Source organism: Ureibacillus galli, from assembly GCF_014836845.1.
GTDB lineage: Bacteria > Bacillota > Bacilli > Bacillales_A > Planococcaceae > Ureibacillus > Ureibacillus galli.
Genome location: NZ_JACSQA010000007.1, coordinates 57,672 through 112,010 on the forward strand (window position 1 = coordinate 57,672; position 54,339 = coordinate 112,010).

Sequence of the window (54,339 nt, forward strand, 5' to 3'; positions counted from 1 at the left end):
ATATAATTAAAGTATAGAAAGGAGGTGATAATAATGAGTCGAATGGAAAGAAGAAGACAAGAAAAAGAGCTTCAAAAAGAAAAAGCAATGATAACGATAGCGGTCACTAACGTTATCACTGCAATTGTAAATTTCCTAAAAGCTTTACTGGGCTAAGGAAATCGGGTAGAGGGGAAACCCTCTCCCAACTCATATTATACAAAATTTGAAAGGATGATGCACATGAAATACAAAATCTTAGTATTCATTTCAATCATCGCTTTGATTCTATCCGTTATCACTTTGTTTTTATAATTTAAAATAAATCCATTCGGCTCGCTACGATTATTATAAAGACCACGATCTAAAATTTAAAATGGGGAGGGATAAATAATGACTGAAAATAAGACATCTGAAGCGCAAAAAAGAGCAACTCAAGCTTATAGGGAAAGAAACAGGGAAAAAGCTCGAAAACAAAGTGCGAAGAGTTCAGCTAGAACATTTATTAACAAATACGGTGATATAGAGGAATTGATAGAGTTGAAATTATTAATTGAAAAAAGAATTGAAGAACTATCCGAATAAACGAAAAAACCGCCCTCCACAAATTAAGGAAGGCGGTTTTAATTTTGATTTACCATTTTTAATGTTCAGTTTCAATTGCTTCTGCTTTTGTGGTATGCACAGTACCGAATGGATGATTAGGTGGAGCATATATTGTATAAAGTTTTAGTGGGGTATTACCTATATTTGTTAAGTTATGCCAGGTTCTTGCAGGTACCATTATAGCTGAATCTTCGTATACATTTCTTTTAAATGATAAATTATCTTTACTCTTGCCCATTTGGACAATTCCTTGCCCCTGTTCAATACGTAAAAATTGGTCAACATCGGGATGGATTTCTAGACCAATATCTTCTCCTGGATTCAAGCTCATTAATGCAACCTGTAAATGGTCCCCCGTCCATAAAACAGTACGATAATTATTATTTTGCTCTGATGCTTCATTAATATTAATAACAAAAGGATTTGCACCATAGTCTTTTAAAGCTATTCTATTACTAAAAAGGTGATTATAATTTAAACGATTTCTTCCCATTATGTCATTGTTATAGGGATAGTAATGCATTTCTCCACCAAAATTATCTATTCTAGGATTACCGTAGTACATGTTATGGTATGGATAACCATACGGATAATAATACATCTATTCAACCCTTTCCTAAATACTTCATAATATCATATGCTTTTATCTGAGAAATGTCCTTAATAGACTATTAGGTGATAGGAAACAAAAAATGACCAGCCTCACAACTAATCGATATGCTCCCCATTATGTAGACAGATTAAAAAATATATCTATTTATCTATTGGAGAGCCTATCAATTACGTGAATACCTGTTCTTTATCCTTAAAATTTACCGTTGTTCAAAGCTTTCTGCATGGCTTTTACTACATTGGAAGGATAACTTACCTTTCCATCTTGAATAGTTCCTAAACGTTTCTGTAAAGCTTTAATCATCTGGGAAGGACAACTAATTACACCGTCTACTGTTGTTCTCAAATCCTTTTGCATAGCACGAATTAATTTACTGCCACCAGTACCGTAACGAACCGAAGGGATGTTCTTTGTAGTAGCATTTTTCGGTTGACCACTGATTACACCATCTACAGTTGTACCATAGTGACGTTGTAATGCTCTTGTTGTTGCTGGTCCCCAATAACCATCTTCAGCTAGTTTCTCCTTTTTAGTTGTGGAAGGCTTAGAAGGTTGGATAGGTTTTGATACTTTTTCATCGTTGACCAATTCATTGTCAGATACAATTGTTCCACTTCCAATAGTTTCAACTTCATCAGTTAAATACTTATAAAACTCAAACCATTCAGTCCACTTTTTATCCTTGTTCAGATATTGAGGACAGTTTTTACCTGAAGCATCAAAATGACGAACAATATTTTCGTTTGGATTATTGTATTTACTTTGAAGTAACTTCACTAACCATTTTGTATTTGCCTTTGTTTCAGGGTGAATAGTTCCGTCTTTTTCTACAATCATTTCGAGACCGATTGAATTATGATTATTAATACCGTCATCTAAATCATTCTTATCGTCACCAACATGCCAAGCACAATCATTGTCATCTACCACTTGCCAAATGCTTGTGCGATCAATGAAGTAATGGGCACTTGCACCACGGTATGCATTACTAAAGTATTTAGCATTAGCTTCCGCCGTTTGACCCTTTACACCAACATCGTGGATAACTATATACTTCTTCTTATTTCCACCTTTCCAACAATTGAAAGGAGTTAATCTTTTTTGTATTGTATTAACAACCATTATTTTTCACCGTCCTCTAAATCGTCTCTTGGTTTGTTGTAACCAAGAGCTTGTTCACTATCTCCTAATCCACTTGTAGTTGGGTCTTGCACAATACCGATTAGCACTAAAATCGATAAAACGGTATTAAAAATAGCGGTAGCCTGTTCGCTAACCGCTTCTGATAATCCGTATCCAAATAAGTCTACTACTTGTTGAACTAGTAATAATACCAATGCAAATGCCGAAACTAAAAATGATTTACTTTGTAATCTTACTTTCCAGTTAATTTTCATATTTATGTTCCTCCTTTGTTCTTACACCTGTTACTGTTTCAAGTACCACTATACGAATCTCATGATCGTTAATTTTCATTTTGGATTCTTTTGTTGTAGAATTTAATTCTTTGATATTTTCATTGAGTAAAAGAATGTTTTTGTTTAAGTTGTACGTAATACGCCAAATAAATAGGAGCCCTCCACAGAGAGCTCCTACAATCGGCAACCAATCATTAATCGTTTGAATCATTTAGGCACCGTCCTTATTGCATATTAAAAACCCTCCACAATGAAAGGCATAATAAAAACGCACTCATCATCCTTTGAGTACGTTTGTTATTTTAACGCTAGTATTTGTAATCGTTCTTCGTCATTGATACGACCAAGTTCAACTAATTTAATTAATTCAGCTTCACTAAATCCTCCTAATAAATATTGATTTTTAATGTAAGTGTATAGTGATGAATGTTGTTCCATATTAGATTCCCCCTAATAACATTGAATTTACTACTGCTTCTAATTGCTTAACTCTTTCTTCTAAAGTAAGGTTAGGCTTAGGATTCTTAATAGCCTCTAGCTCTTCTTCAGTAATAGCATCAATCCATTGACCATTAACAAATTGAGGCTTGTAAATTGGTTGAGGGAGAGGTAGCGTAGTACAGTCTGAAGGTATAGGCTGATCTCCCGGGACAAATAGGTCCTCCATATAGAATCCATTATCGTCAAATCGATGTACTAAAATATCCGGTATCCTAGGTAGTTCTGGTTCGGATATTTCTTCTACTGGATGCTCCACAGTAGTATCTTCTGTGGGAACTTCTTCTTCAATAGTTTCTTGATTTAATTCTTCCATCATCCGAATGCTACCTCCTCTACGCTGTAAATAAAGTGGAACTCCCAGAAGGTATTAGAGTTCACATTGAACTGCCCGTCGTTCGTATTCTCCATGATTAAATCCCCGTTTGTCATTAACTTCCATCGGGCGAATCGTGCAGTATTAACCGTAGAAGTTATTCCAGCGCAATACCTTTCCATGGGAGGTCTAAATCCTACGGGAATATTAGCGATTTTGGTGTTGGCTGCTGTAATACCTGTAACATATCCAAATATCTCAACTATCTTACCCGTCTTACGATATACAGGACGTCCTAAAGTATCATTATAGGGAGTTACCCCATTAAGCAGCGTAATCATATAATTAGTAACTACGCTTCCTTCTTCATAAGGTCTTAACAGTCCTAGATGATCTTGCATATCTAAGATAGTAGTATTAATAGTCCCTATCTTAGAGTTGGTATTCTCTAAGTCTACTGATCTGGCATATTCCCACCAGCTTCCCCAGGTTCCATTATTAAGATATCTCGCGAACATCCTTTGTACTGAACCCATGGATATAAAGAGCTGCATTGTGGTTGAAGAACCATATTGCATTACTATCATTGTACCTATACTAGACATAGGTTTATTGTCAATAACTCCGCTACCACAGTAATAGAATCCACTTTCTATGAGATTATTTAAGTCTGTTACTGTTGTGGTTTTTAGCCTGCCGTTATCCTGGGTAAGTTTAAACATCTGGGCTAGAGAATCCTCCCCTAACCTTTTCCATCCTCTCCAGTTTCCAGCATCTATAAAGTTTACAAACCAGTTATTGAGATAATCCACAGCTATTACCCATCCATTATTCGTATTAGTCATGTGGGCTATTCCTCTAACACTAGTAGCTCCAGGAGGATTGCCTGGGCCTCCATTAATGGAATAAAATGTATGAGCACCTATACCTCGACTTACTATAAGATCAAGAAGGTTGGTTGTTGTACTTTGATTATTGATGGTAACTCCGCCTGAATCAAGAGTAATCTTTTTCATCTGAGCTGCATTCTTAACAGCGTCTATCTTACTGTCTACGGATGCTGCAGTTTCATAGGGAGCCCAAGCTGACCATGTAGAGTTATTCTTATAACGAGTATTCATTTTTCCATCCGCAGTTGCCCAATGAATCTGAATTGCAAAACCACTATTTCTTTCAATGTGCATTAGGGTTCCTAGTGTTGCTGGTACATTTAATGCATCAGTACTAGTTAGATAGAATCCAGGTTCAGTAATGTCATTAGCGTCCTTACTAGAAGGAAGACCTTTAGCATGACCAGCATCCTGAGTAAGCTTAGTAAGCTGAGCGCCATTCCATCTCGTTCTTTCGGTAGAGTTGATATGAACTCCGGTATTTCCCGTATGAGAGGTAAGTCCTGATAGGATTTCATTTATAGCTGCTACCACATTAGCTTTTTGAGTGGTAGTTAAATTAGCCAGAGATCCAACTTTAATATCATCTGCAAGCTTTAAATTAGTTACAGTTTTATCCGTAATCTCGTTTGATGTTATTTTGGGGAATTGAGCTAGAGGAATCTTTTTTAATGCATCCAAAGTAGCTACCCCATTTGCAGCACCTTTTTGCTCTTTCAATATGGTATTTAGTTGGAGTTCCTGTAAAGCTTTATAAGCTCTATTGAAAAGCCAGTTCATATGCTGAGCAGAAGGCTTCATCCCGGGTTGCCATCCGTTAGTTGTTATATCTAAGGGAGGCTCTATCCCAACTGCATTCCATATAGGTAACTGTTCCATCTTAATCCCTCCTTAAATTGGTAATTCCTGATCTGTAGACGGAGTATATACTGCTCCAAGATAACCTCCGATAGAAGGGGCATTCACATCTCCAAATCCTTTGGTATTATCAATAGAGTTTGTAGTATCTCCGAACTCGAAGGTACCAGTTAACTCTATGACTCCTACCTTTATTCCTGATGCTACGGTTTTCTGTACGATTCTAGCAAAGTTAGTTGGATCTAATCCTGTACTGTTTAAATTAGCTAGTGGAAGCTGGATAATCTTTATAGCTGCTCTTTCTGGAGCTAACTTATCATCCCATTGTTCCTGAATTTTAATATCACTGTATTCACAGGATAGTGCCATAGCGATTACTTGAATTATAGTGTTTATAGAACCATCACTTAAATTTCTAGCAATCTTAGACTTAAGTAGTATTCTGTAGACCTGGTCAGTTGCTACTCCTCTAGGTTGATTGAGGTTTGTTCCAATATCATCTAATACTAATCCCTCTGCCTTTTCTATGTCTTTCCATTCAGCCACTGTATTAACTGTTTGTTCGAGGGATAGTAACTCATCGCTAAAAATTTTAATAAGCTTACTGAGATTAGACTCAGGTCGCTTATTAAAATAATCAGAGAATCTACTGATAATCTCTTTATGACTAAACATTGACAGTCACCTCGATATTGGAAGCATCTATCTGTGCTACAGAATTTCTAGGGATATCTATACTAGATTCTGAATAGTTGGTGCCATTATCACTTAGTAATAGACTTACGTCGATAATTCCCTCGACCTGCAGTATAGCGCTAAGCCCTCTGGAGTAATAAACTTTCTCTCCCATGTTTAATCCAGTATAGGCTTGTCCATTGGAGTCAGTACCGCCAATATTTTTTACCAGAGCCGATTTCACTAGTTCCACCCCATTCGCTGGAAATGCGGCATCGGTAGTCAGCGATACTTTAGCATAAATATCTACTTCAGTTGCTCTTGTGAATCCTATTCTATGTGGTTCACCCGCTATGTCGGTAACTTCCACATAAGTAGTTCCATAAGGCCATATACCTGCAGCCTTCTTTTCTAGGATGGCAGAAGCTATTGCATCGTCAGCTCCGCCAAGTACAAAGGATTGAAAAGCTCGAGAAGGGGTACCATAGGAATCCGCTACATCGGAATAATTTTCTATTACAGTGGCAGCTCGTACTCCTGAAACTCCCAGTAATGCCGTTCTTATAGAAGCAGTAGTTCCTGAACCCATACCTTCTACAGTTACTCGAGACCTTTCTCTGGCTTCCTGATCTGTTTCATCATTTCTTCCACCTGCTGTAGGGACTGTATTGGTTACTGAGAAAACATCAGCATCTGGATTAACAATCTCAGTTATAGTATTGGCTCCCACATTTCCTAGAGGTCCTATCTGAGTACACATAATCTCTACTGTCCCTTTTCCCGTAGCATCCAGAGTTAGATCGTACAAAGTTTCGAACTGTATGTCTCCTTTAGAGACTACGAATCCACTCGCCACAGTGTAGTTGGGTGTACCTGTAATGGTTATGGTTCCCATAGCATAGTCTGCTAGGATTCGTTCTGTACCAGCTAGAGGAAGTAGTTTATCTAACTGTACACCCTCAGCAGATTTTATATAACTGGCATGGTAAACCTGCTCTATTGCCATCCAGGCTAGAGATAAGAACCATGCCATAATCCTAATCATTATCCCCATGAATGATCTCTGAGTGAGTTTTATATTTGCACCAAAAAGTTCTCTGGCTTTATTTGACATATCAGTTAATAAATCATCATAGGTTTTTCTTTTGAATCCATTCTTATCCAGCATCCAGATAAACCTCCCTGCTTATAGCATTGCCATCCACCAGGGTAACAGTAAAAGATATTTTTCTTTTTCTATCTTGATAGTTACTTATAATTTCTAAACTATCAATGGTATCAATTTCTTCATCCTGAGCTAAAGCTCTCAATATTTCTGCCCGAGCTTCCTCATCTGTAGATTTACCTAATATTCTATTAAAATCTAACCCAAACTCTTCATCTAAAAACCATTCCTTTAGGTTAGTTCCTAAGGATATTTCTAAGCCTTGAGCTGAGGATTCAGGACCATCAATTGTAGTAAAATCATCATCTACAACAATTAGATCTCCATCTTTTAATGCTAAATCTATCAATTAAAACACCCCCATTATTACTGCATCATGTATACTAAACATTCGAGCAGTCCCGGGATATACCAGGTCACCATTTTGAGCATCATCTAGTGCTCGCTGGCTAAAAACAACGAGTACTATTTCGCCCTTATTATAGATAGGTTTATACTCTTTAATTGCTCCATCAACTTCATAACGATTCTTAAGGGCTGGAACCCCTTCAATTGGTGGTAGTGTTACGGGATTATCTTTACCTTTGACTTTTATCTTAAAGAGGGGCTGAATTTTAGCCTCACATTTATTTTTGTCATATTCGAGTATTTTTGCTGGCATACAAGTATTAATGCTAGTAAGAATACCTCTTTTTAATTCCTGAAAAAACACAGTAGCATTACTCATAAGATTGCCTCCACTTCAGTATAATAAGAATTTCCTTTACAGGTATGCTTACCCTTACGGACTCTAAGGGTAGCCTTTATCCCCGTAGCCTGTAATTGGACGATGGATGCAGTGCCCATCCGATACTGGAGTAAGGATTTAATCTTGTATCCTTTTACTGTCTTACCATTCTTTTCTTCCACAAAATATTCAGGACTATCAATCAGTCCAGTGTCTACATTTAGAGAGAATCGGTTATTATCTCCTTGAGTTAAGGGTCTAACGTAAGCTTGAGATTTATAGATATAAGCAGAAGCCCCACAATCCTGTGCAATCTTAAAGATTTCATCAATAACCTTTCCATCCACCGAATGTCCTTTTGCAAACACCTTATTTTGGGGTAGATTTAGAACAGCTAACTTTATTCCACTTCTTTGAGCTAGCTGTCTAATAATCTGATCTGCCTTTATTCCCTTCTTAAATGACATCTGTAGAGTTTTCTCACTGTTAAAGGGGACATTATCCGCTATCTTAATAACGGTTGCTCTATCAGTACCAACTTTGTCGGTTTTAACATTTTCAATGTTACCTGATAATATTACCCCTTTGTCTTCTGCATAACCTGCAGTTAAAGTAAGACTATTTCCTCGTTTAAGTCTGTTTCTAGTGGTTGATGAAAGATTGTAAATAGTTATTTCACTCACATTGGGTTCCAGATCGTCATCGAATAGGACATTGAATTCAATATCCAGTTCCTTATTATTAAGAGTTAACCCCTCAGTAAATATTGAAATATACCGATTAAATAATTTACTCACCATTCATCACCACCAAGAAAACAGTTTCATTAAGGTTATCCCATCCGACTCGAGATTGAGTTCCAGATTCATCAATGGGAACTATAGTAGGAGCAGGAAAGTTCTCATTATATATTTCATTAAATAATGGTTCTCCATAAACGATTTTTTCACCATAAACCAATGGAATATCTTCCTTATAAAGATCTAGAGTAAAATAATCACCAACTTCGTTATACCTAATTTCTAAATCAAAGAGCTCAGCTCCCAGCTCCAACTCAAAACGATAGGGGATGAGAGCTTTCTCTATGTCAATATACTCTTTATCCAACTACCTCACCCCACTCTCATTTTTACTCCGATAGGTATTCTTCTCGGAGGATAACCGTTCCATTTTTGAATCTGTTGCCATTTGATATTATATTTCTTACCTAATCCTATATAGGTATCTCCTCTTTTAACGATATGATAAATTGGAGATTGTTTTTTATTCTGTGTTTGCTTTCTACCAGAATTAGAAGACTTAGCTGTAACTGCTTTCCTTTTTGGAGGAACATAAGAAGTCTTTCCTATCCTTACTTCCGTTAGGGTACAGATAAATTCATATCCATTTATGATACTGGAGTTAGCTGAAATGCTTAACCCATGAAGCAACATATTGGTATAAATTCTTCTCCCCTCATATACTACGGGTGTTCCTGCAGTTTCTATCTTCTCGAGCTTATTTATTAAACTCTCTAGCTCCCCAGGAGTTTTCCGGATTAGTTTACCTGATAATTTAACTTTTCGAGGTTTTCTTTCCACATGGTCAGACAGTGGAATCCCCTTTTCTACCTTGTGGGTAGGTATATCCACATCAAAATCGGCATCTTCTTTAATTACATGTATAATCAAGTTATTTATTCTTGATGCTCCGATTAACTCCGACATCCTACCCCTCCCTCGGTGTTGGCATGATGATATTTAGATCTGCAAAGAAATCTTCAAGCTCTTCTCTAATACTACGAGCAGTTTCTTTAGGGTTATCTGAACCTTGAACAAAGATTTGTACCTGGGCTGATGAGCTGTTATGAGAAGATGATGTATTATAAGTAGTTTTGTAGCTGCCGCCATTATTATTGTTGCTTAAATCAAGTTCTGGACTACTTCCATCCCCTTTTAATACACCTAAATCTCTTAATGCATTCGATTGATCAGCAGTTAATACGGCTTCGTCTTTGTGTAATTCTGCAACATAGCCATCGAACGGCACACGTCCTAACCCACTTGCGTGAGAGCCATCTAACCAGGAACCAACTTTACTAATCGCTCCACTAATTGTTCCACCTAGTTCTTTTACCCAACTCGGAATCTTGAAGTTCGTGAATGCACTTGCTAAATCCTTGACCGCTTGAATTGTACTCGATACTGCATCAATAATATTTCCGAAAATGTCGAATATCGCATCCAAAATCGGCTTCGCTACTTTCCACATAGCCCCAAGTACCTTACCAATAACCGGAATTAATGGAGATACAACTTCGTTGATTAAAAACATAATTGTGTCACCAATTGTAGAAATCAGATTCTTTAACGGTTCTAAAATTGGCTTAACAACGCTCCATACCTCTGATATTACTGTCCCTATCATTGGCAACAATGGAATTACAACATTATTAATCAACGCACCAATAGTTTCATAGACTCTTTGAAATAGATCAATTGCAATGGGTAAAACTGTCTCGAATATATCTTGCAAAGTTGGAAGGATACTTAAAAAAGCTTCAAAAAGTGCCATTCCTAAATTTTTTATATTCTCAAACGCTTGACCTAGTACTGGCAATACTTGTTCAGCTATCGGTAAAATTACAGGCAATAACTGATTCATGAATACGTCTGCTAAAAATGAGACCTCTTCTCCGATTTGACTAAATACAGGTCCTAAATTCGAATTAAGATAATCAAATAATACAGCTAATCCAGCCAACACCACTGTACCTAACGGTGCTAATCCAACAATAACGTCGCCTAATACACCAAATAAATCTCCAAGAAGACTCATTAATACCGGTCCATTTTCTATTGCATAATCGATGAATTTTTGGAATCCATTAGATGCTGCTAATTTGTCTGACCACTCAGCGTATCGTTCCGCCATGGAGATCAACCCTTCTTCGAATTCTGCGCCAATAGGTGAAAATGCACCAATCATGTCAAATAGTCCGCTAAAGATATTACCGAAGATTAAAGCAAAGCTACGCAATGAATCTGCTCCATTGACTTCTAGCCAGTAAAAGAAATTTTGTAATCCTCCACCAACAACAGATTCATTCATACTTGTTAATAATTCGTTGACTACATCCGCAACGTTAGTTATTGTTGGCGCCAATCCTTTTAGGATATTCTGAACAAGTTGCAACCCGGTACCAAACATTTCAAATATCGGTGCTTCGAATTGTTTAACAAATCCTTTCCAAAAATCAACAAAGGATTCTAATTCTTTTCTTGCTGCCGCTTGTGCTTTAGTTAGATCCTCAGCTCCCATAATTACTGGACCTAATGCGCCCATTGCCACCGCACCAAATGCAACTGCCGCAAACCCAGCAGCCATTAATGATGCAGCTAAACCGCCAACTAACACTACCAATGGGGCAGCCATTGCTACAATTCCAGCCATCGCTGATGTAATAAGGCCGCCCATTGCAACTCCTTTTAATCCTGCGATACTCATTGCATTGCCCATAAGTGAAGTTGCCACGGTAACTTGTGTTGATTGATTTCTAAGTTCTTTTAATTCCATTTCTAACAGATTAAGTCTCAATTCTAGATCCTGTATTTTATTTATTAACAAGTTCATAGAAATAACGCCAGCAACTCCTAATACAGCTAGTGCAGCAGTCAATGGGTTAATATCTCTTAACACACCACCCAAATTAAGTTGTAACCGATTAAATAAATGATTTAAGTGTGTAATCGAAATATTACCGATTGTCCTTAATTGAACTAGGTTAGGGAGTAATTGGTTTAGTTCGATATTGACGTTATTTACATCGTTATCTATCTTCTGGAACAATAAATCTAGCTTAGAAACAGAAGTAGTTCCAATGGTATTGATATTATTCATTGCTCGATCAGCTTCTCGTATTTCTCTAGAGAAATCGGCCATTTCTCTATTAACAGCTTCTACTTCTCTTTCGAGATTACTTAATCCGCTAGCGTCTATACCGCTGAAAGCCAATTTCACATCATTAACAAGCGAGTCGAGGTCTCTTAACGGGTTATCGTCTACATCTACATCAATATCGACATTTAGATCGCGTACACTCATTTCTTCGCCTCCCTCGCTTGTTCAATTTTTTCAAGATGGATATCAAGTGCTGCGTTGGCTTCAAACAATTCGTGTTGTGTCATTGAACGAGCTTCCTGATACGTAAGCATCTTTTCTAGAATCGGTCTCCACATCAACCATCGGCTTTCCGCTTTGGCCCGATAATATGAATTATCAAACTTAACGAAAGATGAATTTTGAAGCTTTTCGCATTACTTCTGTAAATACTTTGATACTATCGAATTGTTCAAAGTACTCAATATTAATTCGTTGTGGTACACCGTCTTCTTCAACAAATACAACGTGTTCTAGAAATTCTTTATATAACTCTTTTTCAGAAGTATTTCCATTTGCATCCTTTGCACGTTCACGCATATCTAAAGCTGCATCTAATCCTGGATGTTGAAAAATGAAAGTTTTACCTTCAATCGTTTCTTTTGCTTGTTTATTTTTCATAGCCATTTTGCGTCTCTCCCATTCTTTTCGTTTTAAATGATTGGTTACATGATTTCGTTTCATAGCAAATTAAAAAGAGTGAGCATTTGCCCACTCCCCTTTCGGAATTATTTCACTTGATAATCAAATACTTTGATTGTATAAACACGGTTTGTTACTTCTTTTCCATACTCTTTATCAGCCGGCTTTGTAATCATAGCCTTTGTACCACCCGTTACCTCTTTTACTTCATTGTTTGAGTTTACCCAAACTGGAACGATTGTACGTGATACAGCCAATTTATCCATATAACTCACTTGCGGAGAAGTTTGAGATAATGTAACCTCAATTGTTCCTAATGCATCTCCGCTGATAGCGATCGCTACATCTCCTTGAGCACCTGAAGAAGTTGTAAAATTGTCATTATCTTTCGAACACTTTACGAATGAACCATCTGGGAAACCGGTTAGGATAACACCACCGACTGTTGTTGTTACTTTCCGAGCATCATAGGTTGCAATAACACCCATTATTTCCCCCTCCTTATACTAAAATTTCGCCTTTAATATTTGCTTCATGAATTGCACCAGCTAATTCAAAACTAAATGATAAGCCATTGTAAACTCGAGCAGCACGATCTACAGCATTTGTTTGAGCACGATTTAATGATGAAAGTGTGTATAAATACTGATTCGATTCATCTTGAGCAATGATTCTATTTTGACCACCAATCTCAAGAATTGTTCGTGCTTCAGCTTCGATTAGTGGAATTCCACTATCGTCATAAGACACTTTGTCGTTGTTTACAAATAAAGATGAAATTGCTTGTTCCATGTTGACTTTTATCCAGTCCTTACCGTGGATAACATCGATATATTCACCACTTCCTACAGTGCCTTCGGTAGTTTGTGCTACCCCACTCTTTGTCACATAAGCAAAACCGTTTAAGTTGTGAATTTCATTTAATGTAGTGGCATCATAATTAGCTGGTGTTACACCAATGAGCTTTTTAAATTTGTAAGTAATCGAACCTACGGGTTTTGAGCCATGGCCACCTATAAGAGCTACATGAGGATATTCCTCCAACTTATCGTGCATCATATAAAATGTACGATCATATTTCATTGCAGCTAATCTTTGTAAATCTTCTAAATTATCAACAACATGTGCCGCAATTTTTATTCCATTTCCTTCTACTACATCAGAAATAGCAATATAATCTGTTACGCTACCAGTTGCTAAAATTACAAAATACCAGTCATTCTCAAAATATTTTTCGAGAGTTGCTTCTGGTGTAATCGGTTCTGTAGCACTCAAATCATAAGTTGCGATGGCGATTTTAGAAGGTTTAGTATCACCTTGGCTGAATACTGCAGATGCAGCTTTATATGCGTCGGTATTTTCTGCGAAATCTTGTTTTACACCATCAATGTCTGCATATTCTTTGTAAGATTGGGCTCCCACTTTATTCACTAAAATCAATGGTGTCCCTAGTCCTGTCAAAGAAGACGGCTTTTTAATGTCAATTGTGACCTTTACGTCTTGTATTGGCATCCTTTTCCCTCCTAATTATTAATACTTATTGTTTCTATCACATCGATTTCAAACGATTCTTCACCTCGCATACGCAAGCGTAAATCGAAACCTACTCGTCGTTCATAATCAACCGTTAAAAAAACATCACGACTCGTTGCATTTAATACGTCAACGATTGTGATGTTATGATCAGATAAATCAATATGCCCTTTACCTAAAAAATAAGCACGAGCTTTGTTTGCGTAGTTGTCAGCATCTTCTATTTTTGCTGCGTTACACGTTATAGAAAATACCATTTCGGTATCTTGTTCAATTGTTTTGGTGCGATCTTTTATCGACTCGATTACTTGCCCTACATTAGACCCGTTAGTCGTCTTTTTAATTGAGATAAACGGATATGGAGGTTGGTCTCCAACATCTTCGGCTTGAATTACCGGTATACCTAAATAGGATGAAAGACCATTCTGAAGAGGTAGCCACACATCATCATATTGAATCAAACAACCCCACTCCCTTCTCTCCATCTCATCAAATAAATATGAACATCTGTATACTCTGTGTAATCCTTAAAGCCTTGGAGAGTAAAAGTGTTTTCTTTGTACTTTATTTTGGTACCAATTTTAATAGGCTCTGTTGTAAGAAGCTTTCTTTCTTTAACAGTGTAGGTGCCACTTTCGATATATTTCATATCATCATTACTCAAAGGCAATATAATACCTATTTTTGATACATCTTGTTGGCCACCTGGTACCCATTTACCGTTAATATATTGGCCATTACCGTCATTTAAGATTGTGAAAGGTACGCCGTTTTCTTCAATTAATTCTTTAAATATCAATAACTCAGGCATTACACTCTCACCACCCTATAAGTAATACGACTACGCAATCCACCAGTATCAATAAGAGGGTTACTAGAACCTTTCTTAGCGATTGTTGATGGGGCATTCGGTGGTGCATCTAAGTCAGTGATTTTCTCTTGTATATCAGCAACAATTTTGGCACCCAAGCGTTCCCAAAGAGTTCTAGCATCAATTCTAAACGTAACTACTAGTCTGAGTTGACTTCTTATAAACCTAACCCATTCGGCGTTCTTTTCATCAAACGTCGTCCTAATAAATGACCGTTCCGGAATTACTATAGACCCTCTTTCTCTTTGAATAGTAACACCAAATTCATGGACGTTTGCAATCATTACATACGAAGGGTTAGAAGTATCGTTCTCTGCAAAAACACCCACTTCCAGAGAGTATCTATCCAACTCATTCAAAACTCTACGCAATTCAGGTATTTGATTATTATCTCTAAATCTGACAGTAATTCTAGCCATATTTAAAGCACCATCAAGTTGATTGTTTTCTTAGATATTTTCTTCAGAATCCGTTGATATTCTTGACCATATGGAGTGGAAAGTAATCCCTCTGTTGACCCTTGATCACTATATTGCCTCTCGATTACATCAACCTTCTCTCTAACAATTTTTCTAGTGTTCACTGACGCTAGATGAGCTGCTAAGTAACGAGTAAGTCTTTCTTTCTGTTCATCAGGAACAGATAAAGAGGACACTTCAAGAGAAGCATCCTCAATGTACATATTTAGTTGTTCGTCAGTCATGTTGGTAAATTCTTTACCCATCATTCTGACCTTTTCAGGCGTTGTTAACATTGTAGATCACGCCTCCTATTTCTTTTGAGTTAATTCCTCAATTCGCTTGTCGATAGCGTCGAGTACTGTTTTACGGTCCTCATCAACTTTCAACGCTTCAAGCATATCAACATCAAAAGCATCTTCAATCATTGCGATTGTTTCTTTTGCTGAAGGTTTTGATTTTTCTTTTTCATACACAAATTCACCATTTTTATCTAGATGAGACATTAAAGGATGAGCTAGGAACTTTTCAAAGTCCTGCTCATCCACTTTATTCGTACCAGGTACCAAGGTAAGACCGTTCGCTTGATATGAATGATTTCCTTTATTTTGCACTAACATAATGTTTCCCCCTTAAATTCCGTCAGCACGACAGATAGCCATTGGATAACGGATAATTAAACCTGTTGTACGCTCTTCGAAAGGTACTTTTGTGTTCGGGAATGCATATTCTTGCGGATGACGTGTAATATCCATTGGAATACCTAATTCAACAACATCTGGAGACGAATCAAGGACCACAAAGCAATCTGAATCAGCTACCCCTTTACCTTTTAGATCATTAATTGTTTCAATCCGAGAAAACATATTTTCAGATTGAATATATTGTAGGGCAGTTTGTTTAGTAAATTCGTTAAACACTTTCTTTTGAAGCTGTTTTTTACCTTCAGGTGTTATAAGTAATGTATCAGCTTCATGACCGTTTAACATATCTACTTTGCTTTTCGCTTCAATTAGGTCATCAACGATTTCCTCACCGGTTTTGTCAGCCCATTTTGTAGATGTGCCAGCTTCGTTTTGAGGTGTAGCATACACTTGAATTCCCACAGCATCAGTTAAACCTTTAATGCCGTGTTCTTTGTCACCAGAAAAGGCAATTTTGTTCTCTTTTTCAGCAATAGCCTTACGAACAGTATCTGCCTTTGTTACTTCAATAGGGCGACCTGCCATTTGCGCTTCACGAACTTCTTGAACTGAAATGTTGAAGGCAGCAGCGATTGAGTAAATTTTTACTGTTTCTTCAGTTAAATCTGCATCTACTAGTGGCACATCAGTAGCACCTGGAGCAAGAATTTTAGCAGCACCAGAACGAGTTAATACATCATAACTGTACGTTTTTGCTCCTGCTGGAATATCTGTTTTTAAAGAGAAAATAGAACGCGCTTTTAGTTCTGAAGCATGCGGTTCGTATACTCGTTTATCGATTGCATTTAAGTCTTGTGGACGAATTAAGGCATCCATACGTAATTGTGGCATATTATTGCCCTCCTTTTAGTTGTTATTAAGGTAAGTTGATTTCGATTTCTACTAATTGATTTGCTGAAGCATTTCCTTTGAAAACTGCACCATTTACAGCAATTGCAGTTTCGCTAATAGCAACAAACTTTTGAGTCGCAGGGTCTACTTTAACAGCTTGGCCATTAACTACGTCCCCTCCGGCTACTACGAAAATACGACCTCGTTTTACAATGGCAGCAGGTTCACCCACTGGATAGTTTTGATCATCTTTGTTTTCTACCCAATCGTGAATATTTTGCGCTAAAGCAATACCGATAACAGTTCCAGTGGCAGTGATAGGTTTAATTGCCGTTCCTGTAGCGTTCAATTGAACAGCTGCACCGAATGGAACCTTTTCCTCAACTGCATAAGTGTCAGCAGTATAGTCTTGATAACTTGATAATTGACCTGCTTTTCCTGCAGGTTGCATGTAATCTGGATAAGATGTAATAGGCATGAAGTTTCCTCCTTATTTACGCATGTTTAAGCGTTTATTTTTTAATTCTTCAAGTTCTTTATCAGAATTTGCTGCATCCCCAGTGAATGCATTATTTGCACCCGTAGATGAGTAACCTTTTGATTGAACACCCTCAACTGTTGCATCAAAAAAGGCGTTGATATAGTCGTCGGACTTACCATCACCTTTAAAGTCAGATTTAGTTGTCGCAATTACTGCTTCTTTGATTTCACGATCTGATTTACCAATAAAATCGAACGAATCACCTAGCAATGGTTTAGCAGCTTCTATCAAAGTAATGCGTGCTTGTACTTTAGCGTTCATTTCATCTTCAGAAAAGGCATTTTTCTTAGCAATTTCAAGCTCTTCCTCTTTAGCCTCTAATTTCGCTTCAAGAGCATCGATTCGACCGATTAATGTATCAACTGAATCGCCTTTTTGCTCCTTCTCCTTTTCTTTTTTAGCAGCTAGTTCTTCAATATGCGCTTTAACTGCGTCATCTACTTCGTACTCTGTACCCTTAATCTTGATTTTTGCCATTTTAGAATTGCCCCCTTTTAATTGGTTGTTTTTGTTATCGCTGTCAATCTGCCAAGCGTCAGAATCAGAACGGATGGCCACTTCTGGACCAGCTCGACCTTGATCTACAATGGCAATATGATTGATTTCGATATTTCGTTGAACATATTCATATTGCTGTCCGTTGTATGTGCCGCTTTCAGCTACTACATCAGACATAAAGCCGATAGAAATCTCACGCTTCCCATCATAAATCTTTTGGATTAAATCCTTATCCGTAATCGTCATAGACACATAGAGTTTTAAATCTTCAACTCGAGCGTCTGTATGACTCATACCTTTTGCATAGGTCTGATAGTTGTCGATTGTCACTGGTTCATTTGGATGCTCATCTGTCACCGGTTTAGATCTTGCAGAACGAATTGTTCGGTCACTAAAGATTTCATCAGGTAACTTTGCTTCCATCTGTACAGTGCCATCTTGACGCTGATACGGAAAAACACCAGGGCGAGTAATCGGTACTGTGACCGTTATGTAGCCTTCTGGTGTTTCTCCATAGTCTTTAATATAAGATTTGTCATAACGTTGAAGCTTCAATGAGTTTCACCTCCTCTCAGACAAAATAAAAAGCCCTTAGTATATTTACTAGGACTTAAATTATTTCATTTTATTCTGTTGTCTTTGTTTCATATATTCCTCAAAATCCTTGTTAAATATTTTTTGTTGTTTCTTTTGTTCTTCTGTAAGTGGTACTTTACCAACAACTTTGAAAGATGGCACTTCACTCCATCTAGGATGTTTGTAAGGCTCGTATTCTTTACTCATCGTATTCCTCCAAAATGATGAAAAATTTACCGTTTTCTATTCGTTTATCAATTACTATAAACTTTGAAGAACGTTTATACAATACTTCTTGTTCGGTATCGTTATATCCTTTTAAATCAATTCCACTTTTGGAGTTTTTGATTATTAATCTTACGTCATCATCATTGTCATAAACACTTCTTGATGTTGAAATATAACTCGCTTCACTTATTATATTCCCAATATCAAAGCCCTTTAAATATTCCTCTAGACTGTTGTCGTCATAGAAAAATAATGACCTATTCAAATCACCTTCATATTTAGGCAACTTGTCTAAAGCTTTATCTAAATTCTTAATCAATATCTTATCATTTTCATCCAAAGGAACATTTCTTCTTAATTTGTCATTAATTTTATATGAGTCTGAACTGATGTATTGATTAATTGCCCTTGTTTCATCATCATTTAATTTTGTTTCTTCGGAAACCGTTTCATCATCCTCATCATCAAAAACGGGTATGGGTATACATCTACAACGATAATCTTCTCCAGGTAATACCTTTCTAGCTCCTACTTGTGGTGGATCATCATAAGAAAACACCTTATCGCTAAGCAGCATATGTGATTCTCGAACTCTCTCATCTTTTGATGTGCGCCATTTGAATCTGTTGACACCCATATCTTGATGTCTTTGGGCTGTCATTTGACCAAAGATTGAACCAGTCTGGTCAACAGCAATAAATTGAGCGCGATTTTCACTCATTTCAACTCTTTCTACAAGTTGTTTTCGAATTTGCTTAGCTGTCGAACCTTTCTCCACGCCATCAGTAACAATTTCCACGACTTTTTTCAAGTAATCGTCTTCAAGTTTAGTAATGTAAGCAACATTATCAGCCGTTTTCTCTTTCAAATACTTTTGAAGCTTTGGGTCTGTTTCTGTTGGACCAACCCCGATTACCTTCCCTTGTTGCTTAATAATATTTTTGTTGAAATTATCGAGGTTTTTCATGTATGTCTGTACCGTTTTCTCTTTACGAGAACTAGAAAACACATTAGCAGCTTTCTCTTTTAATGTTTTGAACATCTTCTTGATGTTTTCAGATAGCCCATCAACTAAAAATTCCTGTCCATCGCGTCTATCTCGGACAATTTCAGGTGCAATGTACTGATCAAATAATGTTAGTGTTTCTTTTCCTATTTCGTTCACCATTTTTTTAATGGCTCTGTTATATGAAACGGCTACAGCATCTGGAAAACGCGTATCTGGTACCTTTCGCTTAGGCATTCGAACCACGTTCTTTCCATGCAGAATAAACTTCATCTGCTATTGCTTTAAAATCAGCTTCATCACCGCTGAATTTAAGCTCATTCGACAAACCAAATTGACCAAAACGTGTTTCTCTGACTTCATCAGACATCAGAACACCATTTGTAATATAAATTTGGTCTGTTTCAGCAACTAACTTTCTAATTTCAGCATCTGTTTTTGAATCAACACTCCATAACGGATTGAATTTAATCTCCCATTCAATTTTATCGGGGTCTATTCTGCCACCTAGTTCCTTCTCGGACATTAACAGCATCCGAATTAGCTTCTCAAGATGCGGCTTCATCTCATTCTCCTGGTCAGCAACAATGCGAGAATAATAGTTCATCACATCATATTGAGCACCAGTGATAGTGCCAGCCTCTTGCCCTTTAATGACTGTCTTTGGCATTCGTGCAGCACCAGCAAGTAAATCCCACACAAAGTCTAGTAAATCTTTAATACCAGCAACTGGGGTTGTTTGCTTTGAAAGTTCCTCATCTGCTCCAATCATAGCCAAAGCTTCAGTACGGAACATGAAATCCATAATCATAGATAAATGTCGTTTATCTTCAGTGCTTAATTCCTCGATATCCTTTGATTTATAAACTTTAAATGTGAAGTCATGAAGGATTTGACCGACAGACCATATCGAAGTATCAAAAACTGTAAGAATATCATATAACGGCTCTAGCAACGATTGACCTTGATACTCATCCTCTAATCGTCTTGTTTGGTCATGGAGTAATCTTGAAATGTGTACTGACGATTCAGATTCAACCGATTGGATGCCATTTCTTGAAGCGCGATTAATTCGCAATTTCTCTAATTGACCATAATTGAAATCAAATACGTCCTCATTAATCAGGAACTCATTTACCTTGAGAGAACTAAAAGCATGTAAGTAATCAACTGAGTATAGTTTGTTCATGTCTAAGGGATCCGCTAAGTTAAATTTATTTGCTTGTGTTACCCCTAGCGAAATAAATCCATCTCCACGTAACCTTTCATATGAACGCATCTTTTTGAACGCATTCTTTGCATTCAAGTCAGCAAGCTTACTCATAATATCCCGAGCTAGTTTTTCATCCTTCATACGCAAGGTGAACCAGTTTCGTGTCATGTCCTCAGCTGGTATATCGATGATATTTTGTACAATACGACTATCAGCATATAGATTTGAAATTTCTTCATGCGATAACTTTCTACGCGCTCCAGCGACTTGTCTTGTCAGCTTATCTTTGGAGTTAGCCTTACCATTTCCTTGCATAAAGTCGTTTCGCATTTCCTTTGCTCGTTCAAGTGAATTCAATTTTTTCACCTACTTTCCTAATAGCTTTTTATATCTATCAATCGGATTAGAGTTGTTTGTGTACAGTTGATTTAAAGCCTGCGTTGTCATATCCACTAGGTCATCATGTGCAGCATTCGGGAAGCTTACAAGTTCCTCAATGAGGTCCTCAACCCACGGGCACATATTTGGATGAGGTAAGTAAACATTGCCAGCCTCAAATAAAGGAGACACCGCATTAGCACGTGCCTCCTTACCACCATCTGGATTAACCGGAACAATCCCGCTTATTTCATCTTTTAGCATTTCAATGATTGCAGTACCATTCGCTTTATCCTCGATATATTTACTTCTCGCTTTTGGCCATTTATCGGACATGGAACGAATCGCTTTCATGGTCTCCGCAAAGCCCATTCGTCTGTGATCTACATCTAGCAAGAAATATTGAGCCTTTTTACGAGCCCAAACACCACCAGCAACAAAGTCACTAGTTTCAGAGTCTTTAAACGTACAGTCCCAAGATTGAGCCTGTTTGTCAAAGTGAATAGGCAACACCATAACATCATCACTTAAGCCCCACTCACGTTTCTGCTCTTGTGAACGCACATAAAATTTCATCCATTCTCGTTTGAAGATGTTACCGCCTGCTGGTGACGGTCTTTGTTGATAAAGCGAAGCCCAGGTACGGGAACCAACCTCTGTCTTTTTCTGCTCTGCCCATCTTTCGTTAAAACCCAGTTCAGGACAAAGTGCTTCACCGATTTTACGTCCTAATAGATCATCTTCATCTTCTGCAATAGCAGGTAAACGTAATCGAACCCATTTACGAGGGCTTCGAGCGAGTAAACGACCAATTAAATCATCCTCATGCCATCTAGTCATAATGACAATTACTGAAGCTCCGTCATGCAAACGCGTAGAAAGTGTCGCTTCCCACTCATCCCAGATGTTATCTCGAATTAATTGAGAGCTCGCTTCCTTCATGTTTTTAATAGGATCATCAATAATCATTAAGTCGGCACCTTGACCAGTGATTGAACCGCCTATACCGGTTGCAATCATGCCACCACGTCTACCCTCAACGCCCCAGTCTTTCGTTGCAGCGTTTGATTCGGATAACTTCAGTTCAAATAGTTCATGAGAAAACTCGTTGAATTTATTGCGATTCAAACGACCAAACTTTGTAGCAAGGCTATCTGAATAAGCAGCTGCTATCACTCGTTTATCTGGATTACGACCTAGATAGTACGAAGGAAATGTTTCTGTAACTGTCATTGACTTACCATGTCGTGGAGGCATTTCAATAAGCACCGAAAGTTGTTCGCCATCTGCGATACGTTGAAGTGTCTCACAGACTAATTCTGTATGCTTAAAATGTGTATAATGACCATGGTGCACATATTCCACATAGTCGCGGTAATTACGCCGAGCAAGTTCTTTATTTGCCTCATGTGCTAACGCTTCAATTTGTTCGCTTGTTAGAGTTGGCAATTGCTCTCAACTCCTCTGTGGTTAAGTTACTTAGATCAAGTGAAGTTTTGACCTCCCCACTGTGCTCAATATCGACTTTATCAGTCCACATACGATAACGTTTACCGAGTAATTCTGCAGCTTTTATTCTTTCAGCCATTGTCGGAGGCATATCTTCTTCAATTTCTTGTTCACCCATACCGACACCTCGTAATGTTGCTGCGGTCGCTTCGCCACGTGCAATTGATGTAAGCAGTTCGAGAATCTCTTGTTGATTCGCTACTCGCTTTGATTGCAATTGCTCCATACGCTCATCTATACAGGATTTTACGCTATCATTTGCTATCAATCTCGCTGCATTTGCTCTAGCGCCTTTTTTGTTGTAACCCGCTTTAATATAAGCTTCAGTAGCATTTCCTGTTTCGATATAAAAATCAACAAACGCTTGTTGTTTTGGTGTTAATTTACGTTCAATCAACGGCCTCACCCCATTATGCTAATTGCTTAGTCAAAATAAAAAAGACACTCGATTTAGAGTGTCCTTACAAAAAAGTATTTATTGTTGTTTCATCAGTTTTACTTGGCGTTCCATTCGTTTGTCTGCTTTTTTCTCATTCACAACTAAAATGGCATGAATTGAACCTGGAATCCAAAATAATAAAGTTAAACCACAACTAATTAACGCTTGAATTGGTTTGCCGCATAATAAAACCGCTATTGGCGGGAAAAAGATTGCTAATAAGTACATCATGCATACATATTCCTCCTTGTTTCTTTCTATTAATCATACCCTTAGGAGGAAATGTTTGTCATTAATAGTTTTTTGATATATCCCCAGCAGCAAACACTATCATATGAGTGAGGGGTTGCACTCGATAATGCTCACTGCTCAAAATAAATCAGTCAATCATCGGTTTAATAGCCCCACCACAGTTACACTTACTTTTATAAACTTTATAACCATCTTTAGATTTTTTATCATCAATCTCAGCTGGCCGTTTGCATTTCACACATAAGATTTTGTATTCCACCATTTCACCTTCTTTGGTCATAATAAAAAGCAGTCATCTTCTCAAATGACTGCTTTCCTCATAGATCAATTCAAATTATTGTGGTAAAAACAGGTGCGTAGCATCTGCCTTTCTTGAAATTTGTAAATAAATATCAAACTACATCTAGAAAACACACTAGATTTTATTATATTTTAATTTTTTATTTTTTCAGCTTTATATATATTATAATATTATTTATATATATGTTTATTTCATAAAAATCCCCCCTCCCTAATACTGGGACGGCCGGGTATGTCGCTTCTTCGATGTATATCTTTCGGCGCGTGTTGTCGGTCGTCTTGTCCTTTCTCCATTATTGAAGAAATTTTTGGTAAGACCGATATTTAACCGCTCCGTCCTACCTCACAGTATAAACTTTTCTACTTGGTTTTAAGAAACATTAGACATTTCGGACATAACGGACATTTCGGACATTTTTTCAGAAATATCTTTTAATATCCTTCTAACGTGTCTTGCTGTAATTCCTTCTAATTCTGCAATATGACTTGTTTTCAAGCCTGATAACTTCCAATGTAAAACCATCTTTTCGCGTTGCTTCTTAATATAAGGTACACATGATTTAATAAAATTTATTTTATCTCGATATTCCTTTGCCATTTGATCAGAAAGAATACTTATGCCCTTTGAAAATGCCTGTTTATATGTTGGGTCGCTTATCTCATTGCCTCTAGGCATCCCCAGTGTATCGTATTTAGAAATGAGTCCTCCTACATGCCCGTAAGGATTTTCTGTTTCTAAACCTAAAGCTACTTCCATTTGATGAAATCTATCAATAATTTCTAGAACTTCTTCTGCACTGTAATATGTTTGCCCTTTGCCCATTCTATTGCCCTCCATGGTATAATAGATTTGCGGAAATATTATTCGAGGGCTGTGGCAAGGGCTACAGCTTTTTTTATTTTCTAAATCTTTCTTTGTAATATAAAATGATAGAAAGAAAGAAGGTGATTATATGAGCTTTCCCGTGTTGTTTGCCATTGCTATAGGATGTGGAATAGGTTTTCGCATTCTTGATAGGGTAGTTAAGTCCCAATAGAAGTAAGTGCCTGATACTTAGCAATATCAGGCTACCACATTGCTTTAATTTCTCGATTAGTAGCTTCTTTCCATTTGCGATTATAGTTTTCCATACCTTCTAAAGCACCTTGGCGAAATCTAGTATTACTCGCTTTTACATTATCAACTTGCCAACTATATTCATAAGCAGCTAGATACTCAAAACGGTTCAGTTGATTTTCTAATAAATTTGCTTTTTCAGCTTGTTCAATAAGCCAATGCCAATCGTCATGCAATCTTGTTCCTTCTAAAATGCGTATTTCACGTTCTTTAATTAATTCCATTCGGCTTCTTTCCATCCTAATCAATCCCCATTTCCACTCGATCTCTAACTGTCGTATCTAATATTTCACCTATTTTTAATAACTTTTCATATATCGGACATCCATCACACGGTTCATTCAAATTACTCTCGCGAGTTAAGCAAACTTCCTTGCAATGCAGTTCCCACAATAACTTTTGTCTCTCACAAGCTAATATTCTTTTTGGCTTATCTATGACACCCATTCAACTGTCACCACAGCTTTCGGACTGTCGGAGTACCATTTACGAGCTACCAGTTCAATAACTTGGCTATCATCGTGCCATAAAACCTTGCTAAGACCATCTTTAATGCCTTTTGCTAAGTTATCGATGTCTGGTTTGGTTGTTGGTCTTAACTCACCATCTAGAGCAAGCTGATGCTTTTTCTTACTGAATGATTTGGGTATCTTACGATAAACATCAATTGTTAATTTTATATCTTCCATAATCAGTGATTCAGGTGCATAATTTGCAGCTACTAATCTAACAAATGACTTGTAGTCTCTACTTTCCTTTGGATCTATTGCTTTCACACCTTTTCCCATTCGTGAGAACTTTGGTCGCTGTTGCGCTTGTACGTCTCCAGGTATTTCAAATTGTATTTTGCCCATGTTACCCTCCAATATCTTATTAATAAGCTATAACTAAACTACAGGAGTTTAGCAATCTCGTAAATTACGTTCACTGTTACGCTATTTCCTGCTTGTTTGTATAATTGTGAATCTGAATTTACTTCCCTCGCTCTATCAAACGCCCAATCTGGGAACCCTTGAAGCCTCCAACATTCACGAGGTGTTAATTTTCGTATTTTCAATTTTTCTCCAGGCTCTACAATATTGAATCTTCCTGATAATTGAGATGATAGAGCAACCATATTACCGTCAGTTTCATAAATTCGATCTTGTTGGTAAGTTTGTGTTCCATCTTCTTTTCGTGGATTAATACACTTAATATCCCCTACAACTACACCTTGATTACAAGAAGTATCAAGTGTATTCGCTACACCTTTACCAACTCGCCCTCTACGAGTTTTACTTCCTGGCATAGCTAAATTAATAGAATCGCCTTCCGTTGCTACATTAAAACCACGTTTTGTAGCTTCTTTAATTAACACCGCTGCCATATCTTGATTACCTATGCCTTTGTAATCTCGGGCCATTAAACAATGACTTGTATCAGTTTGACCTTTTATTTCATTACGATTCATTGTTATTGTGTAATGTCCTCTACCCCCTCCTTGACCTGTATCCAAAGCTTCCGTAATACCGCTTGGATTAAAGACTTGTGTATTTCTTCTGAAACCTTCCCTATGTGCTATTATTTCTATTGGAAGATTAGTCGCTTCGTTTGTTCCTCCGATAGGAAATACTTCTCGTCCACTTGATCCTCCTCTAAGATGTCCAATAATGAACACCCGTTCTCTGTTTTGTGGGACTCCGAAATTTTTGCTGTTAAGTATCTGCCATTCTGCATTGTACCCCAATTCATCAAGCGTGGTGAGAATTGTTCTAAACGTGTTCCCTTTGTCGTGATTGAGTAAGCCTTTGACGTTCTCAAGGAATAAATATTGTGGTTGGATTTGTTTGGCTGCTCTTGCAATATCGAAAAACAAAGTTCCTCTAGTGTCTTCAAATCCTCTTCGTTTTCCCGCAATAGAAAAGGCTTGGCAAGGGAATCCTCCACAGATAACGTCAACTTTTCCTCTAAGTAATCGAAAATCGTTGTCTGATACACTTGTGATATCATGTGCAGTCCACTCTCCTTCCGTATCATGTATTGCTTCGTATGATTTTCTTGCATATTTATCCCATTCAACATATCCAACACATTCATGCCCTGCTTGCTCCATTCCTAACCTGAAACCACCAATACCAGCGAATAAATCTAGGAATTTCATTTTCTATTATCCCTCCATTCTTTACACATAAGCTATTACTAAGATAATTACATGTAGTGGTGTCTATGATTTCGCCTTTTGCTATAATATAGAAAATACATAGAGGGTGATTTTATGTTAGATATCTCTGAAAGTGTTAATTTTAATTACTTAATTGCACCACTTTTAGTGTTGATAGTAGTAATGACTATATTCTCAATTATTTACTCATTAATATTCTTTAAAATTCTACCTGAAAAAGTCTTTATTTTCTTTTTGGTAATTGTTGTATTATTCGGCGCATATGTTTGGGCTGTTCCAATGAATATGGGATTTTATGAATACTTTAGAGCTACTTTTTAGGAGCTCTTTTTTTGTTAAACTGCAACATCACCTATACTATAAACCCCCTCAGCATTCACCACGACATCACCCATCATGGAAACCACTAAATTGTGCTGTTCACGTTCACAGCGATAAACTAACTTTTTTACGTTTTTCTCAAAAATGATATTCACGTACTTATATTCACGACCTTCGAATCGAATTTCGCTATTTACTTTATTAAATTTTTCTATTATCTCATTCAAAGTGTTATAGGATGGCATCAGTATCCTTCCTCCTGTCGTTGGTGATTGATCTGGTTTTTATCGAAATAAGCTTGTTCGATTTCTTCCCAAGTGAAATCGAGTGATTGTCCAAGTGACAAGAAAACTATAAGCACACGTTCATAGTTTGATAACCGTTTATCCACGTAAAAATGGGATATTGCTAAAAACGCTTCATTGAATTGAATTTCTAATGCTTCATCACTATTTAGTAAAGGCACTCTATCAAACGTCCAACTCTTCTGAACTCCAATACTTAAAATAAAATGTAAACAGTCAACGTATTCTTCGAGAAGTAAATTCCTTATTAACCACGGCTTGTTTTTGTCTGTTTTATCTGGGTTGTCTGTTAATACCATTGTCCTCGGCTTCTGATTATTACTCCAAAACTTAAACCCTCGCCATTCATTTGCACATTCACCGAGTTCCACTTGTAAGGCAAGAATCTTTTTCTCCAATCGATTTTCATTTTCTTGTACAGGATGCTCATTCATGATGTGTTCATCTAATACTCTTTGTGCTTCAAATAGTTTTTGTAAATTCACTAGTATTTCCCCTCTCTAAAATGGCAAGCCATCTTCTGAAACTACTGCTCCATTTCCGCTTGCAAATGGATCTTCATTCACCCTCGTATAATTCTGTTGGTATGTTTGACCTCCATATTGCCCCGTATTTTGCGTTTGTGGTTGTGATTGATAATTTGTATTAGGTTGATAGTTTGAAGCTGAATTTGAGCCATCTGAATTGTTTGAGCGTGATTCTAAAAACTGAATACTATCTGCTACTACATCAGTTGTATATACCCTTTTTCCATCTTGTCCCTCAAAACTACCAGTTTGGATTCGGCCTTCAAGACCAATCAAACTACCTTTCTTCATGAAGTTTGCTAGGTTCTCAGCTTGCTTGCGCCATGCTATGCAGCGAATAAAATCAGCCTCTGGTTGCCCTTCCGCTTTATGAATCCGATTGACTGCTAATGTGAATTTCACCATTGGTACACCACTAGGTGTATATTTCAAATCTGGATCGGCTGTTAATCTTCCTACTAGTACTGTTCGATTAATCAATTTCTGTCGCTCCATTCAAGTTAAGTTTTAAATCGAATATTTCGTTCATAGTTTCGATTGCATAACAAATGCCACGTGATACATTTTTACCTTCATCTGATATATTATCCATGAGCTTCGTTTTATAATGAGTTTCATATAAATCTTCAATTTCTTTTTCCGGCGAATCTTCCTCATAGCCATCTATTAAACAACGAATGAAAGTTATTAATGTCATGTTATTTAAAATTTTAATCCCTTCCGTTTCAAAACCCTCCGCATGAAGTTCAATCATTTCTTTTAAATCTTCATCAATTTTTACCTTTGGAAGTGTGTCTAACGCTCGTTTAACTTCTCTTAATACTTTCACTTTTGCACTCATTATCATGTTCCTCCCTCAACTTCATTTCTTCAATTATGCAATGTGTATGCCAAATTTCGCCGACAAAATCAAACTCGTATTCACTTTCATTTATCGTGTTAATCCATTGGCCACAATAAACACATTCCATCTCCATCCCTCCAATGTTTTACTAGCAATTGTGTTTGGTTCCCTCATGCAATATCACTCCTTTTCCAAGTTTCGATTACTCGATAGCCCCTATCTAGAAGGTTTTTAAACTCTGGATGAGCAACTGGTGCTGTAGCAATTACTCGAAAACCTTCTTCAAGGCCTTCCAAAGTTGCATAATCTTTGTATCTATAAAAATCTTTGTGTGCTTTGAAATGATTGGTAGAAACCCTTTTATGCTGCCCTGGAATGTCAATTGGAATCCCATTTTTTCTAAATTGCATATTACCCCTCCAATTTAGCTAATATTTTTTGTCTCTCAGCTTCAAAATCTATTACTTCATCGGATTGTGAATTTGGTTGATCACGCTTGTTAAACCATTCAGGTATCACTTCTTTTTTAAATGGCTTGCTTTTAAACTGGTGCTGTTCTTGTATCTTCTTGTCCTCTAATAGTTTGTAAGAAGTGATTCCTTCGCGTTTCCAATTACGAAGTATGCCATTTGCATACCGTTCTTTAGCTTTAACTTTCCCATCTAATAAAGCTCGGTTAAATGCCTCGACAATCAAATCAACATCTTTATAAGTTTCTAAGTAGTAATTGATGTCTTCACGTAATTGGGCACTAGGTAGCTTGTTTAATCGTTTTGTAAATAGATCAAATAACTTTTGAGATGGAGTTGACGACAACGGACTTTTTTGTTGTTGTTCTTTTTCTTTTTCTTCTTCTTGTTCTTTTTCTTGTTCTTGTTCTTCCCCCAGGTCTATGCATGGACTATCCATAGGGTATTGATACGGTATCGAACCCTTGTCATTATTAGGGTTCAGGTCTTTTGGCTCACCTTTATGGTTTAAGGGTATTGATACGGTATCGATATGGTATCCATACTGTTCCAAAGAGGTAAGATAAGAGTTAATAAAGGGTATATGTTTAACCTGTCGAAGTTCTTTTTCGATACATTTTTTAACTTTTGGAGAGTTAATAAAATTGTATTTTGCCCAATTTACTAACATAATCTCTTTGGTAGATTCGTTGTATAACACTTTTCCGTACTCAATAAATCTACCCAGTAATTTTACGACTGTATCACGGTTGTAACCTGTTTGCATTTCTATTACTCGGTATGGCAATTCGTAGATGCCACATTGAGTTGTATTGTTATTAGTCATTAAATACAGATAGAAATATTTCTCTTCTGGTGTAAGATCCAACACAAAACCATCGTCCCAAAATGTAGTGTGTACTTGTCTGTACTTTGCCATATGCCCTATCCTCCTATTAAGCAAGGGGATTGCTCCCCTTACTGTTATTCTGCTTGTGTTTCTTCGATTTCAGGTGCATCAATGAAAAATTCTTGGTCCGGTGTAATATCCTTTATTTCACGTTTCGGAGCCGTTCCTTCGTCATAAGCAACCTGTTGCTGCATTTCTACGCTAATCGGCAGATACTTCCACATATGACGTACCACTGTTTTCTTAGCCATTTCTTCATAGTCAGTTGCCCATGGTGAGTAAGAAGAACTCGCTGCTTTTGAGCGACTTTTTCGATGTTCAATTTCTTCTTTTGGCATGAATTCGAATTGGTACCCACCGTCTTTAAAATGAGCAACAGCATAAGCACCGATGAATTTCCCTCTTTCAGTACCCATAGTCGGCTTATGTTTTAACTTTGGTTCTAGCCCTAATTCATATTCAAATTCATCATTCTCATAGACTGCATGAGCGTAAATGGATTGAATATGTCCACTTCTCCGGGCTAGATCAATCATCCCTTTGTACCCGATGATGAATTGAACTTCCGTAATCCCTTTTTTATTATTCTTAAATGGTAGTAAGTAGCAGTGTCCCATTAGTCCAGGTTCTAACCCTAGTTGTGCAGCTTGCATAACCGCCCCTAGCAAACTTGAAACATCAGCTTCTTTTAATTGAGGTGTTGTACGAATTGTTGTCATTGCTAAACGCATTAACCGGTCTACGTCCATATGTTTTGGTAGAGCCTGAGCCATGGCCGGCGCCATTTGTTTTAAATAATCTTCAATCGTTTTCGGTTTTGGAACTTGTCCAGGAGCTGGAGCTTGCTTCATTTGTTCTTTTAATTCATTTGTAGTTGCCATGATTAGTTAGCCTCCTTATCTAGAGTAATTAATAAAGTTGAATTAGTTGTTATGACTTCAGGACTTGAATTAATTCCTCTCTCCAAATAACTGTAAACATCTTTTTTATTACTTGCGTAAACTGTTGTGATTTTTTCTGTTACAACCGTTTCTTTAACCGTAAACGCTTTTAATCTATTCATTTTAGTTAGCCTCCATTTGTTTAATGTTTAGTACACGAACTGTAGATGGTTTAACGAATTTTTCATAAACATCAGGCATTTCTGCTTTTAATCTTTTACTATCTACTGTGTTTCGTATTTGTGCTTTATACGTCACCTTGAAACGATGAGAGTGTCCTTCTGAAGCTTCTTCCAATGTCATTTTCAATTGGTTTTCATAAGCTTTTAGCTGTTCTTCTAATTGCTTTTTATCTGCTTTTAATAATTCAATAGCTTCAACTAGTGTTTCAGATTGTTGGTCTAGCATGATCACTTCACCATTGTCAGTAGGATAAAGCTTGTTCAATAATTCAGTAGCGGATGGACTACCATCAATTGGTGGTGGTACTTCGGCAAGAATATGGTTTTCCCAAAATGCTTTTTCGTGTCGAATCATAATGTCAATAAACTCGTCATCACGTTCAACTTCCTTCCAAACGAAATGATTTCCCCCGATTAAAACTGCAATATATGCTTTCTCATAACCTAAGACGGCCATATAATGCTGTAACTGACAAAGATAAGCAGCTGGTACTTCATCACCTTCCCAAGCTTCCCTATTAAATGCATTAGTAGTCTTGCATTCTAGTAATGCTTTTTCTCCAACAACATCACGGTCAATGTTAGCAAACATAAAAGTATATTCAGGATGTCTAAACATTTGGTTTCTTTTACGTACTTTCTTTCCTGTACGTACTTCAAATTCTTTTGCTACAACGTCCTCTAATTTGTTGCCCCAGTAAATAAATTCATTATCTATTTCTTCAACATGTTCACCAGTTTTCTCTAAATAAAGTTGAAATGGTGATTTCCATTTGTTAAAACCTAAAATAATTGAAGCATCTGAACCGCCTATCCCCTTTTGTCGTTCACGGAGCCATTGAGTACGATCCATTTCTAAAGTAGAAACATTTGCAAGTGCCATTTTTGTACCTCCTATGCTATAATTACTGTAATTAAATTGTTTTTTATGGGACCACTCGGCAAAGTGGTCCTTTTTTATGCAACTTCAACAGCTTCAACTACTTCTCCAACTTCAATTAGTTGTTCACCTATACATCCAGTACTACAATAAACATCACCATCGAATACATAACCTTCACCTTTGTACAAAACCTCATCGCATTGTTTGTAATGACATTTAGCAACTGGCTTGAAAGTTTCAATTTCAACTGGCATTATAATTTCACCTACTTCCCGATGGAATCCCATCAAGCAGCCCACAATCATTTTCAGGGGTTATTAGAGCAAGGAAGTGTGTTTTCACCTTCCTTTGTTTAAATTTTGATTGTGAACTGCTTGACGAGAGCGAATATACATTCGCAATCATCTTTGACTTGTGTTATAATTTTCTTATATTAAATTCATTATCATTTCTTTTATAGCTGTTTAATCGTTGGCGCGATTAAGCAGTTTTTTATTGCAACTGAACAAGTGCTTGTAAACCGATAAACATCCCAATAATTGCAGCGATGATGTATCCGAACACCCATATATAGTTGCTGTAATGAACTTTCTCCTCTTCTTCCAATTCTTCTTCAGTAAGAAAAAATGTACTATCTAGCCAAGTTTTCAATTTCAACTCTTTTCACCACCTCGGTTAAAATACCTTGCTTTGCTAGTTTCTTAGCTGTTATGTAAAATTCCCTACGTTGTTCTAGCTTTTGGATTGTTGCTATTGAATTTTGTAAGTCTTGAGTAAGTCGTTCAGCAATTTCAAAGCGACCCTCTTGTGTATGCATTTTGATTAGTACAAGTAAATCATCTATACACGCCTTCTCTTTAAATACTTCATTATTAATTTTCGTTAGATTCATAATTCAATATCTCCTATGTTGTGATATAGCCAGAGTTGGCTAATTCTCTGTAATGCTTGTCCCACAGATTGGTGTAACTGATATTTGCCTCACTACAAACGACTGCAATGAAGTGTTCTAACGCTGTCATAGCTTCTGCAGCTTCAAGTAAGACCTCTTCCACATTCTGATAGTCGAAGAGTTTCAACTTCCTAAACGGCTTCGCAAGACTTGTATTTGAAATTGCATCTAGCGCCTCTTGCAATTCTTCTACCGTTTTTTCCTTTACACTTGAACGATGCAAGTCAACATTCTGACCATTTAACCACTTAGGGCCCGTTCCTGTATATTCATTACGTATAGTGATTGCAAATTTTGGATTATCGTATTTCTGCGTGATTTTCCGACTTATATCCTGTGGTATATGCGACCTGCCGGTTTCGTACTTAGAAACGGTTTCTCTCACCACCCCCATATCAAATGCGAATTGTTGCTGTGTTTGCTCACCCCTTATTTCTTTTAGTACTGTACCTACTCTATTAGCAGTCACTTTTCTCACCCTTTCCATTAATTTCCGGTCACATTCCCCTCTAAAGTTAACTTTTATGAGACCGTTGACTAAAATCAAAAAAGATATAATAGATTCATAGAGGTAATGCCCTACCTCTTATCCAACTTTATAAGGCATATTGTATTTGGGCGTATTTGCCCTCACCCAATCCGTATTTGCATTGATCCATTCTAATAACAAAGATGTTGGTACACGAGGATGACCAAACTCGTATGTTACTGGGAAATCGTGTCGTTTAAAAAGTTCGGCACATTTCGTTTCTCCAACCCCAACAAATTCCATAAATTCTTTTCTAGTCAATAAAGCAGGCATTGTAGATTGTTTTTTAATTAAATCAACTAAGACTGGCGCTAATTCGTTTGCCAACTCTTTAATTAATGCTTGCTTCTCCTCTTTCGAAAATAAAATCTCCATTATTTGCCCTCCTTATTTGAAAGGCGCTTTGCCCAGCGCCTTCCTCTATATAGCTTTTTGTTGAGATAAAAACTTATTAATAAAGTAAAGTTGACCACGACCAGTTACTTTTGGTGTTTTCTTGATTTGAATGCCATTTGAACGATTAATAGTAGATTCTTTTATTTCAAACAAACCTAACTCCATTGATCTTTGAGTTGGAGTATTGTAATCTGATCCAGGCTTCTTTATTAAATAACCGTTACTCCTTAGCCATTCAAATAGTCGTTTCTCACCAATTGGTACTCCGTTTTGGCTTATTAATTTTGCAAGTTCTCGAATTAAAATCGAAGTATTACTAGCACTTACAGAATCGGCAAACAAAACTTTAGGTTTTTGTTCCTCAATAATTTGTTCAGCTTCTCTACGTTTTGTTTGTTCTTCTTTTAGTTGAGTAGCAATTTGAATAATTGTGTCTGGGTTTAACAGAACTTTTTCAATTACATCAGGCGTCATGTATGCACCATGTTTTCGGATAGAAGGTAAAACCTCTTGCTTAATCCACCTTTTAAATTGTTTTGCACTCGGTTTTCTACTAGCGAAAATCAATTCATATAAACCTGATTCATTTACTATATTTGTTTCACCCTGACGTCCTAAGTTGAACTTAGACCGTTCATCATTTTCTAACCGACCTACTGCCATTGTTGGATTTGAAAGTTCTAACACTTTACACACATCAGTTGCTACAAACCAGGGTTCGTTATTAATTTCTAAAACCCGAACATTATTACTCTCAAAATTGAAAATTTGTAAATGATTCATACTAATGCCTCCTATGCGGTTTTTTGTGCATTTTTTACACAATTATTAGTAAAAAAAATGGTCCAATCTATTCCCAATACTTCACCAATTTTTTGTGCAACTTTAACGCTAGGACAAAGTCCATTTTCTATTTTAGTGTAATAGGAACGTTCAATACCAATTTCTTTTGCTACTGTTTGTTGAGAATAACCTAAGAAACTTCTACGTTCTTTTAGAATTTTATCGAACACTTAATCACCACCTTGTGCATTTCTTACACATAGTATAAAGTGCATTATTTGCACAGTCAAGTGATTTTTGTGTATTTTTTTCACAATTTATTTAATGTGCAAATATTTCACTTATAATATACATAATTAAATTTAGTTTGAAAGGTTGTGAATAGATGCAATACGGCGACAAGTTAAGAAATTTAAGAGAAAAACTCGGTCTTTCTCAAAAAGAGTTAACTGACCGATTGAATATTAATAGATCAACTTATGCGAGATACGAAACGTCATCTACTCAACCTGATTTTGATACATTAAAAAAACTTGCCGATTTTTTCGAAGTGTCTACAGATTATATATTAGGACATGAAAGCAAATTATCACATCAATCCCAGGCTGAAAAAGAAGATGATGATTTCCAAGCATTCATCAACGACCCCGAACTCCAAGTATGGTATAAAGAACTTCCAAAATCGGATGAGGAAGAACTTCGGAAACTTCGAATGATTTGGGAAATGATTAAAAATGAAAAAAATCATTAAAATAAAATTTACAAAGTAATAAATAAATTAGATATCAAATTCTTAACATCTGGTAATGAAGTAATATTCCTTATTTTGTAGATAACTTTTATACTTTATTAAGTAATTAACTATTAATATTTTATTTACAAAGTAATACAGAAAAATTTATTAAATTTCTGCATATACCTAATGAACTACCTAAATCAACATAATAGCTACACAAACCTTAAGCTATCTGGGAAATGATTGAAAGGCTATGATTTTTAAATTACTATAAAAAAGGACATACCATTTGGTATGTCCTTTTTTATTTCTTATCTTAGAGAATTAATCTATATTAATCATAATTTCATTTCTATTTCTGATTCCTATTGGTTCTAAAACTCTGTATTCATTTAATATAGCTTCATATAGATTTCCTTCATAACGAGGTACACTGATTGTAACTATTACAGCATAATCAATTCTATCTGTACTACCATTTCTCCCCATACCATGTAATACTAAGAATGGATTTTCCAGAGTTGAAATACGGCTATTTCTCCATTTTTTTACTACAGTATCCCACTTCATTTCCCCTCTTCGGGCTAGTTCAGTTTGATATTGATGAGCTGAACCACTTACTGGTAAACTACTACGACTATATCCATCATTTAATAATTCATCAATTAAACTAGCATCATCAATAATATTAAGTTTATATGACTTTTCACCAGGTTTAGAAAAATTGTATTTTTTATCATGGGGGTAAAAAGTATCTTCTATCGCTGATTCAGTATAATCTTCTACATGTAATGCATTCGCCTTTGACGATGTAGCAATTGTCCAGGAAAGGTGTACATCTGTTCCGATTGATGCATTTAAAGGTAAAGGAATTGGTAGTTTAGCTAAACCAGTCGGGTTCATTGAATTTGAGTAAATAATTGTTACTTTGTTTGTATCACAATTCAATATATCTTCAACTTTTTGATTAATAATTCCATAACCTAGTTCATTGTCAACTCGATTAGGATTATCGGCGGCATGAATAAGTAATGCTCTTGCTACTATGGGTGTGAATTGGTTACATCTTCCTAATATCTCTGCAGCCTTACTAGATACAATTGGCGCTGCAAAGCTTGTCCCTGCATTTAACCAAACTCCATTTTGATTTGTAGCATTCAGCAAATGCATAGGATATTTTGAATCTCCACCGAATGCGCAAAGATCTGGTTTAACTTTACACCCTTCTCTTCCTCCGCCAACACAACTATAACTTGCCCTTTCAATACTTCCATTCTGTGAATGATAAGTATAAGCACCTACACCAAGACCATTAACTAAATCTGCAGGTGCTTGGATTCTATTAAATGGTTCTGGTCTTTGACCGTCATTACCTACCGCTACAACAAACAACTTTTGATAATTCCATGCTAACATATCAAGGGCATAAGTAAATCTAGAAATCTCATCATCTAATATTGGGCCAACAGGGCCAAATGATAGATTATAAACATCTATATCATGACGACTTGGAACAACATTTTCAATAAAATCAATAGCTTCATATAAATCTAAATCACGAGGATTTTTTACCGGGAGCACTCTGAAGCTTTCAACAAAGACAACAGGATCCTCAAGTTGCTCACCTTTTTCATATTGATTTAAATCTCCATATAGAACAACCCCAGCTACAGCAGTACCATGTTTTATTCCCTCTGGAAGGGCAATTGATCCTATAGATTGATTCTCCTTACTAAAATTTTTCAAAAATGGATGTTCAGATTCAATACCCCCATCAAAGACTCCTACTTTAATTTGAGATATAGACTTCCCAATTGGTGGTAAAATACCTTGCTCACTTCCATCTTCTCCTCTAAATTGAGGGAAAAACTCTAATTTTAATGGATGCACAGTTCTTAACGGGTTAAAATCAGCGATTTTATCAACAACTTCTCTTTTTACTAAAGCACTGACAAATGTCGGCCCGCCATCATAGGATTTTATTTTCAAACTTTCTTCTTGAACACCGAAGTATAATAATCTTTTCTTAAACTTTTCTAACATAGTATCATTATTTTCTTCAAAAGGATGTAATACAAACTCTACAGAACCTTCTGTCCATTCATCCCCAAATCCCTGAATAACTTCTTCTGTTTTCAATAATGATAATTCTTCAATTTTTCTTACATCATTCTTAAACGATTCAGTTAACGAAATTAAACCCGTCTCAAGCGAGTCACGAAGATTTAACAAATTTTCTTGATCTGTCTTAATAAAATGAAGTTTACTATAATTCGTTTTTCCGGTGTTTTTATTTTCATCATAAATCCAACGTCTTGAACCAATATTTTCAAACCCAGTCTTCTTAAAAAAAGTTTCTGGTGTATAAGTTTTTGCTAGGAACTTTTCATTTAGACGTAAAGCTAAAATAACTTCTGACATTTTATTTTCTTCAGGTATTGCTTCAATCTGTTTCTGAACAGTTTTTAACTGATTAATAACTCTTGTTTTTGCTTCTTCAAAAGTTCTTGGATACGTAGCTGGACCACCTACGAATTTTTTGCTAACTGAATCAATTAAACGTTCTCCATTCCCTAAAATTGGTAAATAATTTTCATTTTTATCTTTGGACACATAACTTCCCCCTTAGTATGAATATTATTTTTCACTATTTTTGGATTTCAAATGATGATTTACTGTAGAAGTACTAATTCCTAAAATATCTGCTATTTTAGCTTGTGAAATTTTATTATTAATTTGTTTTAGAGCAAGAGCCATTTGCTTATTAAAATTCCCTTTATGGTCTCCGCTTACAAAATCTTTGAGGTTATTTATTAATGCACTAACTGGCTCAATTTCATCTATAATAATCTGCCTTAAAACTTTGTCACTGATTTGTTTAATATCAGAAGGCGTTACCTTTTCAACCGATTTCGCAACCCCTCTTAAAACTGACTCTTGAATGGCAACTATTTCATTATTAAATCTCATATTCCACAACTTATATCTTTGTTCTTCACTAGGAAATGGCATTTCTATTTTTAAATCAAATCTCCTCCATATAGCACTATCTAAAAATTCAGGATGATTTGTTGCAGCAATAATAATTGAATGATTTGGCCACTCTTCTAGTTCTTTTAAAAGAACGTTAACAATCCTCTTTAGCTCTCCTAAGTCAGTAGGATCATCTCTTCTTTTAGCCACAGCATCAAATTCATCCAATAATAAGACCGACGGACTCTCTTTCCCATAATCAAGAACCTTTTTCAAATTTTGACCAGTTTTCCCTAAATAACTAGAAATGGCAGAAGATAAATCTAAAGTAATTAGTGGCAATGTTAAGTTTGCTGATACATACTTCGCTAACATTGTTTTCCCTACACCGGGTGGTCCATATAACAACAAACTATTTGGCGGTTTTATACCATTTGATAATAACTTTGGAGCCATTTCTCGTTCTTTAAAAAACCTTTTTATTATTTCTTCTACTTCATTATCAAGAATTATAGTTTCGTCAAATAAGGCGGGATCTTGAATATTTACCAAAGAATTAAAAGAATCTTTATCAATTGGGGGTGAATTAACACCCAGTGACCTTGTCAATGATGCACCTGCATTATAGTTTGCAATTATTTCTGCTAGCTCTTCGGAAATATTAGGACTTTCCTTTTTTATCTTTCTCATAATACTAAGAGCTGATAATTCAACAGTCCTTTTATCACCTTCAAGAGAGGCTCTAATAAGAGCTGGTAATTGTTTGTGAATACTCAAAATTCGATACCTTCCTTTCTTTTTGGATAATCGAATAAATAAATTCTATATAATATATATGTTTATGTCAAATATATTCGATATAAAATATAATAACGATTTCATCGAATACATTAATTTTAAAATTAACTATAAAATTTGTTTTTTTTGATTTATACTAATCAGGAACATAAGTTCGTATTATTGTGTATTGGAGATGGTCTTATGTACACCATGAGTCACACAGAGGACTTTATCAAAGATTTGTATCTTCGAATTGGAATTTTGAAACCGCAGCAACTTAACTATCATAAGATAGCTAATGGGTTAGGTGTTAAATTGTTTTATTGGGACGATTCAAGTCAAGCTCTATTCTTAAAAGACCTAGCGTGTATATTTTTGAATAGAAATCTAACTCAGCAAGAATTGTGGCAAGATTTTTGTCACGAGTTAGCTCACGTTCTATTTCATTGGGGAAATCAACGACGTATGAGTGAAAGTTTCAGACAATACCAAGAAACTAAAGCAAACCAATTTATGTATCATGCTTGTGTCCCCTCTTTTATGCTGAATGAATTAAATATATTTGACGCTACATATGAATCAGTAAGAAGTGTATGCAAACTATTCAACGTTGAATATGAATTTGCACTAAAAAGAATAAGGCAATTCATACAAAAAAAGAGATTTATGCAGAATTTAGATACCAAATCGTTTCAACATATGTAAAAGTAATGTTATAAGCTTTTAAAGCACTTAAAAATAACATACATTTTATTTTAAGGAGTGGTAAATATGCATTGTGAAGAGATTACTTTAAAATCAGGTCAGAAAAGATGGACTTGTGTTGCTGATGGTCCAGCAGACCCTATTACCGGTAAAAGAAAGCAAATTTGGAGAAGAGGAAAAACTAAAAGAGAAGCCGCTAATCGCGTGAAGGAAGCAATTAGACTACTCGAAATGGATGGGATTGACGAACGTGTAGGTAAGAAGATGACATTCGATGCCCTAGCAAATGAGTGGATTGAAACTTATTCATTAACTGGTGTGAAGCGTGGTAGTGTGAGAATTCGCGAAAAAGAAATCAAAATACTTAATAAACATATTGCAAAAATGCCTATTTCAGAAATTTCTCACTCAAAATACCAAAAATTATTAAATAAATTATCTGCTGAATATGCACGTAATACAGTTTCTGGCGTACATACAACAGCTGGGATGATTTTTAAATATGCTGTAAAAGATAAATTAATCAAAGATAATCCAACTACAGGGGCAGTTTTGCCAAAAAAACGAAAAACTGTTGAAGAAATCGAATCCGAACCATTAGATGAAGGATATTTAACTACCGAAGAAGTTAATGACTTTTTGGATGCAGTTACTAAGCATGGACTAGATTTAGATATCGAACGTTTTTACTTACTAGCATTTACAGGAATGCGATCTGGAGAGTTATGCGCTTTAAAGTGGTCTGATATTGATTTCAGGAATAATACAATTCGAATTACCAAAACTTTATATAACGAAGATAACAATATGAGAAAATACGTATTGACACCGCCGAAAACAGAAGGTTCTATTCGAACAATTGAAGTAGCAAAAGAAATAATGGACTTATTAAAATCGCACCGCAAACGACAAATGAAAGTGACAGCAAAATACAGAGAAGTTGAATTGAATGAATATCACGATGGAAACTTTGTATTTTGCCGTGTGAATGGCTATCCGTTCATTCAAAAGAATATTATTAATCGTATGGCTCGCATTTTGGAATTTACAAACATTCAAAAAAATGCAACACCTCATATATTTAGACACACACATATTAGTATGCTTACTGAGGCTGGTGTGGATTTGAGTACAATAATGGAACGTGTAGGGCATGATGATATGCAAACAACGTTAAAAATTTATACACACGTTACAAAGAAAATGAAAAAAGATGCTTCCGAAAAAGTTACAAACCAATTCGGAAACATCTTAAAAAACATTATTTTTTAACTTTTTTTGAAAAAAGTTAGATTTTCGTTAGTTTTTCGGCGAATAATATAAAAATAAGTCTTATAAACCTTGATATATAAGGATTTTCCTTATTTTTATTACATCATTCCGCCCATGCCGCTCATGTCAGGCATTGCTGGAGCATTTGGTTCTGGAATATCTGCTACTACTGCTTCAGTTGTTAAGAATAGAGCAGCTACAGATGCAGCGTTTTGTAATGCAGAACGAGTAACTTTAGCAGGGTCTACTACACCAGCTTCGATCATATTTACCCATTCGCCGTTAGCAGCGTTGAAGCCGATACCGATTTCTTCGCGTTTTAAGCGGTCAACGATGATTGAACCTTCAAGACCTGCGTTGTTTGCGATTTGACGTACAGGTTCTTCAAGAGCACGTAATACGATACGTACACCTGTTGCTACGTCGCCATCTACTTCATCAAGCACTTTTTCAACTGCACCGTAAACGTTTAGAAGTGCAGTACCACCACCTGATACGATACCTTCTTCAACAGCAGCACGAGTTGAGTTTAATGCATCTTCAATGCGTAATTTACGTTCTTTTAATTCTGTTTCAGTTGCAGCACCCACTTTAATTACTGCTACACCACCTGCAAGTTTCGCAAGACGTTCTTGTAATTTTTCTCTATCGAACTCAGAAGTTGTTTCTGCAATTTGAGAACGGATTTGGTTAACACGTACTTCGATTTCTTCGCTATTACCTGCACCTTCAACAATAGTTGTATTGTCTTTAGATACAACAACTTTTGCAGCACGTCCTAATGAAGAAACGTCAGCTGTTTTTAATTCTAAGCCAAGTTCTGAAGTGATCACTTGACCACCAGTTAATACTGCGATATCTTCTAACATCGCTTTACGACGGTCACCGAAGCCAGGAGCTTTAACAGCTACTACATTAAATGTACCGCGTAATTTATTTAAAATTAATGTTGTAAGAGCTTCCCCTTCAACATCTTCAGCAACGATTAATAATGGACGGCTTTGTTGAACAACTTGTTCAAGTAAAGGTAAGATTTCTTGAATGTTTGAAATCTTTTTATCCGTAATTAAAATATAAGGGTTTTCTAATACTGCTTCCATTTTGTCAGTATCTGTTACCATATAGTGAGAAACGTATCCACGGTCAAATTGCATACCTTCTACTACATCTAATTCAGTAGTGAACCCTTTAGATTCTTCAATCGTGATAACACCGTCAGTACCAACGCGTTCCATTGCGTCTGCGATGAATTCACCAACTTCTTCATCGGCAGCAGAAATAGCAGCAACTTGCGCGATTGCTTCTTTATTTTCTACTGGGCGTGAAATGGATTGTAATTCTTCTAATGCAGCAGCAACAGCTTTGTCCATACCTTTACGGATACCAACTGGGTTTGCACCAGCTGTTACGTTTTTAAGACCTTCACGAATCATCGCTTGTGCTAAAACCGTTGCAGTAGTTGTACCGTCACCAGCGATTTCGTTTGTTTTAGAAGCAACTTCAGCAACTAATTTTGCCCCCATGTTTTCATAAGCGTTTTCTAATTCGATTTCTTTTGCGATAGTTACACCGTCATTTGTAATTAATGGAGAACCGAATTTTTTCTCAAGTACAACGTTACGACCTTTTGGCCCTAATGTAACTTTTACTGCATTTGCTAATTTATCAACACCTTGAAGCATTAACGTGCGAGCTTCTTCAGAGAATTTAATATCTTTTGCCATTTTGCTTACCTCCAAATTTTTATTCTATTCAAAATCAAAAGTAGCATGGAGCGCCGAAGAAACGTATGTAAAGGCGCTCTTTATTTCTTAAGATTAACTTTCAACTCATTAACCAATAACTGCTAATACATCACTTTCACGAAGAATTAAATATTCTTTGCCTTCGTATTTCACTTCTGTGCCTGAGTATTTAGAGAAAATAATACGATCTCCTTCTCTTACATCAAGCTCGACACGTGAGCCGTTATCTAGTACACGACCAGTTCCCACAGCAACAACATTACCTTCTTGTGGTTTTTCCTTTGCTGAATCTGGAAGTACAAGTCCTGATGCTGTTTTTTCTTCCACCTCAACTAGTTCGATAATGATACGATCACCTAATGGTCTTAACAAGTGAAACAACCTCCTACAAATTTTAGTTTGTATATCTTATTAGCACTCTCTTCTTATGAGTGCTAACACAATTATTATAATAATGAATTATTTTTAGATTTGCAAGTATGAAGCGTTAAAAAATTTTGTTTTCTTTCCATATTCCTCTACAATAGGAAATAGAGGTGATGCTTCCTTGAAAGAGCGACCCGCCTGTTAGTTTAACTTTATATTTTATGTTTTAAACAAGAGATTTAGAAAGAGGGATATAATCGATTGAATACTTCTACCAAAATCCAAACTCAAAAAACTGCCTTTTTCGTTTTATTAACCTACATATTGTTTCAATTATCTGGGTTTCTATTATTAATTCCACCTATTAAGGGATTCTTCCTTCAATTTTTTGTGGAAAATGCACAACAATCTGGCGTTGCATTAGCTGCTTGGTGGTCTACAGTAACTGCTGCAATTGCATTCTTAGTTTGTATATTCTTAATAAGTAAAAATAAGAACTTCTGGAACGTATTTAAAGGAGAAAAAGCTTCAATTCCCGTATCCATCGGTTGGGGGATTATCGGTTTTTTCCTTGTTTATCTCGGTCAGACAATAGGTGCAACAATTGAGTTAGCCCTTGGTATTGAATACGGTAGTGAAAATACTAAAACGATTATGCTTGTAACAGAAATTGCGCCGGTTATGATTCTCGCGACAGTGTTATTTGGCCCAATATTAGAAGAATTAGTATTTCGTCGCGTTGTCTTTGGATCATTAATCCAAACTCAAAACTTCTGGGTAGCTGGTATCGTTAGTTCGGTTATTTTTGCTGCGATTCATTTAGATTTCACGCATATTATTTTATATACGATTAGCGGATTCGTTTTCGCTTTCCTTTACTATAAAACAAGACGTTTACTTACATCGATCATTGCCCATATGATGTTAAACGGCTTTGTCACATTAATTCAATTAAATGCAGATAAGCTTCAGCAATTTATGGACCAAATCCCTAAATAAAAATAATAAGCCTATTTTCAAAAGAACTTGTCTTTCGAAAATAGGCTTATTTCTTATTTATTATTGATGATTGGACATTTCTTCAATTTGACGACGTTGTTCTGCTAACAATTGTTCTACTTGTATTTTTTGTGCTGCCTCTTTTTCTTCCTGTATACGTTTTTCCTCTGCTACTTGATATTTTCTATAGCCAATACGGGCAATGATAATACTCACTTCATATAAAACGAAAAGCGGAATCGAAATCATTATATAAGAAATTATATCTGGCGGGGCTACTAGTACAGCAATAACAAATAAAACAAAATACGAATACTTTCGGAATTTGACCATAAGTTGTGGATTTAATATCCCCAATCTTGCTAAAAATAACATGACAACTGGTAGTTCGAATATTAATCCAAAAGGTACAACCAATTTAAATAAAAAGGAGAAATATTCGTTAATACCTATCGTTTGTTGAATATCAAGGTCATTCGATAATGTCATCATAAAGTGCAAAACATTTGGGAATAAAATAAAATACCCAAATGCTAGTCCCCCGATGAACAGTAAAAATGCATATGGAATATATTTTAACGTCGCTTTCCGTTCCATCTCATGCAACCCTGGTGTAATGAATGCCCAAAGTTGATAAAGAATAATTGGCGAAGTAATGATGGTTGCTACAATAAACGTTACTTCTAAATAAACCGTTAGGGGGTCCCCTACTTTAAAAGCGTTTAAAGTTAATTCCTGTGCTTCTTCACTAATCTGTATAAAACGAATAATCGGCTTTGCAAAATAAAAGCTTACAATTAAAGCTAGAACAAAGAAAACTGCGCAAATAAAAAGTCGCTTCCTCAATTCCTCTATATGTTCAATAACAGTGAGTTCTTTTGGATTCATATTAAAAGACATCCTTAACTTACTTGTTTTCTTTATCTACATTTTGTTGCTCGATGACATTAGCGTTCTTTTTATTGATATCTTCGTCATCTTCTACTAACCCGTTTGCTCCCTTTTTGAACTCACGAAGGGTTGTCCCCACCGCTCTACCTAACTCAGGTAATTTTTTCGGTCCAAAAATTAATAGGGCTACGATACAAATAATAACAACGGCAAATGGTGAAATTGCATTTAAATGCACAACCACTGTAGCCACCTCCTCTAATATATGTACATTTTAACGCATCTTGTTGCAATTTGCTAATACATAATGTAAACACTTTGTGTCAGTCACTATTACGGATTAAGTATATTAATGCTTCTAGCTCGACAGACAAATCGATATTCATTAGCTTCATACTATCCGGCACGTTCAAACGGACAGGTGTAAAGTTCAAAATCCCTTTGGCATCAATCGCTGCTAATCGATCCGCCATAATTTGTGCTGAGCGGGACGATACCGTTAAAATAGCTAATTCAGCGTTATATTCATGATACATTTCCTCTAAACGGTCTGGATGGTAAAGGGGAATCCCATTAACTTCTGTTCCGTCATAAGGTGCTTTTGTATCAAAGGCAACGACAATTCTTGTATTATGGTTTTTTTGAAAATTGTATTTTAAAAATGCATTCCCTAGGTTCCCCACACCTATTAAGGCTACGTTCGCCCCTTCATCTTGATCTAGCGTTTGTCTGAAGAACTCTAATAAATAAAGCACATCATATCCATATCCTTTTTTCCCGAGCGCGCCAAAGTAAGAAAAATCACGGCGAATCGTAGCTGAATCGATTTTCATCGCTTCACTTAATTCTTGTGAAGATATTCTTCTTTTCCCTTCATTAGCAAAGTTTTGTAAAAAACGATAATAAAGAGGGAGTCGTTTTGTCGTCGCTTGTGGAATTTTCATTTCTTGCTTCACCCATTATCCCCCAATCCGTACTTTCTCGGGGAACTTTTCATTTCCTCGAGTATATTAATTCTCATCCCTTGTAATGATAACGAAATCGAAATCGATTTCATCTTACTAAACATGCACAAATAAGTAAAGCATCCACATTGCGAAGGAATTGCTCATCAATTACACTTAAGATAGAACTGAGGTGTAAAAATGATTGTCTTACAAGTAAATCAATTATATAAATCTTTTGTGACAGATGAAATATTAAGCGGCGTCAAATTAGAAATTCAACATAGAGACCGGGTTGCTTTAGTTGGGCGTAACGGGGCAGGAAAATCGACATTACTCAAAATCATCGCTGGGCAAATGTCCTATGATTCCGGTGAAATCATTATCCCGAAGGATGTGAAAATCGGTTATTTGGAACAACATACAGGGCTTGAATCGAAACTATCGATTTGGGACGAAATGATGACGATTTTCGATTCTTTGCGTAACCAAGAAAAACATTTACGCACCCTTGAACAACGAATGGCAGATCCAGCTATTTATGGTAACGAGGACATGTATGCCCGTGTGATGGCTGAGTACGATCAACTACAGCATGACTTCAAAGAAGCTGGGGGGTATCAATATGAAGCAGATACTCGTTCTGTTTTACACGGCATGCAATTTTATGCGGAAGATTATGAAAAACCAATTTCATCCCTTTCAGGTGGCCAAAGAACCCGTTTAGCGTTAGCAAAACTTCTATTAAGTAAACCTGATTTATTAATATTGGACGAGCCGACAAACCATCTCGATATTGAAACATTAAGTTGGTTAGAAAATTACCTAAAGAGCTATGAAGGTGCGATTTTAATCGTATCCCATGACCGATACTTTTTAGATCAAGTTGTCTCCATTGTTTATGAAGTTTCTAGAACCCATGTAACAAAATATGTTGGGAATTATAGTGCTTATCTAGCTGAAAAAGCAAAAAACTATGAACGTGATATGAAATTGTACGAGCGACAACAGGATGAAAAAGCAAAATTAGAAGCATTTATTCAAAAAAATATTGCCCGCGCTTCTACAACGAAAATGGCCCAAAGCCGAAGAAAAGTGCTAGAACGTACCGAATGGATGGATGCCCCTGATAGTGATGAACGTTCAGCTAATTTCGGTTTCACAATTGAACGCCAAAGTGGAAATGATGTACTATCCATTGACGATTTAATGATTGGCTATGATGGAAAAACGATTTCGAAAAATATTCACATGCGAATTTTCCGTGAAGATCGCATCGCCCTTGTCGGTCCAAACGGAGTAGGAAAATCCACTTTACTAAAAACGATTGTAAAGGATTTACCGATTCTTTCTGGAGATATTCGATATGGTGTAAACGTTCAAATTGGTTACTATGACCAAGAACAAGCGAAACTAAAGAGTAATAAATCCGTTCTTCAGGAACTTTGGGATGAATGGCCACTGATGAATGAAAAAGATATCCGTACAATTTTAGGCAGATTTTTATTTAGTGGTGATGATGTGACGAAAACGGTCAATGCTCTTTCTGGTGGTGAGAAAGCCCGACTTGCTCTCGCTAAGCTCATGATGCAAAAAGCGAATTTACTCGTTCTAGATGAACCGACAAACCATTTAGATTTAGATAGTAAAGAAGTGTTGGAAAACGCATTAATTGATTATCCTGGAACATTACTATTCGTTTCTCATGACCGTTATTTTATTAATCGAATCGCTTCAAAGGTAATCGAATTATCAGGAACAGGTTCCTTTGAATATTTAGGTGACTATGATTATTACCTTGAGAAAAAACAGGAACTACAAGAATTAGCGGAAATGAAAGCTCAAGCTACATCTGCCAACGTGGAATCCTCTTCCCATCCGAAATCCTCTACTTCCCAAATTGATAAGGAGGCTAAGAAACGGGAGCGGCAAATTCGACGGGCAGTAGAAGACATCGAAAAAAAGATGACTACTTTAGATGAACAAATTAACTTCATAGAAGAGAAACTTTGTGATCCAGAGGTCTTTAAGGATCACGAACAAGTGTTGAAGTATCAATCGGAGTTAGACTTAGCAAAACAAGAACATGATGAACTAGAAGGACAATGGCTTGAACTAAACGAAGAGCTGGAAAACATTATTTCATAGTGGATTTTCATTTATACCATGTGCATATGCACATGGTATTTTTATTATTGGTGAATAATTTACATATATCTTGGTCAATAGACAAATTTCGATAAAAAATTTCCACAAATTTATTCACATGAAAAGTTTAGTAATATCAACATATCAACACACTTTTCCACATTATCCACAGTTTTATAAAAAAATATCCACATTCTTTTGTGAAAAAATCCATACTATATATAGGTTTATCACAAGTTATGCACAAGTTATCCCCAGTTTGTGCATAAGTACGAATGTTCGCCTTGACAATTTCAACATTATATTGTTAACCTGTGGATAAAATTTCAGAAAAATTATACAAAAAATGAAATAAACAATAAGTGAAAGAAAATGACACAAAAAATAGCGGTTTCCGACAAAGATTATCGTTTTCATATTTTTTTCGGAAAATTAAAAAGTCACAAATGTTGATAACTACACAACATTTTGTGACTTCCATTATTATATCCAACTCTTTAATTCTTTACCGGGAATTCCATTCATCGATAAATCGCCACGAACTCCTGCTTCATACATATAGGTTGCGGCAGCTCCAATCATCGCTGCATTGTCTGTACAAAATTTTAGTGGCGGTACTGTAAATGGTATTTTTTCTTTTTCAAAAGCTTGTTCTAAACTTGATCTTAAGCCTTTGTTAGCTGATACACCACCAGCAGCAATTACTTGTTTGACGTTAAATTCCTTTGCCGCCCGAACAGTTTTTGTTGTTAATACTTCTACAACACTATCTTGGAATCCTTTTGCAACTTGTTCAGGAATAATTTCTTCTCCACGCTGATCCATATTATGCTTATAATTAATAACGGCCGATTTTAAACCACTAAAGCTAAAGTCATATGTATCATCTAGCCAAGCGCGTGGAAATTCTACTCCCTCATTTGCTTCATGGGCAAGTCGATCAATATGGGGACCTCCTGGATAAGGCATATTTAACACCCGCGCTACTTTATCATAGGCTTCACCAGCTGCATCATCTCGAGTTTCCCCTATTACTTCAAAACTACCATGTTCCTTCATAAACACTAACTCTGTATGCCCACCTGATACGACAAGCGCAAGTAAAGGAAACTGCATCGGTTGAACTAATGCATTCGCATAAATATGGCCTGCAATGTGATGCACTGGAATAATAGGTAGGTTATGGGCGAAGGCAAATGCCTTTGCTGCATTAATTCCGATTAATAATGCCCCTACTAATCCTGGTCCTTCCGTTACCGCTACAGCCGTTAAGTCCGATGGTTGCATGTTCGCCTTTTCCAATGTTTCTTCAATAACAATTGTTATTTGTTCCACATGATGGCGAGAAGCGATTTCTGGAACAACTCCGCCAAAACGTTTCTGACTTTCAATTTGAGAGCTTACTACGTTTGAAACAATTTCATGACCATTTCGAATAATGGCAGCAGCCGTTTCATCGCAACTTGTCTCTATTGCTAAAATAATTCGATCACTCATTTAAATTCACCCACATTACAAGAGCATCCTCTTGGTTATCAGTATAATATCCTTTTCGTATTCCACCATCTTGGAATCCTAGTTTCCGATAAAGGTTTTGCGCCACATGATTTGAAACCCGTACTTCTAAACTCATCACATCTACACCATGTTCCCGAGCGATTCGCATTGCTTCTCGCATTAGACCTTCTCCAATTCCTTGTCCTCTTGCAGCATCAATAACTGCTACATTTGTAATTTGTGCAGAATCAATCACTAGCCACATTCCGCAAAATCCAACAATATTACCGTGTTCATTTTCCGCGACAATATAATAAGCAAATTGATTTTCTCTCATTTCGTAATGAAATGAATCTAACGTCCAAGGAGTAGGAAAGGAAGCAAGTTCAATTGTGTGTACTGCTTCTACATCTTCTGGAGTCATTTTTCGATAAAGTATCATTTTATTATTACCTCTTTTTTTGATCCTGTATCCAATTCGCTTCAGCTTGTGCCAATCGGTGATATTGAGGAACAAAATGATGGACTTCTTCTATACTTGGTAGTGACTTTGTTTCAGCTACTTCAATTAACTTGGAAGCACGGGGTAGTGTGATAGAAGAAGGTGCAAATATTGCAAGCTCACCTAACTGTTCTTTTATATTTTCTTTAAAATTTTCTACGTCTGACCCAATGAATAGTACTGGTTTGTTTAATGATTGTAATTGACTTAATAAATCATCAATAGACGTGTGACGTTCTTCCATAACTGTTTCCAAATCGGTTCCTTGATAGATACCTGCATAGACGTTTTGTCTTCTTGCATCGAATAATGAACAAATAATGCCATTAAACAATTCACCATTAGCTGCTAACACTTTTAAACTAGATACTCCAACTAATGGCTTTTTTAAAGTCCATGCAAGGGTTTTGGCGATCGTTACACCAATACGAATCCCTGTATATGAACCAGGTCCTTCTGAAACTGCAATTGCATCAATATCCATTGGTTTCATCTTCGCTTTATGAAATAATTCTTGAATCGTTGGCATAGCTGTTACCGAATGGGTTAGCTTTACATTTTCAACAATTTCAACTAATACTTGTCCATCTTTTACTATCGCTATTGAAAGCGGTGAATTAGATGTTTCAATTCCTAACCAAATCATTTAAATAACTCCTCACACAACCGTTCGTAACGCTTTCCGATTGGTTTTAGTACAAATTTTCGTTTACTGTCATCGATACGATAAATTTCAATGGCGAGTCTTTCATCTGGTAAATATTCTTCTATTAAATGAGCCCACTCTACCACTGTTACTGCATCACCGAAAAAAATTTCATCCCATCCAAGATCTTCGTTACTATCCGCAAGACGATAAACATCAAGATGGTTAAAAGGCAATCTTCCTTCATACTGCTTCATTATTGTAAAGGTTGGACTATTTACTGTTCTTGAAATACCTAATCCTTTCGCAAGAGCTTGGGTAAATGTCGTTTTACCAGCTCCCAAATCACCTTCTAGCGTTATTGTATCTTGTGGCTCCAATAATTCAGCTAATTGATGGGCTAACCTTTGAGTCTCTTCTATGGAGATAACTTCTTTTTCTACTATCATTTTAACGTATCCTCTCACAATCACAATTATCTTAAGTTTACCTAAACAAAGTTAAATGTTCAAAGTGTATACCTTCTGGATATTAAATAAAGCACATCTCTCTAGCCAATCTACATCATTTTGGAAAAATCACGATTTAAGATGTGCTTTATCTATGTTTATCGAGTTGAATAACCCCGTTTTTGAATGATTTTTTTCTGATCTAACTTTCCATCTTGAAAACGAATTTCATAAGCTTGGGTTAGTAAAAGTTCATCTTCCCAAATATACACGTCTTTTGATAATTTTTCACCTCTACCCTTTGCCACTTGTACAACATCCGAATAAGACATTCCATCTTCTAACTTTGCAAACTCATCTTCATTCATATATCTTTGCCAACTATAAGAATTTTCTTCTTCTATATCATGATATTGATTCACTTCAAAATACCATTTAGAAACAAATACAACAATCGCTGTAATTAAGATAAATAAAAGGGCCAATAAATTTCTTCTATAACGATTTTTATTCATTTAAATCACCTCGAAAAAAATGACATCACTACTACTATATTTATGTGAGCATGCCAACATGTGACTTTACTTTAAAGTTGAATAATTTGTTATAGACGAAAAAATTTATATATTGCTTTTTAGCCTAAAATAAGAAAAGTTTGATGAAAATGACCGTAATTTCAATTAAAATAGTGATTAAATTGCAGAAAAATATTCACTTATTACCAATAGCAACTTCGAATGGGAACCATTTGCAAGAAAAGTAGTCTACTATCTTGAGGGAGTCTGTATGTTTAAGATAAATAGAGTACGTATATCCACTTCAGAGATAAATACTATCGAAGCGTCTATAAAATCGAGACTTTCTTCAGCTAACAGAAAAATCGAGGGTTCATAACATTTAAAGCACGTGTACAAGGTACTTCTCCTAATACATAACAATTGGAATAAAAGAAAAGTTGATGTCTTCCATTCAGTATGAAAAACGGAAAACTAATCAACAAGTTAACCTTAAAATCCACCTTTCAATTCGCTTAACATAATTTATAACTTTTCATTTTAATGATATGGGGGAAATGCGACTATAGCTATTCAAATCTTAGCTTCCATAGTATAAATCGTTTAAGTGGAACAAGTACTTCATCCATCTTAGACAAATTCCTTCCTCGAATAATAGGAGGAAATTATTTATGAAAAAGTCACTAGTTTTATCTACAGTATTAATCGGATCACTGATTGGCGGAAATTCTGTCTTTGCAGCAAACTCTCACACCGTAAAGAGTGGGGATACTTTATCACAAATTGCCGTACAAAATTCCATTACCGTAAACGAGATTATGTCATTAAATAATTTACGGTCAAGCCTAATTTTCCCTGGTCAAGTTCTTAAATTATCAAATGAAACAACAGCCAAATCCAAGTCAAATGCGACTAGTTCAACAACTTATACTATACAAAAAGGGGATTCCCTTTATAAAATCGCTAAAACTTATAAAGTTACTGTAAACGATTTATTAAAATGGAACCCGTCTATTAAAAATGAATCATTTATTTCCATTGGACAAAAACTTGTGATTAATGGCAGTAAAGGAACAGTCTCTACGACTAGTCCAAGTAAACCAGCAAGTACAACACCGAACGCTAATTCTACATACATTGTGAAGCAAGGAGACTCTCTTTCCAAAATTGCTGCAACTCACGGAATTAGTCTTAGTAAACTTCTAAGTTATAATCCGCAAATTGCAAAAGCGTCCTATATTTATGTTGGTCAAAAAATTAATTTAGTCGGTTCTTCAGCAACAACTTCTAATAACGCTAAAGAGGACAGTACGGCATCTGTTAATGGTAATGAAATCGTCACATCTGCAAAAAAATACCTTGGAGCCTCTTATTTATATGGAGCTAGTGTGAATCGAACGGATGCTTTTGATTGTTCCTCATTCACTTATCGAATCTTTAAAGATGCGGGTAATTTAACTTTACCAAGAACATCTAGTGCTCAGGCAACAGTTGGTAAAACAGTAGCTATTTCTTCTGTACAACCTGGGGATTTAGTATTCTTTGATACCGATTTTAACGGAGTAATTAACCACGTTGGAGTTTATGTAGGGAACGGACAAATGATTAGTGCAGCAACATCTAGCGGTGTATCTTATGGAAATATCACTTCCGGCTATTGGAAAGAACGAATCGTAAAAGCGACTAGAGTTCTTTAATTAATATAATATTGTAAAAAAAGAAGTCGATTTCATATCGTCTTCTTTTTTTATTTGTATACCCCATCCAGCCGTTGGGGGCTTTTTTGGGTATAAAAAAAGACCACTGACATTCCGTGGTCGCTGATTGCCTAGCGACGTCCTACTCTCACAGGGGCAGCCCTCAACTACCATCGACGCTTTCTCGAAGCGCGATGACACGTCGGAACACGGCGTCATCTGCGTTGGTCCGATGCTCATGTACCAAGTACACTGCGCTTCGGGCCTCCTTGATTCCTTGTTTTCCTCGGTCCTCCCGCTTCTCGAGGTTTTCCTTCTGTATTTTGGATTGTTCTTAAACGCGCCGATCAAGCCTTCGGCTTTTGTACGTTGGGGGCTTTTTTGATATAAAAAAAGACCACTGAAATTTCAGTGGCCTCTGATTGCCTAGCGACGTCCTACTCTCACAGGGGCAACCCTCAACTACCATCGACGCTTTCTCGAAGCGCGATGACACGTCGGAAAACGGCGTCATCTACGTCGGTCCGATGCT

75 protein-coding genes are annotated in these 54,339 nt (G+C 36.2%); 8 read left to right on the forward strand and 67 right to left on the reverse strand.

The window, feature by feature from the left end; all coding sequences use genetic code 11:
• Positions 1–33: 33 nt before the first annotated feature.
• Together H9636_RS19235 and H9636_RS06985 are read left to right on the forward strand one after the other, a co-directional pair.
• A complete protein-coding gene (locus H9636_RS19235; protein ID WP_263604143.1) occupies positions 34–156 on the forward strand; it encodes a hypothetical protein in 123 nt (40 codons plus the stop codon).
• 216 nt (positions 157–372) lie between these two features.
• Positions 373–564: a hypothetical protein gene (locus H9636_RS06985; RefSeq protein WP_191706909.1), complete on the forward strand. Its 192-nt coding sequence runs from the start codon at positions 373–375 to the stop codon at positions 562–564.
• A 58-nt stretch (positions 565–622) separates the two neighbouring features.
• Here H9636_RS06985 and H9636_RS06990 read toward each other — a convergent pair whose 3' ends face one another.
• The 55 genes from H9636_RS06990 to H9636_RS07255 all read right to left on the reverse strand — a co-directional run bounded on the left by H9636_RS06990 (position 623) and on the right by H9636_RS07255 (position 35,172).
• Entirely contained in the window at positions 623–1,186 is a 564-nt protein-coding gene (locus H9636_RS06990) for a cupin domain-containing protein (protein WP_122973547.1), read from the reverse strand.
• Positions 1,187–1,390: 204 nt separating this feature from the next.
• Positions 1,391–2,320 (reverse strand): peptidoglycan recognition protein family protein, encoded by a 930-nt coding sequence (locus H9636_RS06995; protein WP_191706910.1) that lies wholly within the window; start codon positions 2,318–2,320, stop codon positions 1,391–1,393.
• Positions 2,320–2,595: a phage holin gene (locus H9636_RS07000; RefSeq protein WP_191706911.1), complete on the reverse strand. Its 276-nt coding sequence runs from the start codon at positions 2,593–2,595 to the stop codon at positions 2,320–2,322. The genes H9636_RS06995 and H9636_RS07000 overlap by 1 nt, the downstream gene beginning before the upstream one ends.
• Positions 2,585–2,827, reverse strand: coding sequence for a hypothetical protein (locus tag H9636_RS07005; protein ID WP_191706912.1), 243 nt, complete (start codon positions 2,825–2,827; stop codon positions 2,585–2,587). Before H9636_RS07005 ends, H9636_RS07000 begins: the two co-directional genes overlap by 11 nt.
• An 86-nt stretch (positions 2,828–2,913) precedes the next feature.
• The gene (locus tag H9636_RS07010; protein ID WP_191706913.1) at positions 2,914–3,054 is read right to left on the reverse strand and encodes an XkdX family protein; all 141 of its coding nucleotides are present in this window, start codon (positions 3,052–3,054) and stop codon (positions 2,914–2,916) included.
• Position 3,055: 1 nt separating this feature from the next.
• A complete protein-coding gene (locus H9636_RS07015) occupies positions 3,056–3,433 on the reverse strand; it encodes a hypothetical protein (protein ID WP_191706914.1) in 378 nt (125 codons plus the stop codon).
• Positions 3,430–5,199: a pyocin knob domain-containing protein gene (locus H9636_RS07020; protein ID WP_191706915.1), complete on the reverse strand. Its 1,770-nt coding sequence runs from the start codon at positions 5,197–5,199 to the stop codon at positions 3,430–3,432. The genes H9636_RS07015 and H9636_RS07020 overlap by 4 nt, the downstream gene beginning before the upstream one ends.
• Positions 5,200–5,211: 12 nt before the next feature.
• Complete coding sequence (locus H9636_RS07025) at positions 5,212–5,853, reverse strand: hypothetical protein (RefSeq protein WP_191706916.1); 642 nt, start codon at positions 5,851–5,853, stop codon at positions 5,212–5,214.
• Positions 5,846–7,021, reverse strand: coding sequence for a baseplate J/gp47 family protein (locus tag H9636_RS07030; protein ID WP_191706917.1), 1,176 nt, complete (start codon positions 7,019–7,021; stop codon positions 5,846–5,848). Before H9636_RS07030 ends, H9636_RS07025 begins: the two co-directional genes overlap by 8 nt.
• The gene (locus H9636_RS07035; RefSeq protein WP_191706918.1) at positions 7,011–7,367 is read right to left on the reverse strand and encodes a DUF2634 domain-containing protein; all 357 of its coding nucleotides are present in this window, start codon (positions 7,365–7,367) and stop codon (positions 7,011–7,013) included. Before H9636_RS07035 ends, H9636_RS07030 begins: the two co-directional genes overlap by 11 nt.
• Positions 7,368–7,745: a Gp138 family membrane-puncturing spike protein gene (locus tag H9636_RS07040; RefSeq protein WP_191706919.1), complete on the reverse strand. Its 378-nt coding sequence runs from the start codon at positions 7,743–7,745 to the stop codon at positions 7,368–7,370.
• Positions 7,742–8,545, reverse strand: a complete 804-nt coding sequence (locus H9636_RS07045) for a phage protein (protein ID WP_191706920.1) — start codon at positions 8,543–8,545, stop codon at positions 7,742–7,744. Before H9636_RS07045 ends, H9636_RS07040 begins: the two co-directional genes overlap by 4 nt.
• Positions 8,535–8,852 (reverse strand): phage baseplate plug family protein, encoded by a 318-nt coding sequence (locus H9636_RS07050; RefSeq protein WP_191706921.1) that lies wholly within the window; start codon positions 8,850–8,852, stop codon positions 8,535–8,537. The genes H9636_RS07045 and H9636_RS07050 overlap by 11 nt, the downstream gene beginning before the upstream one ends.
• A 5-nt stretch (positions 8,853–8,857) precedes the next feature.
• Entirely contained in the window at positions 8,858–9,451 is a 594-nt protein-coding gene (locus H9636_RS19520; RefSeq protein ID WP_191706922.1) for a LysM peptidoglycan-binding domain-containing protein, read from the reverse strand.
• Between the two features lies 1 nt (position 9,452).
• The gene (locus tag H9636_RS07060; protein WP_191706923.1) at positions 9,453–11,828 is read right to left on the reverse strand and encodes a phage tail protein; all 2,376 of its coding nucleotides are present in this window, start codon (positions 11,826–11,828) and stop codon (positions 9,453–9,455) included.
• Positions 11,825–11,965 carry a hypothetical protein gene (locus H9636_RS07065; RefSeq protein ID WP_191706924.1) on the reverse strand — a complete coding sequence of 47 codons (141 nt, stop codon included), beginning with the start codon at positions 11,963–11,965 and terminating at the stop codon, positions 11,825–11,827. Before H9636_RS07065 ends, H9636_RS07060 begins: the two co-directional genes overlap by 4 nt.
• A 43-nt stretch (positions 11,966–12,008) precedes the next feature.
• Entirely contained in the window at positions 12,009–12,290 is a 282-nt protein-coding gene (locus H9636_RS07070) for a hypothetical protein (RefSeq protein WP_191706925.1), read from the reverse strand.
• 101 nt (positions 12,291–12,391) lie between these two features.
• The gene (locus H9636_RS07075) at positions 12,392–12,793 is read right to left on the reverse strand and encodes a phage structural protein (protein WP_191706926.1); all 402 of its coding nucleotides are present in this window, start codon (positions 12,791–12,793) and stop codon (positions 12,392–12,394) included.
• A 13-nt stretch (positions 12,794–12,806) separates the two neighbouring features.
• The gene (locus H9636_RS07080; protein WP_191706927.1) at positions 12,807–13,817 is read right to left on the reverse strand and encodes a DUF3383 family protein; all 1,011 of its coding nucleotides are present in this window, start codon (positions 13,815–13,817) and stop codon (positions 12,807–12,809) included.
• Between the two features lie 11 nt (positions 13,818–13,828).
• Positions 13,829–14,299, reverse strand: coding sequence for a phage neck terminator protein (locus H9636_RS07085; protein WP_191706928.1), 471 nt, complete (start codon positions 14,297–14,299; stop codon positions 13,829–13,831).
• Complete coding sequence (locus H9636_RS07090) at positions 14,296–14,649, reverse strand: hypothetical protein (protein WP_191706929.1); 354 nt, start codon at positions 14,647–14,649, stop codon at positions 14,296–14,298. The genes H9636_RS07085 and H9636_RS07090 overlap by 4 nt, the downstream gene beginning before the upstream one ends.
• Entirely contained in the window at positions 14,649–15,128 is a 480-nt protein-coding gene (locus H9636_RS07095) for a phage virion morphogenesis protein (RefSeq protein WP_191706930.1), read from the reverse strand. Before H9636_RS07095 ends, H9636_RS07090 begins: the two co-directional genes overlap by 1 nt.
• A 2-nt stretch (positions 15,129–15,130) precedes the next feature.
• Positions 15,131–15,463, reverse strand: a complete 333-nt coding sequence (locus H9636_RS07100) for a DUF4054 domain-containing protein (protein WP_191706931.1) — start codon at positions 15,461–15,463, stop codon at positions 15,131–15,133.
• A gap of 15 nt (positions 15,464–15,478) precedes the next feature.
• A complete protein-coding gene (locus H9636_RS07105) occupies positions 15,479–15,787 on the reverse strand; it encodes a hypothetical protein (RefSeq protein WP_191706932.1) in 309 nt (102 codons plus the stop codon).
• Between the two features lie 12 nt (positions 15,788–15,799).
• Positions 15,800–16,702: a DUF2184 domain-containing protein gene (locus tag H9636_RS07110; protein WP_191706933.1), complete on the reverse strand. Its 903-nt coding sequence runs from the start codon at positions 16,700–16,702 to the stop codon at positions 15,800–15,802.
• A gap of 25 nt (positions 16,703–16,727) precedes the next feature.
• Positions 16,728–17,180 (reverse strand): structural cement protein Gp24, encoded by a 453-nt coding sequence (locus tag H9636_RS07115; protein WP_191706934.1) that lies wholly within the window; start codon positions 17,178–17,180, stop codon positions 16,728–16,730.
• A 12-nt stretch (positions 17,181–17,192) separates the two neighbouring features.
• Entirely contained in the window at positions 17,193–18,296 is a 1,104-nt protein-coding gene (locus H9636_RS07120) for a DUF2213 domain-containing protein (protein ID WP_191706935.1), read from the reverse strand.
• A gap of 60 nt (positions 18,297–18,356) precedes the next feature.
• Entirely contained in the window at positions 18,357–18,524 is a 168-nt protein-coding gene (locus tag H9636_RS07125) for a hypothetical protein (RefSeq protein ID WP_191706936.1), read from the reverse strand.
• Positions 18,517–19,788, reverse strand: a complete 1,272-nt coding sequence (locus tag H9636_RS07130) for a minor capsid protein (RefSeq protein WP_191706937.1) — start codon at positions 19,786–19,788, stop codon at positions 18,517–18,519. The genes H9636_RS07125 and H9636_RS07130 overlap by 8 nt, the downstream gene beginning before the upstream one ends.
• Complete coding sequence (locus tag H9636_RS07135; RefSeq protein ID WP_225230121.1) at positions 19,781–21,121, reverse strand: anti-CBASS protein Acb1 family protein; 1,341 nt, start codon at positions 21,119–21,121, stop codon at positions 19,781–19,783. Before H9636_RS07135 ends, H9636_RS07130 begins: the two co-directional genes overlap by 8 nt.
• A 9-nt stretch (positions 21,122–21,130) precedes the next feature.
• Complete coding sequence (terL, locus tag H9636_RS07140) at positions 21,131–22,591, reverse strand: phage terminase large subunit (protein WP_191706938.1); 1,461 nt, start codon at positions 22,589–22,591, stop codon at positions 21,131–21,133.
• Complete coding sequence (locus tag H9636_RS07145) at positions 22,563–23,057, reverse strand: terminase small subunit (protein ID WP_318241005.1); 495 nt, start codon at positions 23,055–23,057, stop codon at positions 22,563–22,565. Before H9636_RS07145 ends, terL begins: the two co-directional genes overlap by 29 nt.
• A gap of 69 nt (positions 23,058–23,126) precedes the next feature.
• A complete protein-coding gene (locus H9636_RS07150) occupies positions 23,127–23,318 on the reverse strand; it encodes a YqaE/Pmp3 family membrane protein (protein ID WP_191706979.1) in 192 nt (63 codons plus the stop codon).
• Between the two features lie 151 nt (positions 23,319–23,469).
• Positions 23,470–23,601 carry a hypothetical protein gene (locus H9636_RS19245; RefSeq protein WP_263604144.1) on the reverse strand — a complete coding sequence of 44 codons (132 nt, stop codon included), beginning with the start codon at positions 23,599–23,601 and terminating at the stop codon, positions 23,470–23,472.
• Positions 23,602–24,012: 411 nt separating this feature from the next.
• The gene (locus H9636_RS07155) at positions 24,013–24,465 is read right to left on the reverse strand and encodes a helix-turn-helix transcriptional regulator (protein WP_191706939.1); all 453 of its coding nucleotides are present in this window, start codon (positions 24,463–24,465) and stop codon (positions 24,013–24,015) included.
• Between the two features lie 245 nt (positions 24,466–24,710).
• Positions 24,711–24,998 (reverse strand): hypothetical protein, encoded by a 288-nt coding sequence (locus H9636_RS07160; protein ID WP_191706940.1) that lies wholly within the window; start codon positions 24,996–24,998, stop codon positions 24,711–24,713.
• A 1-nt stretch (position 24,999) separates the two neighbouring features.
• Complete coding sequence (locus tag H9636_RS07165; RefSeq protein ID WP_191706941.1) at positions 25,000–25,206, reverse strand: hypothetical protein; 207 nt, start codon at positions 25,204–25,206, stop codon at positions 25,000–25,002.
• Positions 25,194–25,613, reverse strand: a complete 420-nt coding sequence (locus tag H9636_RS07170; RefSeq protein ID WP_191706942.1) for a RusA family crossover junction endodeoxyribonuclease — start codon at positions 25,611–25,613, stop codon at positions 25,194–25,196. The genes H9636_RS07165 and H9636_RS07170 overlap by 13 nt, the downstream gene beginning before the upstream one ends.
• Positions 25,614–25,651: 38 nt before the next feature.
• Positions 25,652–26,899 (reverse strand): DNA (cytosine-5-)-methyltransferase, encoded by a 1,248-nt coding sequence (gene dcm, locus H9636_RS07175; RefSeq protein ID WP_191706943.1) that lies wholly within the window; start codon positions 26,897–26,899, stop codon positions 25,652–25,654.
• 356 nt (positions 26,900–27,255) lie between these two features.
• Positions 27,256–27,486: a hypothetical protein gene (locus H9636_RS07180; RefSeq protein WP_191706944.1), complete on the reverse strand. Its 231-nt coding sequence runs from the start codon at positions 27,484–27,486 to the stop codon at positions 27,256–27,258.
• Positions 27,486–28,031: a dUTP diphosphatase gene (locus tag H9636_RS07185; protein WP_191706945.1), complete on the reverse strand. Its 546-nt coding sequence runs from the start codon at positions 28,029–28,031 to the stop codon at positions 27,486–27,488. Before H9636_RS07185 ends, H9636_RS07180 begins: the two co-directional genes overlap by 1 nt.
• A 15-nt stretch (positions 28,032–28,046) precedes the next feature.
• Positions 28,047–28,553: a single-stranded DNA-binding protein gene (gene ssb, locus H9636_RS07190; protein ID WP_191706946.1), complete on the reverse strand. Its 507-nt coding sequence runs from the start codon at positions 28,551–28,553 to the stop codon at positions 28,047–28,049.
• Positions 28,546–28,914 (reverse strand): hypothetical protein, encoded by a 369-nt coding sequence (locus H9636_RS07195; protein ID WP_191706947.1) that lies wholly within the window; start codon positions 28,912–28,914, stop codon positions 28,546–28,548. The genes ssb and H9636_RS07195 overlap by 8 nt, the downstream gene beginning before the upstream one ends.
• A gap of 173 nt (positions 28,915–29,087) precedes the next feature.
• The gene (locus H9636_RS07200; protein WP_191706948.1) at positions 29,088–29,327 is read right to left on the reverse strand and encodes a hypothetical protein; all 240 of its coding nucleotides are present in this window, start codon (positions 29,325–29,327) and stop codon (positions 29,088–29,090) included.
• A 1-nt stretch (position 29,328) separates the two neighbouring features.
• Complete coding sequence (locus tag H9636_RS07205) at positions 29,329–30,306, reverse strand: DnaD domain-containing protein (protein WP_191706949.1); 978 nt, start codon at positions 30,304–30,306, stop codon at positions 29,329–29,331.
• A gap of 44 nt (positions 30,307–30,350) precedes the next feature.
• On the reverse strand, positions 30,351–31,157 hold the full coding sequence (gene recT, locus H9636_RS07210) for a recombination protein RecT (RefSeq protein WP_191706950.1): 807 nt from the start codon (positions 31,155–31,157) through the stop codon (positions 30,351–30,353).
• 2 nt (positions 31,158–31,159) lie between these two features.
• Complete coding sequence (locus H9636_RS07215; RefSeq protein WP_191706951.1) at positions 31,160–31,339, reverse strand: hypothetical protein; 180 nt, start codon at positions 31,337–31,339, stop codon at positions 31,160–31,162.
• A 1-nt stretch (position 31,340) separates the two neighbouring features.
• On the reverse strand, positions 31,341–32,282 hold the full coding sequence (locus tag H9636_RS07220) for a YqaJ viral recombinase family nuclease (protein WP_191706952.1): 942 nt from the start codon (positions 32,280–32,282) through the stop codon (positions 31,341–31,343).
• Positions 32,283–32,356: 74 nt separating this feature from the next.
• Positions 32,357–32,569, reverse strand: coding sequence for a hypothetical protein (locus tag H9636_RS07225; protein WP_191706953.1), 213 nt, complete (start codon positions 32,567–32,569; stop codon positions 32,357–32,359).
• A gap of 205 nt (positions 32,570–32,774) precedes the next feature.
• Positions 32,775–32,939 carry a hypothetical protein gene (locus H9636_RS07230; RefSeq protein WP_191706954.1) on the reverse strand — a complete coding sequence of 55 codons (165 nt, stop codon included), beginning with the start codon at positions 32,937–32,939 and terminating at the stop codon, positions 32,775–32,777.
• On the reverse strand, positions 32,914–33,174 hold the full coding sequence (locus tag H9636_RS07235; protein ID WP_191706955.1) for a hypothetical protein: 261 nt from the start codon (positions 33,172–33,174) through the stop codon (positions 32,914–32,916). Before H9636_RS07235 ends, H9636_RS07230 begins: the two co-directional genes overlap by 26 nt.
• Before the next feature lie 13 nt (positions 33,175–33,187).
• Positions 33,188–33,703: a helix-turn-helix domain-containing protein gene (locus tag H9636_RS07240; RefSeq protein WP_318241006.1), complete on the reverse strand. Its 516-nt coding sequence runs from the start codon at positions 33,701–33,703 to the stop codon at positions 33,188–33,190.
• Between the two features lie 117 nt (positions 33,704–33,820).
• Entirely contained in the window at positions 33,821–34,138 is a 318-nt protein-coding gene (locus H9636_RS07245) for a hypothetical protein (RefSeq protein WP_191706957.1), read from the reverse strand.
• A gap of 45 nt (positions 34,139–34,183) precedes the next feature.
• On the reverse strand, positions 34,184–34,942 hold the full coding sequence (locus H9636_RS07250) for a phage antirepressor (protein ID WP_191706958.1): 759 nt from the start codon (positions 34,940–34,942) through the stop codon (positions 34,184–34,186).
• A gap of 11 nt (positions 34,943–34,953) precedes the next feature.
• Positions 34,954–35,172: a helix-turn-helix transcriptional regulator gene (locus H9636_RS07255; RefSeq protein WP_191706959.1), complete on the reverse strand. Its 219-nt coding sequence runs from the start codon at positions 35,170–35,172 to the stop codon at positions 34,954–34,956.
• A 155-nt stretch (positions 35,173–35,327) separates the two neighbouring features.
• Here H9636_RS07255 and H9636_RS07260 point away from each other — a divergent pair, with 155 nt between their 5' ends.
• Complete coding sequence (locus H9636_RS07260; RefSeq protein WP_191706960.1) at positions 35,328–35,693, forward strand: helix-turn-helix domain-containing protein; 366 nt, start codon at positions 35,328–35,330, stop codon at positions 35,691–35,693.
• Between the two features lie 309 nt (positions 35,694–36,002).
• Here H9636_RS07260 and H9636_RS07265 read toward each other — a convergent pair whose 3' ends face one another.
• Together H9636_RS07265 and H9636_RS07270 are read right to left on the reverse strand one after the other, a co-directional pair.
• On the reverse strand, positions 36,003–38,291 hold the full coding sequence (locus H9636_RS07265; protein WP_191706961.1) for a S8 family peptidase: 2,289 nt from the start codon (positions 38,289–38,291) through the stop codon (positions 36,003–36,005).
• A 24-nt stretch (positions 38,292–38,315) separates the two neighbouring features.
• Complete coding sequence (locus tag H9636_RS07270) at positions 38,316–39,428, reverse strand: AAA family ATPase (RefSeq protein WP_225230122.1); 1,113 nt, start codon at positions 39,426–39,428, stop codon at positions 38,316–38,318.
• 204 nt (positions 39,429–39,632) lie between these two features.
• Between H9636_RS07270 and H9636_RS07275 the strand changes: the two genes are divergently transcribed.
• Together H9636_RS07275 and H9636_RS07280 are read left to right on the forward strand one after the other, a co-directional pair.
• Positions 39,633–40,136: an ImmA/IrrE family metallo-endopeptidase gene (locus H9636_RS07275; RefSeq protein WP_191706962.1), complete on the forward strand. Its 504-nt coding sequence runs from the start codon at positions 39,633–39,635 to the stop codon at positions 40,134–40,136.
• A 66-nt stretch (positions 40,137–40,202) separates the two neighbouring features.
• Positions 40,203–41,408, forward strand: coding sequence for a tyrosine-type recombinase/integrase (locus tag H9636_RS07280; RefSeq protein ID WP_191706963.1), 1,206 nt, complete (start codon positions 40,203–40,205; stop codon positions 41,406–41,408).
• 98 nt (positions 41,409–41,506) lie between these two features.
• On the opposite strand, the gene groL is transcribed toward H9636_RS07280, so the two are convergent.
• Together groL and groES are read right to left on the reverse strand one after the other, a co-directional pair.
• On the reverse strand, positions 41,507–43,132 hold the full coding sequence (groL, locus tag H9636_RS07285; protein WP_191706964.1) for a chaperonin GroEL: 1,626 nt from the start codon (positions 43,130–43,132) through the stop codon (positions 41,507–41,509).
• 108 nt (positions 43,133–43,240) lie between these two features.
• Positions 43,241–43,525, reverse strand: coding sequence for a co-chaperone GroES (groES, locus tag H9636_RS07290; protein WP_122973483.1), 285 nt, complete (start codon positions 43,523–43,525; stop codon positions 43,241–43,243).
• A gap of 255 nt (positions 43,526–43,780) precedes the next feature.
• Here groES and H9636_RS07295 point away from each other — a divergent pair, with 255 nt between their 5' ends.
• On the forward strand, positions 43,781–44,518 hold the full coding sequence (locus H9636_RS07295; protein ID WP_225230123.1) for a CPBP family intramembrane glutamic endopeptidase: 738 nt from the start codon (positions 43,781–43,783) through the stop codon (positions 44,516–44,518).
• A 60-nt stretch (positions 44,519–44,578) separates the two neighbouring features.
• Here the strand turns inward: H9636_RS07295 and tatC are convergent, their stop codons facing one another.
• From tatC to H9636_RS07310, 3 genes are all read right to left on the reverse strand, one after another.
• Positions 44,579–45,406 (reverse strand): twin-arginine translocase subunit TatC, encoded by an 828-nt coding sequence (tatC, locus tag H9636_RS07300; protein WP_191706965.1) that lies wholly within the window; start codon positions 45,404–45,406, stop codon positions 44,579–44,581.
• A gap of 19 nt (positions 45,407–45,425) precedes the next feature.
• Positions 45,426–45,653, reverse strand: a complete 228-nt coding sequence (locus tag H9636_RS07305; RefSeq protein ID WP_191706966.1) for a twin-arginine translocase TatA/TatE family subunit — start codon at positions 45,651–45,653, stop codon at positions 45,426–45,428.
• A 79-nt stretch (positions 45,654–45,732) separates the two neighbouring features.
• Positions 45,733–46,365: a redox-sensing transcriptional repressor Rex gene (locus H9636_RS07310; RefSeq protein ID WP_191706967.1), complete on the reverse strand. Its 633-nt coding sequence runs from the start codon at positions 46,363–46,365 to the stop codon at positions 45,733–45,735.
• A gap of 189 nt (positions 46,366–46,554) precedes the next feature.
• On the opposite strand from H9636_RS07310, the gene H9636_RS07315 reads away from it, so the two are divergent.
• On the forward strand, positions 46,555–48,501 hold the full coding sequence (locus tag H9636_RS07315) for an ABC-F family ATP-binding cassette domain-containing protein (RefSeq protein ID WP_191706968.1): 1,947 nt from the start codon (positions 46,555–46,557) through the stop codon (positions 48,499–48,501).
• Between the two features lie 483 nt (positions 48,502–48,984).
• Here the strand turns inward: H9636_RS07315 and tsaD are convergent, their stop codons facing one another.
• From tsaD to H9636_RS07340, 5 genes are all read right to left on the reverse strand, one after another.
• Positions 48,985–49,998: a tRNA (adenosine(37)-N6)-threonylcarbamoyltransferase complex transferase subunit TsaD gene (tsaD, locus tag H9636_RS07320; protein WP_191706969.1), complete on the reverse strand. Its 1,014-nt coding sequence runs from the start codon at positions 49,996–49,998 to the stop codon at positions 48,985–48,987.
• Positions 49,991–50,440 carry a ribosomal protein S18-alanine N-acetyltransferase gene (gene rimI / locus H9636_RS07325; protein ID WP_191706970.1) on the reverse strand — a complete coding sequence of 150 codons (450 nt, stop codon included), beginning with the start codon at positions 50,438–50,440 and terminating at the stop codon, positions 49,991–49,993. Before rimI ends, tsaD begins: the two co-directional genes overlap by 8 nt.
• Positions 50,441–50,447: 7 nt before the next feature.
• Positions 50,448–51,146: a tRNA (adenosine(37)-N6)-threonylcarbamoyltransferase complex dimerization subunit type 1 TsaB gene (gene tsaB, locus H9636_RS07330; protein WP_191706971.1), complete on the reverse strand. Its 699-nt coding sequence runs from the start codon at positions 51,144–51,146 to the stop codon at positions 50,448–50,450.
• Positions 51,143–51,595, reverse strand: a complete 453-nt coding sequence (gene tsaE / locus H9636_RS07335) for a tRNA (adenosine(37)-N6)-threonylcarbamoyltransferase complex ATPase subunit type 1 TsaE (RefSeq protein ID WP_191706972.1) — start codon at positions 51,593–51,595, stop codon at positions 51,143–51,145. The genes tsaB and tsaE overlap by 4 nt, the downstream gene beginning before the upstream one ends.
• A gap of 158 nt (positions 51,596–51,753) precedes the next feature.
• A complete protein-coding gene (locus H9636_RS07340; protein ID WP_191706973.1) occupies positions 51,754–52,110 on the reverse strand; it encodes a hypothetical protein in 357 nt (118 codons plus the stop codon).
• Positions 52,111–52,781: 671 nt separating this feature from the next.
• Between H9636_RS07340 and H9636_RS07345 the strand changes: the two genes are divergently transcribed.
• Positions 52,782–53,807, forward strand: a complete 1,026-nt coding sequence (locus tag H9636_RS07345; RefSeq protein ID WP_191706974.1) for a C40 family peptidase — start codon at positions 52,782–52,784, stop codon at positions 53,805–53,807.
• Positions 53,808–54,339 lie beyond the last annotated feature (532 nt).

Bases quoted from the DNA above. Each gene is read 5' to 3' on its own strand.
- H9636_RS19235 (WP_263604143.1), top strand. From the start codon at position 34: ATGAGTCGAATGGAAAGAAGAAGACAAGAAAAAGAGCTTCAAAAAGAA.
- H9636_RS06985 (WP_191706909.1), top strand. From the start codon at position 373: ATGACTGAAAATAAGACATCTGAAGCGCAAAAAAGAGCAACTCAAGCT.
- H9636_RS06990 (WP_122973547.1), bottom strand. From the start codon at position 1,186: ATGTATTATTATCCGTATGGTTATCCATACCATAACATGTACTACGGT.
- H9636_RS06995 (WP_191706910.1), bottom strand. From the start codon at position 2,320: ATGGTTGTTAATACAATACAAAAAAGATTAACTCCTTTCAATTGTTGG.
- H9636_RS07000 (WP_191706911.1), bottom strand. From the start codon at position 2,595: ATGAAAATTAACTGGAAAGTAAGATTACAAAGTAAATCATTTTTAGTT.
- H9636_RS07005 (WP_191706912.1), bottom strand. From the start codon at position 2,827: ATGATTCAAACGATTAATGATTGGTTGCCGATTGTAGGAGCTCTCTGT.
- H9636_RS07010 (WP_191706913.1), bottom strand. From the start codon at position 3,054: ATGGAACAACATTCATCACTATACACTTACATTAAAAATCAATATTTA.
- H9636_RS07015 (WP_191706914.1), bottom strand. From the start codon at position 3,433: ATGATGGAAGAATTAAATCAAGAAACTATTGAAGAAGAAGTTCCCACA.
- H9636_RS07020 (WP_191706915.1), bottom strand. From the start codon at position 5,199: ATGGAACAGTTACCTATATGGAATGCAGTTGGGATAGAGCCTCCCTTA.
- H9636_RS07025 (WP_191706916.1), bottom strand. From the start codon at position 5,853: ATGTTTAGTCATAAAGAGATTATCAGTAGATTCTCTGATTATTTTAAT.
- H9636_RS07030 (WP_191706917.1), bottom strand. From the start codon at position 7,021: ATGCTGGATAAGAATGGATTCAAAAGAAAAACCTATGATGATTTATTA.
- H9636_RS07040 (WP_191706919.1), bottom strand. From the start codon at position 7,745: ATGAGTAATGCTACTGTGTTTTTTCAGGAATTAAAAAGAGGTATTCTT.
- H9636_RS07045 (WP_191706920.1), bottom strand. From the start codon at position 8,545: ATGGTGAGTAAATTATTTAATCGGTATATTTCAATATTTACTGAGGGG.
- H9636_RS19520 (WP_191706922.1), bottom strand. From the start codon at position 9,451: ATGTCGGAGTTAATCGGAGCATCAAGAATAAATAACTTGATTATACAT.
- H9636_RS07060 (WP_191706923.1), bottom strand. From the start codon at position 11,828: ATGAGTGTACGCGATCTAAATGTCGATATTGATGTAGATGTAGACGAT.
- H9636_RS07070 (WP_191706925.1), bottom strand. From the start codon at position 12,290: ATGGCTATGAAAAATAAACAAGCAAAAGAAACGATTGAAGGTAAAACT.
- H9636_RS07075 (WP_191706926.1), bottom strand. From the start codon at position 12,793: ATGGGTGTTATTGCAACCTATGATGCTCGGAAAGTAACAACAACAGTC.
- H9636_RS07080 (WP_191706927.1), bottom strand. From the start codon at position 13,817: ATGCCAATACAAGACGTAAAGGTCACAATTGACATTAAAAAGCCGTCT.
- H9636_RS07090 (WP_191706929.1), bottom strand. From the start codon at position 14,649: ATGCCTGAGTTATTGATATTTAAAGAATTAATTGAAGAAAACGGCGTA.
- H9636_RS07095 (WP_191706930.1), bottom strand. From the start codon at position 15,128: ATGGCTAGAATTACTGTCAGATTTAGAGATAATAATCAAATACCTGAA.
- H9636_RS07100 (WP_191706931.1), bottom strand. From the start codon at position 15,463: ATGTTAACAACGCCTGAAAAGGTCAGAATGATGGGTAAAGAATTTACC.
- H9636_RS07105 (WP_191706932.1), bottom strand. From the start codon at position 15,787: ATGTTAGTGCAAAATAAAGGAAATCATTCATATCAAGCGAACGGTCTT.
- H9636_RS07110 (WP_191706933.1), bottom strand. From the start codon at position 16,702: ATGCCACAATTACGTATGGATGCCTTAATTCGTCCACAAGACTTAAAT.
- H9636_RS07115 (WP_191706934.1), bottom strand. From the start codon at position 17,180: ATGCCTATTACATCTTATCCAGATTACATGCAACCTGCAGGAAAAGCA.
- H9636_RS07125 (WP_191706936.1), bottom strand. From the start codon at position 18,524: ATGAGTAAAGAATACGAGCCTTACAAACATCCTAGATGGAGTGAAGTG.
- H9636_RS07130 (WP_191706937.1), bottom strand. From the start codon at position 19,788: ATGCCTAAGCGAAAGGTACCAGATACGCGTTTTCCAGATGCTGTAGCC.
- H9636_RS07150 (WP_191706979.1), bottom strand. From the start codon at position 23,318: ATGTACTTATTAGCAATCTTTTTCCCGCCAATAGCGGTTTTATTATGC.
- H9636_RS07155 (WP_191706939.1), bottom strand. From the start codon at position 24,465: ATGGGCAAAGGGCAAACATATTACAGTGCAGAAGAAGTTCTAGAAATT.
- H9636_RS07160 (WP_191706940.1), bottom strand. From the start codon at position 24,998: ATGGAAAGAAGCCGAATGGAATTAATTAAAGAACGTGAAATACGCATT.
- H9636_RS07165 (WP_191706941.1), bottom strand. From the start codon at position 25,206: ATGGGTGTCATAGATAAGCCAAAAAGAATATTAGCTTGTGAGAGACAA.
- H9636_RS07170 (WP_191706942.1), bottom strand. From the start codon at position 25,613: ATGGGCAAAATACAATTTGAAATACCTGGAGACGTACAAGCGCAACAG.
- dcm (WP_191706943.1), bottom strand. From the start codon at position 26,899: ATGAAATTCCTAGATTTATTCGCTGGTATTGGTGGTTTCAGGTTAGGA.
- H9636_RS07180 (WP_191706944.1), bottom strand. From the start codon at position 27,486: ATGCCATCCTATAACACTTTGAATGAGATAATAGAAAAATTTAATAAA.
- H9636_RS07195 (WP_191706947.1), bottom strand. From the start codon at position 28,914: ATGAGTGCAAAAGTGAAAGTATTAAGAGAAGTTAAACGAGCGTTAGAC.
- H9636_RS07200 (WP_191706948.1), bottom strand. From the start codon at position 29,327: ATGCAATTTAGAAAAAATGGGATTCCAATTGACATTCCAGGGCAGCAT.
- H9636_RS07205 (WP_191706949.1), bottom strand. From the start codon at position 30,306: ATGGCAAAGTACAGACAAGTACACACTACATTTTGGGACGATGGTTTT.
- recT (WP_191706950.1), bottom strand. From the start codon at position 31,157: ATGGCAACTACAAATGAATTAAAAGAACAAATGAAGCAAGCTCCAGCT.
- H9636_RS07215 (WP_191706951.1), bottom strand. From the start codon at position 31,339: ATGAATAGATTAAAAGCGTTTACGGTTAAAGAAACGGTTGTAACAGAA.
- H9636_RS07220 (WP_191706952.1), bottom strand. From the start codon at position 32,282: ATGGCACTTGCAAATGTTTCTACTTTAGAAATGGATCGTACTCAATGG.
- H9636_RS07225 (WP_191706953.1), bottom strand. From the start codon at position 32,569: ATGGGATTCCATCGGGAAGTAGGTGAAATTATAATGCCAGTTGAAATT.
- H9636_RS07235 (WP_191706955.1), bottom strand. From the start codon at position 33,174: ATGAATCTAACGAAAATTAATAATGAAGTATTTAAAGAGAAGGCGTGT.
- H9636_RS07245 (WP_191706957.1), bottom strand. From the start codon at position 34,138: ATGGAGATTTTATTTTCGAAAGAGGAGAAGCAAGCATTAATTAAAGAG.
- H9636_RS07250 (WP_191706958.1), bottom strand. From the start codon at position 34,942: ATGAATCATTTACAAATTTTCAATTTTGAGAGTAATAATGTTCGGGTT.
- H9636_RS07260 (WP_191706960.1), top strand. From the start codon at position 35,328: ATGCAATACGGCGACAAGTTAAGAAATTTAAGAGAAAAACTCGGTCTT.
- H9636_RS07275 (WP_191706962.1), top strand. From the start codon at position 39,633: ATGTACACCATGAGTCACACAGAGGACTTTATCAAAGATTTGTATCTT.
- H9636_RS07280 (WP_191706963.1), top strand. From the start codon at position 40,203: ATGCATTGTGAAGAGATTACTTTAAAATCAGGTCAGAAAAGATGGACT.
- groL (WP_191706964.1), bottom strand. From the start codon at position 43,132: ATGGCAAAAGATATTAAATTCTCTGAAGAAGCTCGCACGTTAATGCTT.
- tatC (WP_191706965.1), bottom strand. From the start codon at position 45,406: ATGAATCCAAAAGAACTCACTGTTATTGAACATATAGAGGAATTGAGG.
- H9636_RS07315 (WP_191706968.1), top strand. From the start codon at position 46,555: ATGATTGTCTTACAAGTAAATCAATTATATAAATCTTTTGTGACAGAT.
- tsaD (WP_191706969.1), bottom strand. From the start codon at position 49,998: ATGAGTGATCGAATTATTTTAGCAATAGAGACAAGTTGCGATGAAACG.
- rimI (WP_191706970.1), bottom strand. From the start codon at position 50,440: ATGATACTTTATCGAAAAATGACTCCAGAAGATGTAGAAGCAGTACAC.
- tsaB (WP_191706971.1), bottom strand. From the start codon at position 51,146: ATGATTTGGTTAGGAATTGAAACATCTAATTCACCGCTTTCAATAGCG.
- tsaE (WP_191706972.1), bottom strand. From the start codon at position 51,595: ATGATAGTAGAAAAAGAAGTTATCTCCATAGAAGAGACTCAAAGGTTA.
- H9636_RS07340 (WP_191706973.1), bottom strand. From the start codon at position 52,110: ATGAATAAAAATCGTTATAGAAGAAATTTATTGGCCCTTTTATTTATC.
- H9636_RS07345 (WP_191706974.1), top strand. From the start codon at position 52,782: ATGAAAAAGTCACTAGTTTTATCTACAGTATTAATCGGATCACTGATT.